This is a genomic window from Collinsella ihumii (assembly GCF_030385545.1).
In the GTDB taxonomy this organism is placed as follows: Bacteria; Actinomycetota; Coriobacteriia; order Coriobacteriales; family Coriobacteriaceae; genus Collinsella; species Collinsella ihumii.
Window position 1 is genome coordinate 1 of the sequence record NZ_JAUEIQ010000004.1, and the last position, 57,326, is coordinate 57,326.

The 57,326-nt window shown below is 64.9% G+C and carries 46 protein-coding genes and 1 pseudogene (1 of these 47 running past the window's edge); 25 read left to right on the top strand and 22 right to left on the bottom strand.

What is annotated here, in order from left to right:
• The coding region (locus QVN30_RS04870) for an S-layer homology domain-containing protein (protein ID WP_289835656.1) at positions 1-797 on the top strand (797 nt) is incomplete at its 5' end.
• A 96-nt stretch (positions 798-893) separates the two neighbouring features.
• On the opposite strand, the gene QVN30_RS04875 is transcribed toward QVN30_RS04870, so the two are convergent.
• From QVN30_RS04875 to QVN30_RS04880, 3 genes and pseudogenes are all read right to left on the bottom strand, one after another.
• Positions 894-1,712 carry a hypothetical protein gene (locus tag QVN30_RS04875; RefSeq protein WP_289835657.1) on the bottom strand — a complete coding sequence of 273 codons (819 nt, stop codon included), beginning with the start codon at positions 1,710-1,712 and terminating at the stop codon, positions 894-896.
• A gap of 123 nt (positions 1,713-1,835) precedes the next feature.
• Positions 1,836-2,093 (bottom strand): annotated as a pseudogene (locus QVN30_RS11445) (zinc ribbon domain-containing protein); the annotation flags it as partial.
• A gap of 627 nt (positions 2,094-2,720) precedes the next feature.
• Positions 2,721-3,239 (bottom strand): ferritin, encoded by a 519-nt coding sequence (locus tag QVN30_RS04880; protein WP_066828831.1) that lies wholly within the window; start codon positions 3,237-3,239, stop codon positions 2,721-2,723.
• A gap of 165 nt (positions 3,240-3,404) precedes the next feature.
• Here QVN30_RS04880 and QVN30_RS04885 point away from each other — a divergent pair, with 165 nt between their 5' ends.
• Positions 3,405-5,318 (top strand): DUF2207 domain-containing protein, encoded by a 1,914-nt coding sequence (locus QVN30_RS04885; protein ID WP_289835658.1) that lies wholly within the window; start codon positions 3,405-3,407, stop codon positions 5,316-5,318.
• A gap of 69 nt (positions 5,319-5,387) precedes the next feature.
• On the opposite strand, the gene QVN30_RS04890 is transcribed toward QVN30_RS04885, so the two are convergent.
• Positions 5,388-6,023 (bottom strand): GNAT family N-acetyltransferase, encoded by a 636-nt coding sequence (locus QVN30_RS04890; protein ID WP_289835659.1) that lies wholly within the window; start codon positions 6,021-6,023, stop codon positions 5,388-5,390.
• A gap of 250 nt (positions 6,024-6,273) precedes the next feature.
• Here QVN30_RS04890 and purH point away from each other — a divergent pair, with 250 nt between their 5' ends.
• The 4 genes from purH to QVN30_RS04910 all read left to right on the top strand — a co-directional run bounded on the left by purH (position 6,274) and on the right by QVN30_RS04910 (position 10,508).
• The gene (purH, locus tag QVN30_RS04895) at positions 6,274-7,890 is read left to right on the top strand and encodes a bifunctional phosphoribosylaminoimidazolecarboxamide formyltransferase/IMP cyclohydrolase (protein WP_204571421.1); all 1,617 of its coding nucleotides are present in this window, start codon (positions 6,274-6,276) and stop codon (positions 7,888-7,890) included.
• An 80-nt stretch (positions 7,891-7,970) separates the two neighbouring features.
• The gene (locus QVN30_RS04900; protein ID WP_289821149.1) at positions 7,971-8,666 is read left to right on the top strand and encodes a hypothetical protein; all 696 of its coding nucleotides are present in this window, start codon (positions 7,971-7,973) and stop codon (positions 8,664-8,666) included.
• A 100-nt stretch (positions 8,667-8,766) separates the two neighbouring features.
• A complete protein-coding gene (locus tag QVN30_RS04905) occupies positions 8,767-9,432 on the top strand; it encodes a response regulator transcription factor (RefSeq protein ID WP_289821148.1) in 666 nt (221 codons plus the stop codon).
• A gap of 8 nt (positions 9,433-9,440) precedes the next feature.
• Complete coding sequence (locus tag QVN30_RS04910; RefSeq protein WP_289821147.1) at positions 9,441-10,508, top strand: sensor histidine kinase; 1,068 nt, start codon at positions 9,441-9,443, stop codon at positions 10,506-10,508.
• Between the two features lie 91 nt (positions 10,509-10,599).
• Here QVN30_RS04910 and QVN30_RS04915 read toward each other — a convergent pair whose 3' ends face one another.
• Positions 10,600-11,037: a universal stress protein gene (locus QVN30_RS04915; protein WP_066828818.1), complete on the bottom strand. Its 438-nt coding sequence runs from the start codon at positions 11,035-11,037 to the stop codon at positions 10,600-10,602.
• 207 nt (positions 11,038-11,244) lie between these two features.
• Between QVN30_RS04915 and QVN30_RS04920 the strand changes: the two genes are divergently transcribed.
• Complete coding sequence (locus QVN30_RS04920; RefSeq protein ID WP_289835660.1) at positions 11,245-12,198, top strand: undecaprenyl-diphosphate phosphatase; 954 nt, start codon at positions 11,245-11,247, stop codon at positions 12,196-12,198.
• 93 nt (positions 12,199-12,291) lie between these two features.
• On the opposite strand, the gene QVN30_RS04925 is transcribed toward QVN30_RS04920, so the two are convergent.
• Positions 12,292-13,194, bottom strand: a complete 903-nt coding sequence (locus tag QVN30_RS04925) for a PPK2 family polyphosphate kinase (protein WP_289835661.1) — start codon at positions 13,192-13,194, stop codon at positions 12,292-12,294.
• Positions 13,195-13,369: 175 nt separating this feature from the next.
• Here QVN30_RS04925 and QVN30_RS04930 point away from each other — a divergent pair, with 175 nt between their 5' ends.
• From QVN30_RS04930 to QVN30_RS04940, 3 genes are all read left to right on the top strand, one after another.
• Positions 13,370-16,132 (top strand): ATP-dependent helicase, encoded by a 2,763-nt coding sequence (locus tag QVN30_RS04930; RefSeq protein WP_289835662.1) that lies wholly within the window; start codon positions 13,370-13,372, stop codon positions 16,130-16,132.
• A 14-nt stretch (positions 16,133-16,146) separates the two neighbouring features.
• Positions 16,147-16,614, top strand: a complete 468-nt coding sequence (locus QVN30_RS04935; protein ID WP_289821143.1) for a DUF6568 family protein — start codon at positions 16,147-16,149, stop codon at positions 16,612-16,614.
• 135 nt (positions 16,615-16,749) lie between these two features.
• Positions 16,750-17,574: a helix-turn-helix transcriptional regulator gene (locus tag QVN30_RS04940; protein ID WP_289835663.1), complete on the top strand. Its 825-nt coding sequence runs from the start codon at positions 16,750-16,752 to the stop codon at positions 17,572-17,574.
• A 204-nt stretch (positions 17,575-17,778) separates the two neighbouring features.
• Here the strand turns inward: QVN30_RS04940 and QVN30_RS04945 are convergent, their stop codons facing one another.
• The 5 genes from QVN30_RS04945 to QVN30_RS04965 form a co-directional block, all read right to left on the bottom strand.
• Entirely contained in the window at positions 17,779-18,540 is a 762-nt protein-coding gene (locus QVN30_RS04945) for an ABC transporter permease (RefSeq protein WP_289835664.1), read from the bottom strand.
• Between the two features lies 1 nt (position 18,541).
• Positions 18,542-19,396: an ABC transporter ATP-binding protein gene (locus QVN30_RS04950; RefSeq protein WP_289835665.1), complete on the bottom strand. Its 855-nt coding sequence runs from the start codon at positions 19,394-19,396 to the stop codon at positions 18,542-18,544.
• Positions 19,393-19,533: a hypothetical protein gene (locus QVN30_RS04955; protein ID WP_289835666.1), complete on the bottom strand. Its 141-nt coding sequence runs from the start codon at positions 19,531-19,533 to the stop codon at positions 19,393-19,395. The genes QVN30_RS04950 and QVN30_RS04955 overlap by 4 nt, the downstream gene beginning before the upstream one ends.
• A gap of 1 nt (position 19,534) precedes the next feature.
• Positions 19,535-19,990 (bottom strand): hypothetical protein, encoded by a 456-nt coding sequence (locus QVN30_RS04960; protein ID WP_289835667.1) that lies wholly within the window; start codon positions 19,988-19,990, stop codon positions 19,535-19,537.
• 598 nt (positions 19,991-20,588) lie between these two features.
• The gene (locus QVN30_RS04965) at positions 20,589-21,521 is read right to left on the bottom strand and encodes a LytTR family transcriptional regulator DNA-binding domain-containing protein (protein ID WP_289835668.1); all 933 of its coding nucleotides are present in this window, start codon (positions 21,519-21,521) and stop codon (positions 20,589-20,591) included.
• Between the two features lie 63 nt (positions 21,522-21,584).
• On the opposite strand from QVN30_RS04965, the gene QVN30_RS04970 reads away from it, so the two are divergent.
• The 3 genes from QVN30_RS04970 to QVN30_RS04980 all read left to right on the top strand — a co-directional run bounded on the left by QVN30_RS04970 (position 21,585) and on the right by QVN30_RS04980 (position 24,822).
• Positions 21,585-22,340, top strand: a complete 756-nt coding sequence (locus QVN30_RS04970; protein WP_289835669.1) for an ABC transporter permease — start codon at positions 21,585-21,587, stop codon at positions 22,338-22,340.
• Between the two features lie 211 nt (positions 22,341-22,551).
• Positions 22,552-23,751: a Fic family protein gene (locus QVN30_RS04975; RefSeq protein WP_289835670.1), complete on the top strand. Its 1,200-nt coding sequence runs from the start codon at positions 22,552-22,554 to the stop codon at positions 23,749-23,751.
• A gap of 129 nt (positions 23,752-23,880) precedes the next feature.
• Complete coding sequence (locus QVN30_RS04980) at positions 23,881-24,822, top strand: ROK family protein (RefSeq protein WP_204571407.1); 942 nt, start codon at positions 23,881-23,883, stop codon at positions 24,820-24,822.
• A gap of 303 nt (positions 24,823-25,125) precedes the next feature.
• On the opposite strand, the gene QVN30_RS04985 is transcribed toward QVN30_RS04980, so the two are convergent.
• Positions 25,126-27,777, bottom strand: coding sequence for a transglutaminase domain-containing protein (locus tag QVN30_RS04985; protein ID WP_289835671.1), 2,652 nt, complete (start codon positions 27,775-27,777; stop codon positions 25,126-25,128).
• Positions 27,778-27,780: 3 nt separating this feature from the next.
• Positions 27,781-29,124: an alpha-L-fucosidase gene (locus QVN30_RS04990; RefSeq protein WP_289835672.1), complete on the bottom strand. Its 1,344-nt coding sequence runs from the start codon at positions 29,122-29,124 to the stop codon at positions 27,781-27,783.
• A 256-nt stretch (positions 29,125-29,380) separates the two neighbouring features.
• Here QVN30_RS04990 and QVN30_RS04995 point away from each other — a divergent pair, with 256 nt between their 5' ends.
• The 5 genes from QVN30_RS04995 to QVN30_RS05015 all read left to right on the top strand — a co-directional run bounded on the left by QVN30_RS04995 (position 29,381) and on the right by QVN30_RS05015 (position 35,036).
• Positions 29,381-31,102 (top strand): ABC transporter substrate-binding protein, encoded by a 1,722-nt coding sequence (locus QVN30_RS04995; protein WP_289835673.1) that lies wholly within the window; start codon positions 29,381-29,383, stop codon positions 31,100-31,102.
• A 113-nt stretch (positions 31,103-31,215) separates the two neighbouring features.
• A complete protein-coding gene (locus QVN30_RS05000; RefSeq protein WP_066828788.1) occupies positions 31,216-32,136 on the top strand; it encodes an ABC transporter permease in 921 nt (306 codons plus the stop codon).
• An 11-nt stretch (positions 32,137-32,147) separates the two neighbouring features.
• On the top strand, positions 32,148-33,044 hold the full coding sequence (locus tag QVN30_RS05005) for an ABC transporter permease (protein WP_087200231.1): 897 nt from the start codon (positions 32,148-32,150) through the stop codon (positions 33,042-33,044).
• 12 nt (positions 33,045-33,056) lie between these two features.
• On the top strand, positions 33,057-34,046 hold the full coding sequence (locus tag QVN30_RS05010) for an ABC transporter ATP-binding protein (RefSeq protein WP_066828784.1): 990 nt from the start codon (positions 33,057-33,059) through the stop codon (positions 34,044-34,046).
• Between the two features lie 3 nt (positions 34,047-34,049).
• Positions 34,050-35,036 carry an ABC transporter ATP-binding protein gene (locus tag QVN30_RS05015; protein WP_066828781.1) on the top strand — a complete coding sequence of 329 codons (987 nt, stop codon included), beginning with the start codon at positions 34,050-34,052 and terminating at the stop codon, positions 35,034-35,036.
• 93 nt (positions 35,037-35,129) lie between these two features.
• Here the strand turns inward: QVN30_RS05015 and QVN30_RS05020 are convergent, their stop codons facing one another.
• Positions 35,130-37,226 carry a protein kinase domain-containing protein gene (locus QVN30_RS05020; protein ID WP_289835674.1) on the bottom strand — a complete coding sequence of 699 codons (2,097 nt, stop codon included), beginning with the start codon at positions 37,224-37,226 and terminating at the stop codon, positions 35,130-35,132.
• Between the two features lie 95 nt (positions 37,227-37,321).
• Positions 37,322-38,287, bottom strand: coding sequence for an FHA domain-containing protein (locus QVN30_RS05025; RefSeq protein ID WP_289835675.1), 966 nt, complete (start codon positions 38,285-38,287; stop codon positions 37,322-37,324).
• A 388-nt stretch (positions 38,288-38,675) separates the two neighbouring features.
• Here QVN30_RS05025 and brnQ point away from each other — a divergent pair, with 388 nt between their 5' ends.
• From brnQ to QVN30_RS05040, 3 genes are all read left to right on the top strand, one after another.
• A complete protein-coding gene (gene brnQ, locus QVN30_RS05030) occupies positions 38,676-39,980 on the top strand; it encodes a branched-chain amino acid transport system II carrier protein (RefSeq protein ID WP_289835759.1) in 1,305 nt (434 codons plus the stop codon).
• Positions 39,981-40,344: 364 nt separating this feature from the next.
• Entirely contained in the window at positions 40,345-42,309 is a 1,965-nt protein-coding gene (locus QVN30_RS05035) for a BMP family ABC transporter substrate-binding protein (RefSeq protein ID WP_289835676.1), read from the top strand.
• On the top strand, positions 42,306-42,947 hold the full coding sequence (locus tag QVN30_RS05040) for a metallophosphoesterase family protein (protein WP_289835677.1): 642 nt from the start codon (positions 42,306-42,308) through the stop codon (positions 42,945-42,947). Before QVN30_RS05035 ends, QVN30_RS05040 begins: the two co-directional genes overlap by 4 nt.
• A gap of 14 nt (positions 42,948-42,961) precedes the next feature.
• Here QVN30_RS05040 and QVN30_RS05045 read toward each other — a convergent pair whose 3' ends face one another.
• Positions 42,962-43,747, bottom strand: a complete 786-nt coding sequence (locus QVN30_RS05045) for a DeoR/GlpR family DNA-binding transcription regulator (protein WP_289835678.1) — start codon at positions 43,745-43,747, stop codon at positions 42,962-42,964.
• 394 nt (positions 43,748-44,141) lie between these two features.
• Between QVN30_RS05045 and QVN30_RS05050 the strand changes: the two genes are divergently transcribed.
• Together QVN30_RS05050 and QVN30_RS05055 are read left to right on the top strand one after the other, a co-directional pair.
• Entirely contained in the window at positions 44,142-45,326 is a 1,185-nt protein-coding gene (locus tag QVN30_RS05050) for a galactokinase (RefSeq protein ID WP_066828773.1), read from the top strand.
• Positions 45,317-46,984, top strand: a complete 1,668-nt coding sequence (locus tag QVN30_RS05055; protein WP_289835679.1) for a UDP-glucose--hexose-1-phosphate uridylyltransferase — start codon at positions 45,317-45,319, stop codon at positions 46,982-46,984. The genes QVN30_RS05050 and QVN30_RS05055 overlap by 10 nt, the downstream gene beginning before the upstream one ends.
• 165 nt (positions 46,985-47,149) lie before the next feature.
• On the opposite strand, the gene QVN30_RS05060 is transcribed toward QVN30_RS05055, so the two are convergent.
• The 5 genes from QVN30_RS05060 to QVN30_RS05080 all read right to left on the bottom strand — a co-directional run bounded on the left by QVN30_RS05060 (position 47,150) and on the right by QVN30_RS05080 (position 53,660).
• Positions 47,150-49,345, bottom strand: coding sequence for an alpha-galactosidase (locus tag QVN30_RS05060; RefSeq protein ID WP_289835680.1), 2,196 nt, complete (start codon positions 49,343-49,345; stop codon positions 47,150-47,152).
• A gap of 174 nt (positions 49,346-49,519) precedes the next feature.
• The gene (locus QVN30_RS05065) at positions 49,520-50,365 is read right to left on the bottom strand and encodes a carbohydrate ABC transporter permease (protein WP_066828766.1); all 846 of its coding nucleotides are present in this window, start codon (positions 50,363-50,365) and stop codon (positions 49,520-49,522) included.
• On the bottom strand, positions 50,365-51,231 hold the full coding sequence (locus QVN30_RS05070; protein WP_289835681.1) for a carbohydrate ABC transporter permease: 867 nt from the start codon (positions 51,229-51,231) through the stop codon (positions 50,365-50,367). Before QVN30_RS05070 ends, QVN30_RS05065 begins: the two co-directional genes overlap by 1 nt.
• A 9-nt stretch (positions 51,232-51,240) precedes the next feature.
• Positions 51,241-52,524, bottom strand: coding sequence for an ABC transporter substrate-binding protein (locus QVN30_RS05075; RefSeq protein WP_289826731.1), 1,284 nt, complete (start codon positions 52,522-52,524; stop codon positions 51,241-51,243).
• Between the two features lie 20 nt (positions 52,525-52,544).
• Positions 52,545-53,660, bottom strand: coding sequence for an ABC transporter ATP-binding protein (locus tag QVN30_RS05080; RefSeq protein WP_289835682.1), 1,116 nt, complete (start codon positions 53,658-53,660; stop codon positions 52,545-52,547).
• A 472-nt stretch (positions 53,661-54,132) separates the two neighbouring features.
• Here QVN30_RS05080 and QVN30_RS05085 point away from each other — a divergent pair, with 472 nt between their 5' ends.
• Both QVN30_RS05085 and QVN30_RS05090 read left to right on the top strand, forming a co-directional pair.
• Positions 54,133-54,930 (top strand): AraC family transcriptional regulator, encoded by a 798-nt coding sequence (locus QVN30_RS05085; RefSeq protein WP_239283344.1) that lies wholly within the window; start codon positions 54,133-54,135, stop codon positions 54,928-54,930.
• A gap of 515 nt (positions 54,931-55,445) precedes the next feature.
• Entirely contained in the window at positions 55,446-56,372 is a 927-nt protein-coding gene (locus tag QVN30_RS05090; protein WP_066828752.1) for a DHH family phosphoesterase, read from the top strand.
• A 328-nt stretch (positions 56,373-56,700) separates the two neighbouring features.
• On the opposite strand, the gene QVN30_RS05095 is transcribed toward QVN30_RS05090, so the two are convergent.
• A protein-coding gene (locus tag QVN30_RS05095; RefSeq protein ID WP_289835683.1) for a thiamine phosphate synthase crosses the window boundary here: on the bottom strand, positions 56,701-57,326 show its 3' portion. It continues 94 nt past the right edge of the window; the window shows 626 of its 720 coding nt (coding positions 95-720); its start codon lies off the right edge, out of view; it ends in the stop codon at positions 56,701-56,703.

Here is a 57,326-nt window from a genome sequence, read left to right on the forward strand (position 1 = left end):
AGGGCGGCTCGGTCGAGGTCGAGCCGGTCCCCGCCGGCGAGACGGCGACCGTGGTGTGCGAGCCCGAGCCCGGCCAGGAGGTCCGCAACGTCGTCGTGACCGACTCCGAGGGCAACCCCGTCGAGACCACGACCGACGAGGACGGCAACGTCACGTTCGAGATGCCCGAGGGCGGCGCGACGGTCGAGGTCGTCTTCGGCTGCGACGGCGGCGAGCTGTGCGGCACGCACGCGTTCCCCGACATCGACCAGGACGAGTGGTACCACGACTCCGTCGACTGGGCGATCGAGGGCGGCGTCTTCCACGGCTACGATGACGGCACCTTCGGCCCCGACGACGTCCTCACCCGCGAGCAGGCGGCAGCCGTGCTCTACAACTACCTGGGCGGCGAGCCCGGCGCCCCCGATTCCGGCCTCGGCGACGTGTCCGACGACTGGTACACGGATGCGGTTAACTGGGCCGTGGAGAACGGCATCATGACCGGCTACGAGGGCGCTGGCGCCTTCGGCGTGGGCGACGCGCTCACCCGCGAGCAGTTCTGCTCCGTGGTCGCCAAGGCCGTGGGAGCCGACCTGGAGGGCGTCGACGCCTCGGTGCTCGACGGGTTCTCCGACGCCGACTCGGTCTCGGGCTGGGCTAGGAGCGCTGTCGCCTGGGCCGTCGAGGCCGGCGTCGTCAACGGCGTCGAGAACCCCGACGGCACCCGCAGCCTCCAGGGCGCGCGCGACATCACCCGCGCCGAGATGGCCGCGATGATGAAGAACGCCGTGGACGCGGGGGTGCTCACGACCGCGTAAAGACAACTGTCACCTAATCATCGATGCCCGGGGCGGAAATGATTTCCGCCCCGGGCATCTGTCATCTGCAACCGTTCTCAACGGCGGGGCCAGACGTTACGCCCCCATCTGGTAGAGCGTGAACGCCAGGTTGCCGTCGTCATCGTAGCGTGCGTCGACGATGGCGGTGCCGCTGTAGACAACGTTTGAGCTGGCGCCGAGCGCGTCCAGCATGTCGGTCAGCGGCAGGCCCAGCGTGTCTTGAGAGATCTCTGCCGGAATGCGCGATGTCGTCGGCTTGTACATATTAAAGGCGACCTCGTAGCGGTTGTTCCCCTGGTCGGTCACCGATGTTACGACCGCTACGTTTTGGATGGGGTAGCTCGTCCCCTCGTTGTCGATGTAGTAGTACCAGCCGTCGCGCACCTCGCTGCCACCGGTGGTGAGCTGCTGGTCGGTAAAGGTGAGGCCCACGTAGCGGCTCATGAGGCTGTTGAAGTAGTCGACGTCGACGCGCTTGGTGTATCCGAGCTCCGCCATGGGGTCGCTCGCGTCCACGTCCTCGAGATACGGATTGGCGTTGTAGGACATGTGGCGCTGCATGAACAGAATCAGATCCTGTTGCTGCGGCACGCTGAGCTCCTCGTCGCGGTTGAAGTGGTCCTGCACGTTGAATCCCGAGGCGAGCTCGCAGAAACTCGTGATGAGGACGTTGAGTTCCTGGTAGTCGGACGTGCGGTTCAGGTCGATCGTGATGGAGCTGGGGGTCACGGGCGTTTCGGGCTCGACGGGGGTTTCCGCCTCGGATGCGGTGTCGGCGGGCTGCTCCTCCACCGTCGTTACCCGGGTGCTATCGAACAGACCGAAGCCCCCTGTCACCAGTCCTGCGATGCCGATGATGAACACGGCGGCGGCTATCGTCACCAGAGCGGCCATGGGCGCCTTGGATTTCGGCGCCGTATGCGTTTGGTCGGAATAGGAGTTGACGGGGTTGACCGGCACTTTTTCAGGGGCGGTGACGACCGGCTGCGGGGCAGGTTGCGGTGCGGCGCTTCGAAGCGGCGTGCCGCACTTGGTGCAGAATTTGGCGTCGTCTGGAACACGTGCTCCGCAATGCTGGCAAAACATGCTGCCCCTCCCCGTGAGTCCTGTTCTGCGAGCATTGTAACAGCCGTGCAGGAAGATCGCTGAGCCGCAGCGGCTTATTAACCCTACTTGCCTTCCTGGTTTGAACGCTTTGTTTCGGAGTCCGTTTTGTCTTGAGGCTTCGGGACTGCTTGGGGGATGGGACGAGGCGGCGAGGCGAAGAGGTGACATTTTCGCCCAGCGACGACACCGATCCGTTCATTCATGAAATAGTTGGGGTGCCAAACAATGGAATCCTGGGCAAACGCTGATAATGCCTCCGTTCATTCATGAATGAGCGGGATCAATGAGGTGCCGGACGATTCTGTCGCTGCGAATCTGCCGTGGGGGCGGTCCGGAACGCGCGGGGAGGACGTTGTATCCGCCCGGGTGCAAAACCGCACCTTGCTAAAACCTTTTACCAACGTACGCGGATGTCTCGTTTTGATTTTGGTATCAACTCACGGGCTAAAAGGGCCGCTTCAGGGCGAATCCGAGGCCCTTCCCGGGGCCTCTGGAACCGGTCGAACGAAGAAACCGCAGGTCAAAGGCTTGTCAGATATGGCCGTTTCCCATCCATACTTGCTGAGTTGATACCAAATTCATTCTGAAAAAATAATAACCCTCGTTTTCCTGCGCTTTTGCGGTGAAGTTTCCCCACCGGGCGGTGCCGAGTTCACATCGCGCTCGCTGCGCGGTGGCGTGGGTGCAGGGTTGAGCCGCGCCCCGGTCGCCCCAGGCCGCGCAGAACCGAAAAAGCCCCTGCGGCGGCATCCGTTGCAGGGGCTTTCGGTCCGAGAATCGTCAGATTGCCGTGGTTTACAGCGGCAGCGCGGTCATCTGGGTGTAGACGCGGGTCTGGTACTCGCGGTCGAGGTCGTACAGGCCCTTGGGGTCGCAACCGAACAGCTTCATGTTCGTGATCATGTCGCGGGCGTTGGCCTCTTCCTCGCCCTGCTCCTTCACGAACCAGTCGAGCATCTGCATGGCGCGGATGTCGTGGGCCTCGTGGGCGACCTCGTAGCAGTGGTGGATGAGGCTCGTCACGTACTCCTCGTGCTCAAGACCGGCCTCGAGCGGGGCGAGGTCGTTGTCGAAGGTCTTGTCGGGCTGGGCGATGGCCTTCATCGTGGGCTTGAAGTCGTTGTCGAGCAGGTAACGACGCAGCGCCATGGCGTGATCCATCTCTTCCTTGGCCTGGATCTCGTACCAGTTAGCAAAGCCCTTGAGGCCACGATCCTCGTAGTAATCGGCAAAGGTGAGGTACAGGTAGGAGGAATAGAGCTCCTTGTTGATCTGGTCCTCGAGAACCTCGGCGACCTTCTCATTGATTGCCATGTGCATCGTCTCCTTATCAACGTCGCAGTCGGGGCGCAAATCGTCATGTTCGCGCCGTCGAACAAAGTATACCCTCTCGCACGGACATGAACGCCCTTCGCGGCGCTGCGCACTCTAGGTACAATATGCTCAAACGAGAGCGTCCCTTACTTGAAAGGCCTGCTTATGAGCATCGTTTCCGGCCACGTTGGCCTGCGCGCCCGTCATGTGCTCGCGGTGGTGGCGTGCGCCCTGTGCATGTTGGTCCCCGCTGCGGCCTATGCCGACTCCTTCGAGATGCCCGCCGTCGGTATCCACGCGACGGTCCAGCCCGACGGCACGCTTGCGGTGACCGAGACGCGCACGTTCGAGTTCGACGATGACATCAACGGCGTGTATTGGACGATCCCTACCTCCCAAAACGAGCAGGGCGCTGAATCTTCCGTCCAGATCTCCGACGTCTCCGTTGCCGAAGACGGCGCCACGATCCCGTTTGCTCCCGCGCAGAGCGCCGAGGCAGGCGAGAGCGGCGTGTATACCGTGTCGACGTCCGAGGACGGGCTGGAGCTCAAGGTCTTCACGCCCCAGGAGGACGGCGACACCGCGCAGGTCACGGTCTCCTATCGCATGACGGGCGCCGTGATGGCCTGGGTCGACACCGCGGAGCTGTACTGGCAGTTCGTCGGCCCGGATTGGGAGGAGGACTCCTGCGACGTCGAGCTGACCGTTGATTTCGCCGGAGCCTCGGCATCTTCGGCATCGGACGGCTCGAGCCTGCACGCGTGGGCGCACGGCCCGCTCGACGGTACGGTCACCATCGACGAAGCCGCGCATGCCGTTCGCTGCGCGGTGCCGCGCGTTCATGAGGGGGAGTTCGCCGAGGTTCGCGCCGCGTTCCCGGTATCGTGGGTGCCGACCCTGCAGGCTTCTGCCGAGATCCGCCTCGACAAGATCCTCGACGAGGAGCAGGCATGGGCGGAGGAGGCGAACGCGCGCCGCGAGCAGGCGCGCACCGTCCTCGCTGCGGGAAGCGTCGCGCAGGTCGGCCTGCCCGCGCTGTTTCTCGCGATCATCGGCTATCTCAAGTTCACGCGCGGGCGCAGCCCCAAGCCGGTGTTCCAGGAGACCTATTTCCGCGATGTGCCGTCTGCCGATCACCCCGCGGTCATCGCGACGTTCATGGACGACGGGGACGTGCCGAACCGCGCGTTCGTGGCGACGCTCATGAAGCTGACCGACGACCGCGTCATCTCCCTCGACGTGCAGGCCATCGAGGAGGACGGGCTGTTCGGCACGAAGCAGCGCGACGAGTACCGGCTGCACCTGGTCGACCGCGATGCCGCGACCGATTCCATCGACCGCGCAGCGCTCGACCTGTATTTCGGCGATGCTGAGGACGGGGTCACGGAGATACGCTTCGACCAGATGAAAGATGCCGCGGCCGATGACGCCGAGGGCTACAACGATCGCGTCGAGAACATGAAGGCGGAGATCCGGGCGGCCCTGGAGATGAGGATGCTCGTCCGCACCGACGGCGGTTCGTTCAAGGCGGTCGCCGTGGGCATCGCCGCCGCGCTGTTCATCGCGTCGCTCGTCTTCTTCTTTGCGACCGACCTCGCGAACTTTCCGGCCTTCATCATCTCGACGGCCCTGCTTGTGGTGGCCGTCGTCGTCGCCATGACGTATCGCGTGTACTCGCAGGAGGGCGTTGAGCTGCGCGAGCGCTGCGAGGCCCTCAAGCGGTGGCTCGAGGACTTCACGCGCCTGAACGAGGCGGTTCCGGGCGATCTGGTGCTGTGGAACAAGTTGCTGGTCATGGCGGTCGCCCTGGGCGTGTCCGACGAGGTGCTGCGCCAGCTCGCCGATGCCGTTCCGCGCGACCTGCGCGAGGACGCATACGGCGGCTACTATTACCCGATCTACTGGTGGTGCTATCCCCACGGCCGCCTGCATGCGCCGACGCACGAGATGAACGAGGTCCAGACGGCATCCATGGCAGAGGTCGCGACGAGCCTCGACAGCTCGGGGGCGGGCACGGGAGGCGGCTTCTCCGTCGGCGGAGGCGGCGGTGTCGGCGGTGGCGGAGGCGGCACGTTTTAGGAAAGCGCCGATCGCCTGCTTTTGCGCCGGGTGCCCCTATTCGCTATGGGGCGCCCGGCGCGTCGCTGCTCAGCTCGAGAGGTCCAGGCTGTAGAGGTACATCTCGCGCGGGAGCAGGTGGCGCTCCTCGCGTGTCGCGCGGTGCGTCGCGATGCGCTTGAGCCCGCGCTGCTCGTAGAACTTCCAGGTGCAGTCCGTGTCGGTGCACAGGTACGTCTCCGTGAACCCGCATGACGCCACGTAGGAGGAGGCGGCATCGAGCAGCACGGAGCCGATGCCCAGATGCTGCGCCGTCGAAGCCACGGCGAGCAGCGTGATCTCGCTATCGGTGTTGATGCCCGCGCGGCCGATCATGTCCTCGTTGACGCGCACGGACGCCTCGATGAAGTCGCGATAGCGCCGCTGGGCGTCCGGGTCGATCGCGCGCATCTGTTCCATGAAGTCGCTCGAGGCGTCGAGCCAACGCCTCTCCCAGCTGCCGTCGACGGCGCCGGCGCGTGCCAGCACGATGCCGCATGGCGTATCGTCGATACGTGCGACCTGGGAAAACGTCGAGGTGGAGAGGCAGCAGGCAAGATCGTCGCACGCCTCGAGGTAGTTGTAGGCGTCGTTGGCGCTCCTCGCATGCCAATGGAGCTGCATGATGGCTGCGAGCTCGTCGAAATCGGTTTCATCGAAAGGGCGGTACGAGACCTTTGACACCATGCCGGCTCCCGTGCGGTCGATGCGTATCGTTACATGTCGGTTCTACCACCACATGCCCTCCGAGATATGACGTCTTCGTGTTCACCTCCGTTCGGAGGCGCTTTTCCTCATGAGCGCCACGGCATCTTGGCATTTTCTTCAAAATGTCCCGCACGTTCCGGTCGGCCTGCAGGCGTTGCGCTACATTAGAAAGGTAGTTCGCCCGTTGAAGGTACGACCGCCGCGGGCGCCAACAAGAAGGAGGGGTTGCATGGCAACAGACGTGAAGATCAAGCGCGCCTTGATCTCGGTGACCGACAAGACGTGGGTCGTCGAGTTCGCTCGCGAGCTGCAGACCGTCTACGGGGTGGAGATCATCTCGACGGGCGGCACGGCTCGCGCACTGGAAGAGGGCGGCGTCACCGTCATCCCTATCGAGGAGTACACCGGGTTCCCCGAGATGATGGACGGCCGCGTGAAGACCCTGCATCCCAAGGTGCACGGCGGCCTTCTGGCCCGTCGCGACGACCCCAAGCACATGGCGGAGGCCGCTGAGCACGGCATCGGCATGATCGACATGGTCGTCGTGAACCTGTACGAGTTCGAGAAGACCGTGGCGAACCCCGACGTCACCTTCGCCGACGCCATCGAGCACATCGACATCGGCGGTCCTTCGATGCTGCGCTCCGCTGCGAAGAACGCCGACTCGGTGACCGTTGTGTCCGACCCGTCCGACTACGCCGGCATCCTGACCGAGATGGCCGCCCACGATGGCGCCACGACGCTCGAGACCCGTCGTCGCCTGCAGCTGAAGGTCTACCAGACCACGGCCGCCTACGACACCGCGATCTCCACGTGGCTCGCCGCCCAGGCGTCCGAGGCGTCTGAGCAGGCGGAGCCGCCCGCGTCGTTCGACCTGCGCCTGGAGAAGGTCGACGACCTGCGCTATGGCGAGAACCCGCAGCAGACCGCCGCGATCTACCGCTTTGCCGACGGCTTCGCGCAGAAGGGCTCCTCGGCGAACCCGCTGGTTGGGGCCGAGCAGATCCAGGGCAAGCCGCTGTCGTACAACAACTACCTGGACGCCGACGCCGCCTGGAACCTCGTGCGCGAGTTCGACGGTCCCGCCTGCGTGATCCTGAAGCACCAGAATCCGTGCGGCTCCGCCACGGCGGACGACATCACGACCGCCTACGACATGGCCTTCGCCTGCGACCCCAAGAGCGCCTTCGGCGGCATCATCGCGTGCAACCGCGAGGTCCCCTTCGAGCTCGTCGAGCACTTCGCCGACGAGAACAAGCAGTTCGTCGAGGTCATCATCGCCCCGAGCTACACGCCCGAGGCGCTTGAGCGCATGGCCAAGCGTCCGAACCTGCGCGTGCTCGCGACCGGTGGCGCCGCGGGCCATGCCGCCCTCGAGCTTCGCTCCGTCGACGGCGGCGTGCTCGTGCAGTGCGTGGACACCGTGGCCGAAGACCCGGCAACCTTCACCTGCCCGACCGATCGCAAGCCGACCGACGCCGAGATGGCCGAGCTCATGTTCGCGTGGCGCGTCTGCAAGGGCGTGAAGTCCAACGCCATCCTCATCTCCAAGAACAACGCCGGCATCGGCATGGGCCCCGGCCAGCCGAACCGCGTGGACTCCGCGCTGCTCGCCTGCGAGCGCGCCGAGGACGCGTGCGAGCGCATGGGCTGGGAGAAGGGCGGCTTCGCCTGCGCGTCCGACGCCTTCTTCCCGTTCCGCGACAACGTCGACGTGCTCGCGGCCCATGGCGTGACCTGCATCATCCAGCCCGGCGGCTCCAAGCGCGACGATGAGTCCATCGAGGCGTGCAACGAGCATGGGATCGCGATGGTGTTCACCGGCGCCCGCCACTTCCGCCACTAACTGCGGCCGGCGCGAGCTGTCCTAACGGGGTGCGGCTGCGGTCGCGCCCCGTTTTTGTTCTCTACGAGAAAGTGAGTTCGATGAGCGAGTTCGATAGCGAGATATTCTCCACACCGCAAGAGCAGCGGGAATACGAGGAGTTCTGCGAGCAGCAGGAGCGCGAGCAGACGTTCTCGCTCGATCAGCCCGCACTTGTGTGCCGCTGGCGCATGGCCCATCGCCGCGTGCCGCTGCTCAACCGCCATATTCGCGCGCTGTCGCGGCGCACGGTCAACGGTGCGCCGCTCGCCCGCAACATGCTCTCATGGGCCAAGCAGCATGTGGAATGGTCGCTGGCGGAAGGCGAGTACGACGATCCGTGCGGCGTGCTCATGATGGTCGTCGACGTGAACGGCAACGCCGCGATGACGGTCGGCGCCTACGAGCCGCTGGAGGATACGTCCGCTGCCGCGCTGGCATCGCGGGCGTCCCTCGCGCGCGCCGAGCGCGATGAGACCGGCGTGGCGCCCGAGGTGCTCTGCGCGGTGGCGGACGGCTCGCTTATCGTCGACGCGGCGCCCGATGAGCCCCTCTGCGGCGCCATGACGCTCGTCGAGCAGCTGGCGGAAACCTGCGGGCATAACGTCGTGCATGCCGAGGGGTCTCTGCCGGCCGGTACCGTCCTGCTCGTCTCCGACGAGCACGGCGTGGTGCCCGCAAGCGATGCGTCCGCCTCGGACGCCGACGCTGCCTTCGTCAAGCTCCTGACAGACGGCGTGGCCAAGCTCTTCGCTTAGGGACGCGCTGGCCAATTCATTCCCCGGCGGTCGGCCTCGTCCCAAAAAGCGTCGCGCGCGGCATAATGGAGGCAGGCGACAACACGACAGGAGGGGCCGCATGGCGTTGATCTATATCGTCGAGGATGACGAGCCGATTCGGCACGAGCTGGCGCAGGTGCTCGCGCGCAACGGGTACCGGACGGCGGCGTGCGAGACGTTCGACCATGTCGTGGACGACATCGTCGCCGCGGCTCCCGATCTCGTGCTGCTCGATTTGACCCTGCCGGGCACCGACGGGCAGTTCGTCTGCCGCGAGCTGCGCGAGCATTCCGAGGTCCCCATCATCGTCCTGACATCGCGCGTGACCGAGATCGACGAGGTCATGAGCATGACGATGGGCGCCGACGACTTCGTGTCCAAGCCCTACAGCTCGCGCGTCCTCGTCGCCCGAATCCAGGCCTTGCTGCGGCGCGTGTCCGTGGCGCCCGAGCGCAACGTCATCTCCCACAACGGCGTCGAGCTCGACCTGGCGCGCTCCGTCGCCAGCGCGAATGGCAAGCAGGTGGAGCTCACCAAAAACGAGATGCGCATCCTGTCGCTGCTCATCAAGCACGCCGGCACGATCGTGTCGCGCGAGGCCATCATGCGCGACCTGTGGGATTCCGACGCCTTTGTGGACGACAACACGCTCACGGTCAACATCAACCGCCTGCGCAACACGCTCGAGAAGATCGGCGTCACGGGGTACCTCGCCACGCATCGCGGGCGCGGCTACTCGGTGTAGGGGGCCGCATGTCGTACTGGTCGTATCTCAAGTCGTCCTACCTCAACGTGTTCATCGTGGCGGCGACGGCGATGCTTTGCTGCTTCATGCTGGTGGTGGCGGGGACCGGCTTGGCGATCGCCCTGCTCGTGGCGGCCTTGATCGTGTTCGCGGGTATCTTGGAGAGCGTCACGTCGTATCTGCAGCGCCGTTCGTTCTACCGCGATCTGAGCGCGGGCGCTGCCGATGTCGAGCACCCGCTTTGGATCACCGAGATGATCTATCGCCCGGATTTCATCGAGGGCGAGATCGTCTACGATGCGCTGCGCGCGATTTCAAAGGCGGCCAACGACGACGTGGCGGAGTACCGGCGCCAGACGACCGACTATCGCGAGTACGTTGAGACCTGGGTGCACGAGGCGAAGTCGCCCTTGGCCGCCGCCCACCTCACGCTCGAGAACCTTGTCGACGCGGTGCCCGCCGACGACGACGCCGAAGCGGTGCTGCGCAAGGCCGACGCCCTCGAGGAGGAGCTCGACCGCGTGGAGGGCTATATCGAGCAGGCGCTGTTCTTTGCGCGCTCCGAGACGCTCGACCGCGACTACCTCATCCGCAGCTACTCCTTAAAGGCGCTCGTGACCGCCGCGATCAAGGCGAACGCCCGGGCGATGATCGCCGCGCGCGTGGCGCCGATGCGCAAGGACCTCGATATCGAGGTCTTCACCGACGAGAAGTGGATGGAGTTCATCCTAGGGCAGCTGATCCAAAACAGCGTGAAATACGCGCGTCCCGAGGGCGCCGTCATCGAGTTCTCCGGGCGCGTGCTGCAAAGCGGGCAGGCGGACGAGCGCATCGAGCTCACCGTGCGCGACAACGGCTGCGGCGTGCCGGAGGCCGACCTGCCGCGCGTGTTCGACCGCGGCTTTACCGGCGAGAACGGCAGAGGCGGTAAGCGCTCGACCGGCATCGGGCTGTACCTGGTCTCCCGCCTGTGCGAGAAGATGGGCATCTCCGTGCGGGCGGATTCGACGGAAGGGGAGGGCTTTGCGATCACGCTCGTCTTCCCGGCCAACAAGATGCACTATTTCGAGCATTAGCAGGGTGGGGCGCATGACCCCGTCCCAATAGGCACCATCATGGAAACGGCACCCGAAGGTGCCGTTTCTGCGCGTTGTTGTTGCTCGAAAGCTACTTCACGACCAGGATGTCGCATTCCGTGCTGCGGAGCAGGAAGGTCGAGATGGAGCCGAGCAGGGCGTACTTGATCGACGAGAGGCCGCGGGCGCCGCACATCACCAAGTCGGGCTGAATCACATCGAGCATCTCGTCCTTCAGCGTCTCGCGGATGCGTCCTGCCTTGATGATGATCTCCACGCCGGCGATATCGGGGTTCTCCTCGGCTTCCTGGACCTGTTCGGCGATGGAGTTGCGGAAGGCCTCCTCGAGTCCGTTCACCAGATCGACCGGGTACGATCCGGCCGATTCGAGCGCGGTCGAGTCGATGACATGGCCGATGTAGAGTTTCGCGCCGTTGTTGGCTGCGACCTTGATGGCGCGCGCCAGCACGAAATCCTGCTGCTCGGTGCCGTCGAGCGAAACGAATACCTTGGAATAGCCCTCGTTCATGAGTACCTCCTTAAACGTATAGCGCGCACAGCGCGCCACTCGGCCTTCGTGCCTTGCTCTCGTTATACCCGCACCTTCTCCATGTTGGTAAATAATTCTGTGAACGCGCAGCTTTTTTTGCGCAGGTACGGACGGCGGGCGATAATGAGAGGTCAACGCCCCGCTCCGGCGGCGGAAAGACCTGTTCAGCGTGTGAAAGGCGTGCTTGTGGATATCATCGAGCTTGTGAAATCAGCTTTTCTCGGCGTCGTGGAGGGCATCACCGAATGGCTGCCCATCTCCTCCACGGGCCATTTGATCCTCGTCGACGAGTTCGTGAAGCTCAACGTCACCGAAGAGTTCTGGAACATGTTCCAGGTGGTCATCCAGCTGGGCGCGATCCTCGCCGTCTGCGTGCTGTTCTTCCACGACCTCAATCCGTTTTCGCCCTCGAAGGGCAAGCAGGGCCGCAAGGATACCTGGAGGCTGTGGGGCAAGATCGTGCTCGGCTGCATCCCTGCCGCGGCGATTGGCATCCCGCTCGACGACTTCATGGAGGCTCATCTCTACAACTCGACCGTGGTCGCAGCGGCCCTCATCGTCTACGGCATCGCGTTCATCGTGATCGAGAACTGGCGCGCGGCCAAGCGCCGCCGCATGATCGAGAGCGGCGAGCTCGTGGTCGGCAGGCCCGTGGGAGCGCATTTTTCCGCCCCGGCGGCGCCTGCCGAGGACGAGGGCGATACGGACTTCGGATCCATCACCACGCTTGAGGACCTGTCGTGGAAGACGGCGCTCGGCATCGGGTGCTTCCAGGTGCTGTCGCTGATCCCCGGCACGTCGCGCTCCGGTTCGACCATCATCGGCGGCTTGCTGCTCGGCTGCACGCGCACCGTCGCGTCCAAGTTCACCTTCTTCCTCGCCGTGCCCGTCATGTTCGGCGCGAGCGCGCTCAAGCTCGTGAAGTACCTCGTGGTGGACGGCGGCACGTTCGGCACGAACGAGCTGGCCATCATGGGCGTAGGCTGCCTCACCGCGTTCGTGGTGTCGCTCATCGCCATCCGCTGGCTCATGGGCTTCGTGCGCCGTCACGACTTCAAGGGCTTCGGCGTGTACCGCATCGTGCTCGGCGTGCTGGTGCTCGCGTACTTCTTCGCGATCGCTCCCACCTTGGGCCTGTAACGGTCGGTCGGCGCTCCTCACGGGGCGCACGGCGGCCCCGGCCGCGCCGGGAAGGCATGAATACGAGTTTGTCATTGTTTTTCGGTACTATCCCTACCGGTCCACGTCGGCGGCGGGACCGGTCACGAGGGCGTCTCGACATGCGGCGAGGCGCCCTCGTTGCTCTTTGGTGAGCGCAGGATACTGCGGATTGATGTCCTCGAGTGTGTCGAGGATGATCTGGGACACCAACGCGCGGGCGACCCACTTCTGGTCCGCGGGGATGACGTACCAGGGTGCCCGCTTGGTGGCGGTGCCGGCGATCATCTGCTCGTACGCGCGCTGGTAGTCGCTCCACAGCAGGCGCTCGGACAGGTCGCTTTCCGAGAACTTCCAGTTCTTGGAGACGTCGTCGATGCGCTCGAGGAACCGCTCGCGCTGCTTAGCGGCGCTGACGTTGAGGAACAGCTTGACGACGCGGTGGCCCATGCGCGTCAGGTAGCGCTCGAAGCAGCGGATGTCCTCGAACCGCTCCGAGAAATACTGGTCCTCGTCCATATCGAGGCAGCGCGCGGGCATGCGGTACGTGCGCCAGATGCCGCGCACGCGCACCACGAGGCACTCCTCGTAATACGAGCGGTTGAACACGGCGATCTTGCCGCGAGCAGGGAGGGCGGAGAAGGAGCGCCAGAGAAAGCCGTGGGTGAGGGCGAGGTTCGACGGCTGCTTGAAGTTGCGGACGTCGATGCCGATGGGGTTGATGCCTCCCAGGACGTGGCGGATCATCGAATCCTTGCCGGCGGCATCCATGGCCTGCAGGATGATGATGACGCCCTCGCGCGCATCGGCGTACAGTGCCCCCTGCAGCTCCTCGATGCGGGCCTTGTTCTCGGCGAGCAGCTGCTCGCAGGCGGGGCGCTCCTGCTTGTCGACCTTGAACGAGCAGGGCACGCGTTCGAGCTTGAAGCCCTTGCCGCTCGTGATGGTCAGGTTGCTCAGGGCTTTTTCGACCTTCATAGATTCCTCCGTCCGTCATTCGTTCTTGTTCCCCAAAAAGTGCCGGCCGAGCAGGAGGGCTGTCCACGCGTGCGGGTATACTAGTTTGGCTCAAATACAGGCCCGCCGCAGCGGGCCGCCAATCGTCTGGAGTACGCGCATGCCGTTGCCGCAACAACTACCGTGGGAGAGAAACATGCAGGTCGTCCGTGCGGCCGAGGAGCCCGCATACGAGCAGGTCCCGCTCGATGTCTACGATGCGCCCGCCCCGTCTGCGCCGGCTCGTCCCGTCGTGGATATCGACGGCTTGAATCCCGCGCAGAAAGAAGCGGTTCTCACGACCGAAGGCCCCTTGCTCGTCCTTGCGGGCGCGGGTTCGGGCAAGACGCGCGTGCTGACGTTCCGCATCGCGCACATGATCGCCGACCTGGGCGTTCGCCCGTGGCAGATCCTCGCCATCACCTTCACCAACAAGGCCGCGGCCGAGATGCGCGAGCGCCTGCAGGCCCTGCTTCCGGACGGCACGCGCGGCATGTGGGTGTGCACGTTCCACGCCATGTGCGTGCGCATGTTGCGCGAGGACGCGGACCTGCTCGGCTACACCGGCCAGTTCACCATCTACGACGACGATGACTCGCGCCGCCTGGTGCGCGACATCATGGCCGCGATGGAGATCGACCAGAAGCAGTACCCCATCAACATGATTCGCTCCAAGATCTCCACGGCCAAAAACGCCATGATCGGTCCGGATGAGATGGCGAGCCGCGCCGACGACCCCAGGACCGAGAAGGCCGCGCGCGTCTACGCTGAGCTCGAGCGCCGCTTGCGCGCCGCGAACGCCATGGACTTCGACGACCTGCTCGTGCGCGCGCTGGAGCTGCTGCGCACGCGTCCCGAGGTGCTCGAGAAGTACCAGGACCGCTTCCGCTACATCAGCGTGGACGAGTACCAGGACACCAACCACGTGCAGTACGAGATCGCGAACCTGCTCGCCGCCAAGTACCACAACCTCATGGTCGTGGGCGACGACGACCAGTCGATCTATTCCTGGCGCGGCGCCGACATCTCGAACATCCTCGATTTCGAGAAGGACTTCCCCGACGCCAAGGTGGTCAAGCTTGAGCAGAACTACCGCTCGACCGGCCACATCCTCGCCGCGGCGAACGCCGTGGTGCGCCACAACTCGCAGCGCAAGGACAAGCGCCTGTTCACCGACGCGGGCGACGGGGAGAAGATCCAGGCGTACCAGGCGAGCGACGAGCGCGACGAGGGCCGCTGGATCGCCGCGGAGATCGACAAGCTGCACGATGCGGGGACGAGCTACGACGACATCGCGGTGTTCTACCGCACGAACGCCCAGTCCCGTATCCTCGAAGACATGTTCCTGCGCGCCGGCGTGCCCTACCGCATCGTGGGCGGCACGCGCTTCTTCGACCGCGCCGAGATCCGCGACGTCATGGCGTATCTCAAGATGATCGTGAACCCCGCCGACGAGATGAGCGTCAAGCGCGTGATCAACACGCCGCGCCGCGGCATCGGGTCGACGTCCATCGCCAAGATCGACCAGCTGGCCCAGCAGAACCGCTGCTCGTTCTTCCAGGCGTGCGAGCTGGCGACGGCGGAGACGGGGATGTTCTCCGCGAAGGTCCGCAACGGGCTCGCGTCGTTTGTGGGCATCGTGCGCGAGGGCCGTCGCATGAGCGGCGAGCTCAAGGACGTCGTCGAGGCGATCGTCGACCGTGCCGGCCTGGTGCAGGCCTTCTGCGCCGAGGGGACCATGGAGGCCGAGAGCCGGGCGGAGAACATCCAGGAATTCTTGGGTGTCGCCGCGGAGTTCGAGGAGACGCACGAGGATATCGAGGGCACGCTCGAGAGTCTGGAGGAGCTGCGCGCCGCCGGCATCTCGGACCTGCCGGCTGGGGCGGGCGGATCTGGCGAGGCTTCCGCCGTGCCCGCGCAGGCCGCCGCCCCCGCCGCTCGCGACGAGCGCGATGCGTCCGACCGGCCCAACCCGCTCGACGCGCTCGCGGCGCCGCTGACGAGCGCCCAGGAGGCGCTGGCGACGATGATCGCCGGCAACAGCATGGCCGCGGCCCCCGTCGAGCCGTTGCCGGCCGCCTTGGTCGCCGACGAGATCGAGCGCACCTATGGCCCGCTCGCCTGCGCGGCCCTACCCGCGCTGCTCGAGTGGCTCGCGCTGCGCAGCGACCTGGATGCGCTGTCGGGGCAGGCGAGCGCCATCACGATGATGACGGTGCACTCGGCGAAGGGCCTGGAGTTCCCCGCGGTGTTCGTCGCCGGCATGGAGGAGGGCATCTTCCCGCACGTGGCGGGCTTCGCGGCGGCCGACGACCCGGGCAAGCTCGAGGAGGAGCGCCGCCTGGCATACGTCGCCATCACCCGCGCGCGCAAGCGCCTGTTCTTGACCTATGCGGCGACGCGCCGCACGTATGGCTCGACGCAGGCCAACCCGCGCTCGCGTTTCGTCAACGAGATCCCCGAGGAGCACATCGAGTTCTCCGGCATCGGGTCGTCCGGTTTCGAGGGCACCGGCTGGGAGAAGCGCGGCGACCGCCGCGGCACGTTCGGCTCGGGTATGGGTTCGGATATGTACGGCGGGCGCGTCTTCGGCTCCCGCACGCGCTCCACGGGCGGATCGGGCGTGTCGCGCCACACGGGCATCAGCCCGGATGCCGGCCTCAAGCCCGCCACGTTCGGCAGTGGCGTCGCGCACACGACGCGTGCGAAGGCGTCCGCGTCGCCCGCGGTCGAGCAGCGCCGTCCCGATGTCGCGCGCGCGGCGGAGACGTTTGCGCCCGGTGATACCGTGAGCCATAAGACGTTCGGCACGGGAACCGTGATCTCGGCCGAAGGGGATATGATCGAGGTGCAGTTCGACAAGAGCGGCAAGACCAAGAAGCTCATGAAGGGCTTCGCCCCGATCGTCAAACTGAGCTAGTCAGGAGGTCAGCTGTGGCAGAGCATGAGAACGTACAGCCGATTGCAGCGGTCTGCTCGATCGACGGAACCTGCAGCGTGCCTGCGCCCGCATCGGACGAGGAGCGCGTCGAGCGGGAGTCGGAAATCTATCGCGAGATCGTGCGGGGGTTTCATGCCGTCGACGTGCCGGCGATCGAGGCCATGATCGCCGAGCGCCGGGATTTCTACCTGTACGTCGGCCGGGTGACCTGCCGCTGGTGCCGCAGGCTCATCCCGGTGATGGCGCCCGTGTTCGCGAAGCGCGCGATCGACGTCTTCTACCTCGATAGCACGGACAGCAAGACGGACGAGGGGCTGTCTGCGTTCAGGACGCGCTACGGCGTGACCTGGGTGCCGACGGTGCTGCACTTCGACGCGGCGGGTTCGGTGCGCGGCCTCGAGGTCGATCTCGACGTGGACGACGACACGCTGCGCGAGGCGATCGAGCGCGAACTTGCGTAGCCTGCTATTTGGCACCATCTGTCCATTTCGCCATCATGCCTGCTCAGAGCGCTTGTAAACCACTTTTTACTGCGTCGTGCGGTCCCGTCGGCTACGTTTGGGGCGTCGGATAGGCATCGAGGGGGCGGAAGACGCATGGACATCGGCAACCAGATCAGAGAACGGCGCGCCCGGCTCGGGCTCTCGCAGGATGAGCTCGCGCAGAGGCTGTACGTGAGCCGTGTCACGATCAGCCACTGGGAAACGGGCAAGACCCTTCCGGATGTTCAAAGCATGCTGCTCCTCGCGAACCTCTTCGACACCACGATTGACGAGCTGGTGAGAGGGGACGTGGACGAGATGCGCGAGATGGTCGAGAAGAGCGAGCGAAGGACGAAGGTCTTCGCGGTGGCGCTGGCGGCGGTTGAGGTCGTCGTGATCACGGCGCTCGTCGTGACGGCGGTGGCGGGGCGCGACTATCTGGAACCCGTGCTGCGCCTACTGCTCGCCGTGCTGGTGCTGGCGTTTTCGATCGCCGTGCTCGTTGCACGCCGCGGAGCCGGTGCCGAGGACGCAAAAAGCGCCGCCGATCTTCTCGGCGCGGCGACGGGCGACCCGGTCGAGGCGGCGCGCGAAAGCGGCGCCTCTCTCGGGATGCGGCTCGTGCTCCAGGTGTTCACGGGGCTCGCGGTCGGCATCGGGGTGCTTGTGGCGGGCGATGTCCTGCTTGATGCGCAGGCGTTCCGCAAGCTGGTGGTCATTCTCGGCGTTGCTGTCGCGCTTACGGCGTCTTTCGCCTTGGGGCGCTTTACGCGTCCGGTATGGACAGCGGCCATCCTGCCGGCGCTTTGGGTCATGAGTGCTGCCGCCCTCGGAGTTGTGACGGGCGGCCTCGACTCTCCCCGCGACTGGCTTGTCATCGCAGGCGGCGCAGTCGTGTTGCTCGTGTTCTGGGTGATCGCAAGAAGGCGCACAGGGTAGGCGACCCTTTTTCGCGGATGTCTGCAAGCCAGGGCCGTCGGCATCGTTCCGGCGGTCCTGTTTCATGAAAAAGTGTCGGGTCGGGAGTGCGAATCCTGCGGAAATGTCGATTCAGCCCATCTTCGTTCATGAAAAAGTGGTCGATGGCGGGCGGCAGGATCGAGTGTGGCCCGCCATCGACTTGCTCAGCTCAGTCCTGATGTGTTAGTTGTCCCGTGCGAGCCTGCGGTAGAGCGCGGCGAAGACCGCCGCGCCCGCGATCGCCCATGCGAGCGTCACGGCGAGGGGCATGAGCGCGTCTGCGCTGAGCAGGTGCCCGTCGTAGGCGAGGCCGAGCAGGTCGTAGACCCCGCCGAGCGGCGTGAACGATGCAACGGTCTTAATGGCTTCGCTCGCCATGCCGAACGTGGGCACGAGCGCCAGCAGCAGCACCGGAACGCTGTAGAATCCCGCCGTCATCTGGTCGCGCGAGGCAAGGCCGAGCACGAGCGAGATGAGCACCACGGGGACGGCCCCCAGCGCGGTGAGCGCAAGGTAGACGGGCAGCAGCCCGGGCTCGCCGCCCGCGAGGAAGAAGCACGCCGCGCCCACGGCCACGACGGCGAGGAGCGCCACGCCGCCCTTGGACGCCGCGACCTCGCCTGCGCCCACGTTGGCGAGCATGAGCGTGCGCAGGGTGTGCTTCTCCTTCTCCTCCGCGATACCGTAGATCAGCACCATCGAGGCCACCATGCCGATGCTCATGCACAGGCCCGAGCCGAGGAGGAACTTGTCGATCTCGCCGCTGACGCTTGCGAGGTCGGCCCCGGTGAGCCCCGCGTCGGCGGCGGTGTCCCCTATGACGAGGCGGAACAGCAGCATGAACCCGATGGGCATGAGCAGCGCCACGAGCATCGTGGGGTTCTTGATGAGGTCCATGAGGTCCTTGTCGACCAGCGCGCCCACTCGGCGCAACGTCGCGTTCATGCTAGAACTCCTTTCCGGTGAGCTCGAGGAAGACCTCTTCGAGGTTTGGTTCGTCGGAATGCAGCGACAGGACCTCGCCGACGACGAGGAGGTCGCGCACAGTGTCGGCGCTGGCGGCGTCCTTGGTGAGCTCGACGACGCCGTGTGTGCGCGTCGTCACGACCAGGCGGTTGCGCGCATGCTCCATGGTAAGCGATTGCGGGGTCCCCATCGTCACGATGCGGCCCTCGTTCAGGATCGCCAGCCGGTCGCAGCAGGACTCGGCCTCAGCCATGTCGTGCGTGGTGAGAAACACCGTGGTTCCGGCGCGACGCAGCTCGGCGAGCATCTTGTGCACCTCGGCGCGCGCTGCAGGATCGAGCCCGCTTGTCGGTTCGTCCAGAAAGACGAGCTCCGGGCTGTGGACGAGCGTCGCCAGGAGGGCGGCTCGCTGCCGCATTCCCTTCGAGCAGTTCTTGATGAGCGTCTTGCGATCGCGGTCGAGCCCCACGCGTTCGAGCAGGGCGGGTATGCCGCGTCCGCCGCGCCCGCGGACCTGAGCGTAGAGTCGCAGGTTCTCCTCGATGGTGAGCCGCTCGTAGAGGGCGCTCGTGTCCGACAGGATGCCGATGCGATTGTAGTCGGCGCCGCTCGCGTTCTCGATGGGACGGCCGAACAGGGTGATGCGCCCGGTGTCGGCGGTGAGCTGGCGGGTGAGGAGCTTGATCGTGGTGGTTTTGCCGGCGCCCGACGGGCCGAGGAAGCCGAAACACTCGCCGCGGATAACGTCGAAGGTGAGTCCGTCGAGGACACGCTTGGCTCCAAATGAGAGGCAGACGCCCTCCATGGAGAGCACGGCGCTATGCGTCCCGTTCATCGCGTGCCTCCTCCTTTCCGTGTTTCGGGCGCATGCTCGCCCTCGTCCTTACGGTTCTTCTTTCGCCTGCCCGTTTCGAACACGCCGGCGGCAAAGCAGCACGCGATGATGATCGCACCCATGAGCGCGGAATCCATGCTACATCGCCTCCTTCGCGTCAGAGCCCATGCGGCAGATCTCGTCGCACGCGCGCGGCAGGTTCGCCGCGTGCCAGCTGCCCCACAGGCCGCTTGTGCGAAGACCGCTCGTGGATTCGTGCTGGGCGTTGAGGAGCACGTCGCCCTCGTCGGTGGTGATGCGGATGCGCCGCGTCATGCCGGCGTCGGCGAGCTCTGTCTCGGCGGAGAGGATGTCCTCGCGGGAGATGCAGCGGTAGCTCGCAGATGTGCGGATGTCGTTGGTGAGGTTGTTGAGCTTGAAGAGGAGGACGGCGTCCTCGGCGCAGGCCATGAGCTCGAAGCGGTCGGTCTGCATGGCGAACTCGACGACGCCCTGCAGGATGCTCTCGGGTGTACGGGTGACAATGATCGCGGTTCCCTCGATGGGCTCGTGACCGAGTGAGCGGACGCGGTCGTAGATTTTTTGCTCTCTCATGGTGCTCCTTTCGGTTGCTGGCTGCTGAGGCCATACTCGCCCGCGCCGGTGGGGCGGACAAGGGGTTCCGGCCGTCAGGAGCTGCGGAAACGACGAGAGGAGCATAGGCGGGTACGAGAGGAGCAGCCGAGGAGGCCCCGGTTTGCTGGCAGATACGGGCGGGTCCCGGGGCTCGTATGCGCACGGTGGAGAAACCGCACCGCGAATCTGCAGGATAGAGGGGGTTGCTATATCCTGAGAATGAATTTGGTATCAAACCGGGAAGTATGAAGTGGAAGCGGCCATATCTGACAAGGCTGTGACCTGCGGGTTCTTTGATTGGCTGATCCCGGAGGCCCCGGGAGAGGCTTCCGATCCGCCCTTCCGCGGCCCTTTTGCCCAAGATTTGATACCAAATTCAGGACAAGGTGTCTGCGCACCCTGATAAAACCTTTTATCAGGGTGCGGTTTCACGCGCGGGCGGATACGACGGCCTCCTCGTGTGCCCCAGGAGTCCGATCGTCAGGGAGGGGCGCGGCTGGGGTCGCCCCTGCCGCCGAACATCTACGCATCTGCCACGGAACGACCGTCACACAAATAATTACTGATCAGCGTTTCCCTAGCGCCAGCCGTAGCGTTCGCGCATGGCCTCGGCGCGTCCCTTGGCGAGCGGGATCTGCGTCTGATGCGCGTCGGCGAGCGTGAGGTTGAAGCTGTTGCGCGTGAAGCGCTCGACTTTCGCCACCTTCTGGACGTTCACGATGTAGGAGCGATGGCACCGGAAGAATCCGAATCGCTCGAGTTCCGCCTCCAGCTCGTCGAGCGTCATGCTCACCGGGTAAAGCTCGCCGCGCACGGAGGCGAAGTTGGCGCGGTTTACGCTCTCCACGAAGTCGACTTCGCGCGGATCGAACAGCAAGGTCGCCCCATCGGATTTCGCCGGGATCTTGAAGACGCGGACCTCGTCGCCGGCGAACTCCACGTCTTGCATCTCATCGTCGCCGACCGCGGTCTTGGCCTCGTGGAGGCGCCCGTCCTCTTCGAAGAAGGCGGTGCCGGGCATGAGGAGCGCCTCGCGCAGGGGCTCGCCGGCGGTGATGAGCGCGCCTCCGGCCTCGGCGACCTGGCCCATCCACGCGGTCACGAGTCCGCGCGTGGCGGGCGTCACGTCCGCAAGCGGTCGCTCGCAGAAGACGATTTCCGGCTCAAAAAGGCTCATGCGGGCAAAGTTGAGCAGCGCGCGCTGCTCGGCGGTCAAGGTCTTCACCTGAGATCGCGCCGCCGAGGCGAGCCCGAAATGCGCTATGGCGTCCTGGGGAGTCACGGAGCCTCCCGCGAGGCGCGAGAAGAGCTTGAGGTACGAGCGCACCGTTTCGCGATCGAATCCGCGATCGGTGGAGACGTAGAACGCGCAGCGCCGGCGGCCATAGCGTTCGTGGACGAAGCGAACGGCCCGGTCCACGGTCTCGCGGCAGCATTCGAGGTGGACGCTCTCGCCCTCACGGGCGGCGAGCAGATCTTCGACGGTATCGTAGGATGCGGTGTCCGCCACGGGCTCCTCCTCGGCTTCTCAGGATGGAAAACGACGTCAAGTATATCGGGTATCATGTCTCACATGGCAAACGGGGCTTTTGGAAACATACGCGCGCTGGTGGCGCGCGACCTGCTTGACGCCGTCCGCAACCCGACGACGCTCATGTCGTGCGGCGCGGGCGCGCTGTTCACGGCGTTCATCGGCAGCGTGGTGGCGACCTCATCCAGGCTCATGCCGGGCGAAGCCGACGCGTTCGCCCAGGTCGCTGTGCTCTGCATCGCCCCCGCGTTCGCAGGATGCGTGATCGAGCTCTACGTCATGGCCGAGGAGCGCGAGCGCGGCGCCTACGTCACCCTTGTCGAGGCGGGTGTGACGGCAGGCGAGATCGCCGTCTCCAAATGGCTTTCGGCGGTGCTTGTGACGCTTGCCGCGCAGGCCGTCTCATGCCTGCTGCTGGGTCTTGCGCCCGCGAGGGCGGCGCTGCTGCTCGGGCTTTCTGCCGTCGGGGTCCAGCCGCTTCTGTTCGCGGGGCTTGTCACCGGCCTATCCGCGCGGGAGCAGATGTCTTCGAGCCTGCTCGCCGTGCCGCTCACGGTGGTTGCGCTGGTGCCCATCCTCGCGTTCATGTCCGGTACCGTCCGCGCGATCACATGGTTCTGGCCGTTGGGTCCCGTGGCCGAGATCCTGTGCACCGCGAGCGGCATGGACGCGATGGCTCCCGTGCCGGTGCTTGCGGGGCTTGCCGTCGTGTGGACGGCGGCCATGTCCGCGCTTGCGGCGCGGAGCTGCCGTCGCTTCGCCCGCGACCTTGCCGCCGAGCGCAACCGGCTCGTGTAGCGGGGTTTCCTTCGCAGGCCATTGCGGGTCATTTGACGAACCTATGGGTTGGAATGAACCCGTCCCCAACGAACCTACTTCCGATGCGCTCCCGCTAACAGAAGCAAAACGCAATTCACTTCCGTTACAACAAGGATAACGGAAGTGAATCTGTTTTCGCTTCCGTTAAGCTAACGGCGCGAGAAGCAAATTCGACTCGAGGGAGGGGGCTATGTGGCCATCCGTTTCATATGAGGAGCTGCCCTGGCACATTGACCCTGACGAGCGCGCGATGATCTCCAAAACCGCGCGCCGCGGGATCGCATCGAGCTATCAGGCAGCGATTCCTGCGGAGATAGCGTCGCTGAACCTGGCGATACCCGAGGCCCTGTCGGCTCGTATCGGCGAGCTGCTTGTGAAGCTTGCGCGTTTCGACGAGCTGCAGGCGGTGCGTGGCTACGACCTGCCGGCGCTGCTGCTGCGCAGCGAGTCCGCGGCCAGCTCCCAGATTGAACATCTCACGTCGAGCGTGCGCATTGTTGCGCTCGCGGAGTTGACGAGCGAGGCCCCTGCCAACGCGCGCATCGTCCAAGGAAACATCGCCGCGATGCGAACTGCGCTCTCGCTCTCGGAGAGCACGACAGTCGATCAGATCCGTGCTGTCCACGAGGCGCTTATCGCCCCGACGGGCGCTTCATTTGGAGGGGAGATCAGAGATGAGCAGGTTTGGGTCGGCGGAACTGCATATAGCCCCCATGGTGCCCTCTTTGTTCCTCCTGCGCCTCAACGGCTTGCGGGCGCACTCGAGGATCTCGTTGCGTTCATTCGTCGGGATGACATCAACCCTGTCGCCAAGGCGGCGATCGCCCATGCTCAGTTCGAGACGATTCATCCGTTCATTGACGGTAACGGGCGAACGGGGCGCGTTCTGCTCCATATCGTCCTTGCGTCGGAGGGGGTGCTCTCGAGAAGCACGCTTCCCGTTTCAGCGGGTTTGCTCCATGATGTCGATGACTACATGGCTGCGATCAGAGCGTACCAACAGGGTGACCCCATGCCTATTGTCACCTGCACGATTGAGGCCCTGGAGCTCGCTCTCGTAATCGGTGGGCGCGTCTCGGCTCTCATAGATGAGGTCATGGATGCCTGGAAGAAGGACATCAAGGAGCGTGCGGGGTCTTCGATCTGGAGACTGCCCGCTCTGCTGGCCGAGCAGCCTGTCGTCACGATCGCGTTTGTGGCCGAGAAGCTCGGTATTACCCCGAGAGCAGCGTCGACGTTGGTCGGGCGGGCGTGCGCATACGGCATGCTGCGCCCGATGGGCTCACGCCGTCGCGGAGAATACTTCCAAAGCGACGAGCTCATCGACATTCTCGAGGAGATATCGAGCGTACCGGGGATACGCCGGGTTCTTGCGAGCGGTGCGCAGTAGGCGTGATGAATATTTAGGGACTGTCCCTATAGTTTCACCTGCCTGCCGTCTGCCGGGATATGGGACAAAACGGCTGGGATGCGCGGTATCATGTGCTGCACGTGGTATATCCGAGAAAGGGGGCCAAGGATGGCCGAGGAGCTATTTGTTGGTATCGACGTGGGAGGCACGACCGTCAAGGAGGGCCTGGTCAACCGCGAGGGCAAGATTCTGTCCAAGCTGAGCGTGCCCACGCCGCCGCTGGTGGACGAGGCCGGCTATGCGGCGGTCATCGACGGCATCAAGAGCCTGCTTGACGCCCAGGATGGCGACGTCGTCCTCAAGGGTATCGGCCTTGCGGTTCCGGCCCCGGTTCCCGATGACGGCAACGTCAAGCTGATCGCCAACGCCTCGATCGACCTCCAGGGGCTCGGCGCGGCGCTCAAGGATGCGTTCGGCGGTGCCGCCGTCGCGTTCGTGAACGACGCCAATGCGGCGGCGCTTGGCGAGATGTGGCGCGGTTCGGCGCTCGGCCATCGCAGCATGGCGCTCGTGACGCTCGGCACGGGCATCGGCGCCGGCGTCGTCGTCGACGGCAAGGTCATCGGTGGCGCCAACGGTGCGGGCGGCGAGGTCGGCCACACCTGCGTGAACCCGGCCGAAGAGCGCGTGTGCGGCTGCGGACGCCATGGCTGCCTCGAGCAGTATGCATCTGCGACCGGTGTCGTGAACACCTACAAGATGGAATGCGAGAAGCGCGGGACCCAGCCCGTCGAGCTCGCCGGTCCCTCCGACTCCAAGAGCGTGTTCGACGCCTACCAGGCGGGCGACGAGGCAGCTGCGGCGGCGGTCGACACCATGGTCGAGTATCTCGGCCTGGCGCTCGCCAACCTCGCATGCACGGTCGATCCCGAGGCCATCGTGCTCGGCGGCGGCCTGTCCGCCGCGGGCGACCTGTTCCTGGGCAAGCTCGTGGAGCGTTTCAAGCACTACACCCTGTCGGTGTGCGCCGACACTCCGATCGAGGTCGCGTCGCTCGGAAACGATGCCGGCCTGATCGGTGCCGCCTACGCCGGACTGATGGAGGCGTAAGAGAGGAATCTGGCCTGACACCGGCCTGTTCATTCATGAATGAACAGGCCGGTGTTAAACAATTGAATCCTGCGGAAACGTCAAAACGGCCTGCCACTCATTCATGAATGAGCGGCAGGCCTTTATGTGTGTGGGTCCGTCGACCGCGCTTCCCCTTCAGATAGGCGCGGGGATGCCGAATGGCGGAACGACCAGCGCTTCCCAAGGGCGCATCTATATTAGTGCGTCGGCAAAAAGGGGGCGCGGTTCGCATCGTGAACCGCGCCCCCTTCGTCTGCGGCGTTCGCCCCTGGGCTCCGCCACCTAGTCGATGAGCGAGATGAGCTTGAGCACCAGATCGACGGTGCCCACGTTGTAGCCCGCCGCGGCGTAGCGACCCGTCAGGTTGCCGGCGTCGTCGGCGACGGCGAGGATGATCAGCGGCAGCTTCTCGGGATTGGTGAACATGCGGCGCGCCAGGCGCTCCGGCAGCTCGGAGAAGTCGTCGTAGGCGACCGTCGTGCGGGGAAGCACGGGCAGCGTGCGGGCGAGCGTGGGGTCGGCGAGCTCCTCGGCATCGCGCACGGCGAGCACGATGGGCACGCCCGCAGCGTCCAGGCGTCCGGCCTGCTCGCGCATCTCGTTGAGCAGGTGCTCGGTGGGCTCCATGCCCGGCTCGAGGAACGCCACGATAACGGGCTTGGCAGCCGTCTCGCCTGCTGCGGCGATGCGGCCGCAATCGACCGCGGCGCCTTCGGCATCGGCGAGCGCGAAGGCGTCGAGCTTGATGCTCTGCAGCATCTCGGAGACGTCCGGCTCGCGCAGCTTGAGCTGGATGGGGGTGCCGTCGTAGTCGGAGGTTACCTCGAACGCGCGCTCGGCAGCGTGCACGTCGCCGTTGGGAAGGCGAACCGCGGTGGTGAGGCGATACTCGCCGAGCGGCATCTTCACGCGGCAGACGCCGTCCTCAAACGGGGCCTTGCCCCACAGGTCGAGCACCTTGAAGCCCTGGGCTGCCTTGCCGCTCACCGCGGTGAAGTGCAGGTAGCGAGCGATGCTCCACGTCTGGAAGTAGCCGGGCGCCGGGTCGGCGTCACTGGCGAACAGGACCTCGAAGCCCTCCTCGCCGTGCTCGACGGGCACGAACGAGCCGTGGGCAAAGTACTCGATGCCCGCATCGATAGGGTTGATGCGCGCAGCGATGCCGAAGCTGCGGCAGATGGCCACGAACAGCGAGCGGCGGGTGACGGCGCTCGCCTGGCCGGACACGAGCGCGCCGCGCGGGGTGCCCACGTAGCGCTTGGTGTGCTCGCGGGAGGTGAACGCGGTGTGCTCGCAGATGTAGTCCCACACGCGCAGCGGGTCGGCGATGAAGCCTGCGACCGTCTCGGCGTCGAAGCGGCTGCGGATGAAGGCGCGGTATGCGGAGAGGTGCTCGAAGTGGGCACGCGGGCACAGGACGTAGCGCTCGTAGAGCTCCTGCGCCTTTGCCTGGTCGTCGACGCCTTCGCGCGCGAGGTAGGCGAGGGCATCCTCGCGGACCGCGCGGCCGCCCTGGATGTGGTCCTCCAGGATGTCGGCCGACAGGTCGCGGAAGTCCTTGGACGTGAGCGTGGCGAGCAGGGCGGCGCGGTCGGCCCCGTCGTCGACGGTCAGGAAGCGCTCGACCTCGGGCGCGTTGGCGAAGGCCTGCTCGAAGTAGGGCAGGCAACCGTCCGCGTCGTGCCCGCAGGCGCGGGCGATTTCGCGGGCGCGCTCCACGTTGCCGGCGACCCGCTCGGTACGCATGCGGTCGGCCTCGCGCTTGCGGGCACGGCCGCGCTCGACCTGCTCGGGCGTGAGCGGGTGGGAGGGCGCGGGATGATCTGCCGGCGCGTGCACGTCGAAGTCGACCCAATCGGTGTCGCCGTGCACGGTCTCGCCCAGCGTGAGCTCAAGGTCATGGCAGTCCGCGGTGTCGATGATGGTCTCGGCCATGCCGTCGCCCGTGGTGGCGACCACGCGCACGGTGCCCTCGCCGACCACGATGCGGGCCATGCCCGCCTCATCGCTGGAGAGGTGGGCGATGTCGTGCCATGCGGCCTCGTTCACCAGGCGCAGGCGCACCGAGGCGCCCTCGACGGGGGCGCCGGCGGCGTTAAGGACGCGCACCGACAGCAGCACGCAGGGGGCGTAGGACTCGGTGAGGTTCACGATCACCTGGCTGCCCTCGCGGGCGAGCAGGTGCGCATCGCGCTCGAAGTCACAGCCGAAGTCGTCGAACAGGCGCGTGTGGACGAGCATGGCGCGACCGGACGCCGCGGTGAACCAGCCGCGGTCGAGTTCCTCCTCCGGCTCGCAGGCGCCCAGGTAGTGCCACGATCCGTCGGCGTACGCCTCGACCCAGGCGTGGTTGTCGTCGCAGTGCGCCCACCAGGGCGTGTAGAGCTGGCGCGCGGGGATGCCGTTGGCGCGCAGGGCGGTCACGAGGTAGGTCGACTCCTCGCCGCAGCGACCGTCACCCGAGGCGAGCACGCCGAGCGGGCCCAGCGTGCGGCCGTCGGAGGACTGGTAGGTGGCCGTCTCGCAGCACCAGTAGTTGGTTTCCACGATGGCATGGTAGGCATCCAGGCCGCGCAGGCGGTCGGCGAGCGCGGCGCGGAAGGTGGGCCAGGCGTCGGTGAGCGGCTCGTTGTTGACGCGCGGGCTCGCGACGTACTGGACGAAGATGTCTTCGGGGATGTCGGCGCACCACGGGCTGGTGCGGCGCAGCTCGCAGGCCTGGCGGGCAAACGAGGCGAACAGCTCGAACTCGGCGTCGAACACGTCGGTCAGCGGCATGGTGCCGTAGTAGCTCTTGATGAGCGTGCGGACGTCCGCATCGTCGATGGCGGCAAGGCCCGTCTCGATGGCCTGCGCGATGGGGGAGAGCACCTCACGGCGGGCGTCGAAGCGCTCGTCCGCATGGGCGGCAAACGAATCGGAAAGCACGGCCATCTTTTAGGCCTCCTTGATCTTGACGGCGAGCACGGTGTCCACGGGATCGGGGAGTACGGGCGAGGGGCCCAGATCCGCGAAGGCGATGTTGGGGTAGTCGCTGTGCGTCCAGCTGTTCGAGAGCTGGACCTCGGTGCCGTCGCGCAAAAGGCGCATCGAGGCGATGCGCTCCTTGGGCACGCCGAGCAGCGGCATGGGGCCGAGCGCGTTCTCGTACAGGTGGAAGTAGTACGTATCGCCGTTGCGGGTGATACGGCCGTACTCGGGGCGCTCGACCTCGAGCGGACCGCCGGCGGCGGGGCCGCAGCCGTAGATGCTCGCGGAGTTGCGCTCCATCCAGCGACCGATCTCATCGAGGATGGCAAGCGACTGGTCGGGGATGCGGCCGGTCGCGTCCGGGCCGACATTCAAGATCAGGTTGCCGCCCTTGGAGACGCACTCGACGAGCTTGTGGATGAGCATCGGCGCGGGCTTGAAGTTGGTGTCGTGGGAGAAGTAGCCCCAGTTGTCGTTCATCGTGATGCAGGCTTCCCAGGCGAGCGGGTTGCCCTCGACGTCGAACAGGCCGTTGGGCGGGATGATGCGCTCGGGCGTCACGAAGTCGCCGTGATACGGCGTGGGGTCGCACTGGGCCAGCGAGCCGAATCCCTCGCCGGAGACCTCGAGGCGGTTGTTCGTGATGACGTCGGGCTGCAGCTCGCGCACCATGTTCATGAGCTCGGTGGCGCGCCACTTCTCGCCGCGCATGTCGTCATAGGAGAAGTCGAACCACAAAAGGTCGAGCTTGCCGTAGTTGGTGCAGATCTCGCGCACCTGCTCGTGCATGTAGTCGAGGTAGCGGTCGAACACGCGGTGCTCGTTGGAGCCGGCTACGGGATCGTTGCGCAGCGGGGCCTGACGGTCGCCGTATTGCGGGAAGTCGGGATGGTGCCAGTCGATCACCGAGTAATACAGGCCCACGCGGATGCCCTCGGCGCGAAACGCGTCCAGGAAGTCGGCCACGATGTCGCGACCGTAGGGGGTGTTCGTGGACTTGAAGTCGGTGGTCTTGGTGTCGAACAGGCAGAAGCCGTCATGGTGCTTGGAGGTGAGCACGGCATAGCGCATGCCTGCCCGTTTGGCGGCGCGGGCCCAGGCGCGGGCGTCGAGCGCATACGGGTTGAACTCCTCGAAATAGGGCAGGTAGAGCTCCTCGGGCATCTCCTCGGTGCTGCGCAGCCATTCGCCCCGTGCGGGGATGCTGTAGATTCCGAAGTGGATGAACATGCCGAAGCGGTCGTGCAGGTACCACTTCATGCGTCGGTTGTAGCGCTCCCGGTCGAACTGGTAGGCCAACATTTCCTCCATCCCTCACAAAATGTGTCCGTTTTGTCCGAAATAAGCAATAATGGTATTTCCTGGCGGTGAACGGTCTGTTTCCGGTCCCTGAACGGTATGGCCGTTTACACCTTGCCTCCGCTCTAACGCGTTAAAGCGTTATAGTGTTGTGGCGGGCACAGTATAGCGATTGTTCATTTGCTGTCTGTGCCGCGAGGAGGATTTTGGCTGCACTACATCAAATGCGCCAATGCGTGGAGTGTTCTCGGTGCGAAAGGAGTCTGTAATGGACAAAGAGAACAAGAACATGACGTGGTCGGACTCCGGTGTGACTCGTCGCGGGTTCGTGGGTGCCGTGGCTGCCGGTGCCGCGACCGTCGCGGGCCTCGGCCTCGCCGGCTGCGGCGGCGGTGGCGACACCTCGACCGGCACTGACACCGGCTCGGCTTCCGGCGACGGCGGATCCAACGTCGAGACGATCAAGGCCGACGAGGAGGGCTTCGTCGTTCGCGCCACCAAGACCGACGGCAAGGCTCCCAAGAACGAGTGCGTCCTGGCCTTCGAGGGCGAGTTCCAGGAGATGCACCCCATGGACTGGTCCGACGGCAACTCGGGCAACGTCGTCTACTACATCTACGACTCGCTCTATGACCTGGATGAGAACTATGAGTACGCTCCCCGCGCCGCCGCGAGCTACGAGGTCTCCGACGACGCGTGCACCTACACGTTCCATCTGAACGAGGGCATCACCTTCACCGACGGCGCCCCGCTGAACGCCGAGGCCGTCGTCGCCAACTACGAGGCAGCGATCGACCCCGAGAACAACTGGCGTCGTCGTCGTACGTTCATCGAGACCATCGACGAGAACACCGAGAACACCCGCGTCGATTCCTGCACCGCCGTGGATGAGCTCACCGTTCAGTTCCACCTGCCCGAGCCCTATGCTCCGTTCATGAACTCCATGACGCAGTTCTACCTCATCTCCCCGACTGCGCTTGCCGACCCCAGCTGGGATTACTCCAAGCAGTCCGCAGGTTCCGGTCCCTACATCCTCGAGGAGTATGCGCAGGGCGATCACGTCTCCATCATCCGCAACGAGGATTACTGGGGCGAGGCTCCGTCCATCGACCGCATCGACTTCCGCGTCGTGCCCGAGGCCGGCTCCCGTATCGCCGCCCTGCAGACCGGTGAGGCCACGGCTATCTACCCGATGCCGACCGACCAGGTTGCCACGGTGCGCTCCGCCGGCGACATCAACATGATCTCGATCCCGTCGACGACCATGCGCTATGTCACCCTCAACACCAACTACGAGCCGCTGTCCGACGTTCGCGTCCGTCAGGCCCTGAACTACGCGCTGAACCAGGACGAGTACGTCCAGGTCATGTACTCCGGCGCCGCCACCCCCGCCACCTCGGTTCTGCCCGAGATGGTGCCCGGCTACAAGGCCCAGACGCCCTATGAGTACGATCTCGACAAGGCCAAGAGCCTGCTCGAGGAGGCCGGCTACGCCGACGGCTTCGAAGTCAACATCATCGGCGACAACTCCACCCAGGAGACCAAGGGCATGACCTTCGTCATGCAGCAGCTGCAGCAGGCCGGCATCACCGTGAACGTCCAGCCCAACGAGGCCGCTACCAACGCCGAGCTCGCCGCCGAGCCCGAGGACACCACCACGCTGCAGATGTGGTACGTCAACTGGTCCCAGTCCGACCCCGACGGCTTCCTGCGCTCGCTGCTCTCCAGCGCCATGGTCCCGCCGACCGGCTACAACACCGCCTTCTGGAAGAACGACGAGTTCGACTCCGAGCTCGAGGCCGGCAACGCCGCCCCGACCGAGGAGGAGCAGAACGAGCACTACGGCAAGTGCCAGGACATTGCTTGGGAGGAGTGCCCGTGGCTGTTCCTCGCCAGCGACAACACCCTCCTGTCCTACAAGGCGTACCTCAACGGCATCAAGTACGTCGCCCAGGGTATCGACGTCATTCACGCGACCCTGAACGTCTAGTGTTGATTACGTCCTGAGTTTCACATCGAGGGTGTTGGGTGGCTGCCAGCCTCTGATTTCAGGGGCTGGCAGCCCCCGTGTCTCCCCGATACGACACAAAGGGAGGGAACTACATGGGGAAATACGCTGTTAAACGCGTCCTGAGCATGATTCCGCTCTTGATCGTCATTTCCATCATCATCTTCATGTTCGTCCGCCTCATTCCTGGCGACCCTGCGCGTCAGATCGGCGGCCCCACGGCGACGATCGGCGAGATCGAGAACATCCGTCGCGAGCTCGGCCTCGACCAGCCGCTCGTTCCGCAGTATCTCCAGTGGATCACCGGCATCTTTCAGGGCGACCTGGGCCATTCGTTCACGAACAACACGTCCGTGGCCGAGCTGCTCGCCCCGCGTCTGCCCATCACCATCTACCTGACGATCTGCTCGATCACCTGGTCGGTCATCATCGGCATCATCATCGGTGTCATCGCGGCCATCAACCGCGGCCGTGCGCTCGACCTGCTCGGCATGCTCATCGCCATCGCCGGCATCTCGCTGCCGAACTTCTGGCTCGGCCTGCAGCTCATGCAGATCTTCTCGGTCAACCTGGGCATCTTCCCCACGGGCGGCCTCGAGGACTGGCGCGGCTACGTGCTGCCCTCGATCGCCATGGGCGCGGGCATCATGGCGATCCTCGCGCGTGTGACCCGTTCGTCCATGATCGAGAACCTCGGCAAGGACTACATCCGCACCGCGCGCGCCAAGGGCCTGCCCGAGCCGCGCGTCATCATGGTGCACGCCTTCAAGAACTCCTCGATCGACATCATCACCGTGACCGCGCTGCAGATCGGGGCCCTGATCGCCGGCTCCGTCGTGGTCGAGAGCGTGTTCTCGATTCCGGGTATGGGTCGTCTGCTCGTCGACTCCATCGGCTTCCGTGACTACGAGGTCGTACAGGCGCTCATCTTGTTCTTCTCGTTCGAGTACATGGTGATCAACTTGCTTGCCGACATCTTGTACGCCGTCATCAACCCGCGCGTGAGATACGAATAGGAGGCGATACCATGGCTGATACCAACGCAACCACCGCTCAGACCCTGTCTGCTGAGGAGCTGCCCAAGGCGCAAAATCCTACCGTGCAGTTCATTAAGAAGTTCCTGCGCCGTAAGACCGCGGTGCTCGGCTTCCTGTTCATCGTGTTCATCTTGATCATGGCGGTCATCGGCCCGTCGATCGTTCCCTATGATCCCAACGCGTACGACTACGGCGCGATTCTGGCCGGCCCGTCGGCCACGCACATCTGGGGCACCGACGAGTTTGGCCGCGACGTCTTCAGCCGTATCCTTGCGGGCACGCAGCTGTCGCTCGGCACGGCGCTCACCGCTTCGATTCTCGGTACGGCGGGCGGCGTCGTCCTCGGCCTGATCGCGGGCTTCTTCGGCGGCATCGTCGACTCGATCATCATGCGCATCTGCGACGTCATGTTCGCGTTCCCCTCGATCCTGCTCGCCATCGCCATCGTGGCCATCATCGGCCCGGGCATCACGAACATCATGATCGGCCTGGCCGTCTTCACGGTGCCGTCCTTTGCGCGCATCATCCGCGGCGCGGTGCTCGAGGTCCGCGGCGAGCTCTACGTCGAGGTCGCCCAGTCCATCGGCTGCTCGCCGGCGCGCACGATGTTCGTGCACATCTTCCCGGGCACCATGCAGGCGCTCATCGTCAACTTCACCATGAACGTGGGTGGCGCCATCCTTTCGGCCTCCTCGCTGTCGTTCCTCGGCTTCGGCGCGAACGTCACGCAGGCGGAGTGGGGCGCTATTCTGTCCCAGGGCCGCAACTATCTGGCGATTGCCCCGCACCTCGTCCTGTTCCCCGGTTTGGTGATCTTCCTGACCGTGTTGGCCTTCAACCTGTTCGGCGACGGCCTGCGCGACACGCTCGATCCCAAGCTCAACTAGTCGGAGGTCCTCATGGCTGAACCCTTGCTTGAGGTCAAGGACCTCAGAACAGAATTCAAGCGCGGCAAGAAAGACTGGATCACCGCCGTCAACGGCGTGTCGTTTTCGGTCAACGCCGGCGAGATCGTCGGTCTGGTAGGCGAGTCGGGCTGCGGCAAGTCCGTCACCTCGATGTCGGTCATGCGTCTGCACAACAAGCTGTCGACGCGTATCTCCGGTGACATCGTCTTCGGCGGCAAGCACATCCTCGAGCTTTCCGAGGCCGAGATGCAGAGCATCCGCGGCAACGAGATCTCGATGATCTTCCAGGAGCCCATGAGCGCGCTCGACCCCATCATGCGCATCGAGAACCAGCTCATCGAGGCGATCTCCCTGCACAACAAGGAGCTTTCCAAAGACGAGTTGCATAAGCGCTGCGTTTCCGCGCTGAAGCTCGTGGGTATTCCCGAGCCCGAGATGACGCTGCGCAACTATCCGCACGAGCTGTCGGGCGGCATGTGCCAGCGCGTCATGATCGCTATGGCTATGTCCTGCGAGCCCAAGCTGCTCATCGCCGACGAGCCCACCACCGCTCTCGACGTGACCATTCAGGCGCAGATCTTGGCGCTCATGGAGGACATCCGCAACAAGCGCAACACGGGTATCCTGATGATCACCCATGACCTGGGTGTCGTCGCCGAGACCTGCAGCCGCGTCATCGTCATGTACGCCGGCAACATCGTGGAGGAGGCCCCGGTCAAGGAGCTGTTCTCCAACCCGCAGCATCCCTACACGCAGGGCCTTATCGAGTCCGTGCCCAAGCTCGGCCGCCGTGTGCACCGTCTGCCGTCCATTCCCGGCTCCGTGCCCGATCTGGCCGCCATGCCCTCGGGCTGCCGCTTTGCCCCGCGCTGCAAGTACGCGCAGGCTTCGTGCTCCGAGGCGCTGCCCAAGCTCGTCAAGGTCGCTGAGAACCACTACGCAGCTTGCCCGTTCCACACCAATGCACGAAAGGAGGCGTAAGCGATGGCACAAGCAACCGAACCCTTGCTGTCGGTCAAGAACCTGAGCAAGCGCTTCCCCGTGGGCAAGAACTTCTTCGGCAAAGCGAACAAGTGGGTCCACGCGGTCAACAACGTCAGCTTTGACATCATGCCGGGCGAGACGTTCTCGCTGGTCGGCGAGTCCGGCTGCGGCAAGTCCACCACGAGCCGCCTCATCAACCGCCTGATCACGCCCGACTCCGGCGAGATCATCTTCGACGGCCAGGACATCGCGAAGATCTCCGCCAAGGAGATGCGTCCGCTGCGCTCCAAGATGCAGATGGTGTTCCAGGATCCTTATGGCTCGCTGAACCCGCGCATGAGGGTGCAGGACATCATCGCCGAGCCGCTGCTCGTGCACACCAAGATGAGCCCCGGCGAGCGCCTGAAGCGCGTCCACGAGCTGCTCGAGGTCGTCGGCCTGCCGCCCACGCACGGCGAGCGCTACCCGCATGAGTTCTCCGGCGGCCAGCGCCAGCGCATCGGCATCGCCCGCGCGCTCTCGGTCAACCCCAAGCTCATCATGGCCGACGAGCCCGTCTCGGCGCTCGACGTGTCCATTCAGGCCCAGGTCCTGAACCTGCTGCGCGACGTGCAGGAGCAGTACAACCTGACCTACCTGTTCATCTCGCACGACCTTGCCGTCGTGGAGATGATCTCGGACCGCATCGGCGTCATGTATCTGGGTACCATGATGGAGGTTGCGCCCAACGAGGAGCTCTACAGCAACCCGCAGCACCCCTATACGCAGGCCCTTCTGTCCGCAGTGCCCATTCCCGACCCCACGATCGAGAAGAAGCATGTGCTGATCGAGGGCGACCTGCCGAGTCCCACCAACATCCCGAGCGGTTGCCCGTTCCACACGCGCTGCCCGCACGCGACGGAGAAGTGCTCCGCCGAGGTCCCGCCGACCATCGAGGTCAAGCCGGGTCACTTCGTGAACTGCCACTATCCGGGCCGCGAGCTGTAAATCGGACCAAGGCGCCCGCCGAATACGGCGGGCGCTTTTTTGTGCGCGCCGATGGGTTGGAACGAACCCGTCCCCAAACGACCCATCGGCGCGCTAGATGCAGAAGCCCGGCAGGATGCCCGCGGTGTCGGTGCAGGCGGCGGCGAAATGGAACGGATCTCCGTTCGGGGCCACGCGGTTGAAGGTCACGATACCGTCGGCGAGCGACACGTCCGGGCTCGCGCTGCGTAGCCACCAGTAGTCCGCCTCGTCTTCGAGCTGGCGAATCAGGCAGTCCGCATTGGACTGCGGCATGACGTTTTGCTGCTCGAAGTATTCGTATTGCGAGCCCTCGGAGTTCAGGATGTCGGCGAGGAAGCGATACCCTTCGTTGAAAGAGAGGCGGGCCCGCTCGCCTGCGAGCTCGCAGTAGCTGAACAGCCATAGGGACTCCTCGGTTGCCGTCACGCAGGAGGGGTCCTCGGTTCCGCCGACGTTGTTGGTGTACTTGCGCACCGGGACGATGCGCTCGCGCAGCTCGGCGGGAAGCTTGTCCATGACGCCCGTGTTGAGGTATGCACGCATGTCGGAGGCCTCCCAGCCCCCATCGTCGTATGCGGTGTCGTTCATGGGCCTCGTGCTCAAGATCTCGCAGAACATGAACGTGAGGCCCGCGTAACCCGAGCCGTCGGCCAGCTCATCGTGGTTGATGCCCACGATCTGCACCTCATGGGGCATGCCGTCGTATTCGACCGATTTGCGCTGCGTGGAGATGAGCCTGCCGTCCTGGTCGACCAGTCCATAGCTTCGTGCAACCTCGATGGCGTCGGAGGGCGTTTCTGCCTGGGCGATCTGCTTCGAGATGTCGGACAGCTCGGCCCAGGTGTAGGTGTCGAGCGATTTGGGCTCGAGGAGGCCGAACCCGCGCGTGATGACGGCGGCGCCCGAGAGCGCGGTGATGCCGATGCCGCTGAGCGCGCCGATCACGAAGCTGCGGCGGGAGATGCCGCGGGTGCTCGCTGCGGGCGCATCCGACGTGCCGGCGCCGTCTGAGGTGAGTCGATCGTCGACGGGCGCCGTGTCCTGCTGGCCGAGCGAGGCCTCGATGCCCGCGCCGTTCATGGTGAGGTGGGAGCCCGCTTCGAGAGGGTCGCCCGATGTGGCGGCCGCGTGGTGCTCGGCGTCGTCTGAGGCCGGGGCGCCCGCCCACGCGCTCAGACGGGACAGAAGGTCTTCGGCAGTGATGCGCTGGTCCTGCTCGCGCGCGAGGCCCGCCATGATGGCCGCGCACAGCTCCTCGTCGCGGGGGCTGCGCGGCACGAGCGGCATGGGATCGTTGTCGACCTTGACGCGATAGGGGGAGGCGGCGAGCAGCATGCCGCGACCGTACGGGGTGGTCTGCGCGTAGAGTTCGTACAGGATGCTGCAGAGGGCGTACGTGTCGATGGAGGCCGACGAGCGTAGCGCGGCGAGCGCCGGCACGTCGCGCGCCAGCATCTCGGGCGGAGCGTAGTCGGGCGTGCCGTTGCGCCAGATGTTCTCGACCAAGGTGAGCGAGGTGTCGCCGGTGACGATGGTGGCGCTGCCCAGGTCGACCAGGCAGATATCGAAGGCGTTGCTCGCGGTCTGCTCCTCCAGGGGCACCTGGCTCGTGCGCAGCATGATGTTGCGCGGGGATAGGTCACGATGGACAAAGCGCTCGTCGAGCGACTTGGCGGAGATGAGCACGTTCAAGACGGACATGCCGATCCCGGCGACCGTGCGGCCCTTGATGCGCCCGTAGATGTCGGCGGGGAACTGCGGCGTGGCCTCGTTCAGCGTGAAGCCCTCGACCCACTCCATCAAGATCGCGGGCACGTCCTCGATGACGCCGTAGCCGTACAGCTTGGGAAACCCGCTGAGATGCGACACGACGGTCTGCGCGCGGTATTCTTCAGCGAACTTGCGGACGCGGACCGGCAGCAGGCGCTCGCGCTCCTCGCCTTCGAGGTCGTCGGCTTTGAGCACCTTGAGGGCGAACGGGGAGCACTCGGTGTTGCTCACGCGGTACACGGTGCTCGACGCGCCCTTGCGAGGCGCATGCTGGCTGTCGACAAGCAGGGTCATATAGCGCCTGCGCGTAGCCTCCTCCTCGTCGGGCGCCACGGCGAAGGCGGTGTCGAACGAGGAGAACTCGATGAGCTGATGGGGCTGTAGGGGATGAGGTGCCATGATGTGCTGCCTAACCGAGAAGATGACGTGCAGGGTCTCGCATCGATTGTACGGCGATGCGACCGTGCTCCTGTTGCGCAACAACAGGGGGTCCGTTAAGATCGGCCGACGCTGAGCTTCATGACCAGGAAGCGCGTGGTGGAGCCCAGGCAGAGGATGTCGCTGTTGCGCAGCTCGAACGGCTTGCTCGTGGAAGGTTCGCGCGATTCGGCCTGGGCGTTGGCGATGATGTGCACGGACTTGTCGGCACCGGAGATCACGCGGGTGCCGTTGGTCGAGTTCAGGTCGGCGACGAGCCAGCGGCCGTCTTCGCGCCAGATGCGCACGTGCTGCCGCGAGACGTCGGCGTCGACGTCGGCGATGGAGTGCGACCCGTTGGGCAGGCAACCGATGATGGTGCCCGCCGGGTCGCACGACAGTTCGTGGATGGGCGGACGAAAGGCGCCGTTGATCAGGCGGACTAGGCCCAGGCGCGTCTCATGGGCGGTCGAGGCGGCCTGCGGTCGCGGGGCCTCGTCCCCGACCAAGGTGTCGAGCGAGGTGGCGAGCTCGCTTGCCGCGAAGGCGTCGATGGCGTCGATTGCCGCGCGCGGGTCCGCCAGGCACCCGACGATGACGAAGAGCATGACGAGCAGCAGGGCGCGGTCGCTTTCGAGCTCAAGATGAAGGGACATGATCTTGCGCACGACGTTGCCGTACGGGATGGCATCGATGTCGTTGGAGGTCAGCGCGTCGCACATGCAGGTCGCGGCGGCGCCGCGGTAGTGGGCGATGACCTCGGAGCAGCCCGCCTGCCCTCCGCCGCGCGCCGCGATCAGGCGCGAGGTGATCTTCTTGGCGGCGACGGGAAAGTCGGAGAAGAGCTCGGGATGCAGGGAACCGGGCTTGGCGTGGACGATCTCGCGCGACAGGAACGTGCGGTCGTCGATGCGTGCCGAAAGGGTTTTTCCGCCGATGGAGACCGACCCATCGAACAGGACGGTCGCGGTGTCGCGGTGCGCGATGCCACCGAATTGGCGCAGGTCGGTGTACATGACTGAGCTTGGAGTGTCTGTCGCCATGTCCTGACCTCCTCGAATTCGAACGAAATACAGTCAACATAGCACGAATGCACAGAGCGCGGCAAATGCGGAAACGGACTGGTAGCAGCGGGTGGAGGGTCGGGTTTTCCAGGGGAGCAGACGATCGATCCGCTCCGTGCGGGGTGCCCGTATCTGCGTCATGCCCCCTTGAAATACTCGCACCGGTTCCAGATTGTGCGAAAAACGCCATGTTGCGCAACAACGCGGGCGAAAAAGCCTTCACACTGGTATCGAGGCGGCCCCGGGACCCGTGCCGATGGAAACCTTGTGCGATGGCGTTTTACTCCCGTGTCCCGGGGCGCGGCTCTCTGCTCGCGCTACCATAGACTGCACGCAAGACAATGCCTGCGGCTATGGGGGAGAAGCAATCGTGAACCAAAACCTGTCGATGCGTCAGTCGGTGCTGATCGGCGTGACGCTGTTTTCAATGTTCTTCGGGGCGGGAAACCTTATCCTGCCGCCCCTGCTTGCCCTGCAGGCGGGTGCCGAGGCCGTTCCCGCCATGATCGGATTCCTTGTCGCCGCGATCGGCCTGCCGGTGCTGGGCATCGTCGCGGTGGCGCTGGCCGGCACCGCGCGCGAGCTCGCCGGGCGCGTCCATCCGGTTTTCGCCCGCATCTTCGTGGCGGCGGTGTATCTGGCGATCGGGCCGTGCCTCGCCATCCCGCGCACGTCCTCGACGGCGTTCGAGATGCTGAGCCCCCTGCTGCCCGCAGAGGTGCCCGTCGAGGCGGCCCAGCTCGCCTTCTCGGTGCTGTTCTTCGTGGCCGCCTACCTGCTCGCCATGCATCCCGGCCGCCTGACCCGTCTGCTCGGCCGCATGACCGGGCCCGCGCTCATCCTGCTGATCGTGGCGGTGACGGCCGCCGCGCTGGTGTCGCCGATGCCCCAGGCCCCGGCCCCGGTCGCCCCGTATGACGCCGGCGCTCCCGTGCAGGGCTTTCTGGTGGGGTACCAGACCATGGACCTGCTCGCGTCGTTGACGTTCGGCATCGTGATCGCCACGAACATCCGCGAGATGGGAGTGACCGAGCCCCGCTCGCTCATGGGCGCCATCTCTCGTGCCGGCGTGTTCGCGGGCACGCTCATGGCGCTCATCTACTGCGGGCTCGCCTATGTGGGCGCCGGTATGGCGCAGCAGCTCCCCGACGCCAGCAACGGCGCCGCGGTGCTCACCGCCTCGGCGACGTTGCATTTCGGTGCCGTGGGGACGGTGGTGGTCGCCGCCATCTTCCTGCTTGCATGCCTGAACGTCTGCATCGGTCTTATCAGCTGCTGCGGCACGTATTTCTCCGAGGAGCTGCCGCGGGTCTCGTATCGCGTCTGCGCGCTCGTGTTCGCCGCGTTCTCGTGCATCGTGTCGAACTTCGGTCTCGACGCCATCCTTGCGTTCTCGGTGCCGCTTCTCGGCGCGCTGTATCCCATCGCCATCGTGCTGGTCGCCATGGGCATGCTGCACACGCTGTGCGACCGCGTGCCGCTGGTGTGGCCGTGGGTGGTGGGCATGACCGCGATCGTGAGCGTGACGGGCGCGCTGCGCGATGCGTTTGCGGCCGGCACATGGCTTCCGATCGACCTGCTGCCCTTTGCCGGCATGGGGCTCGGTTGGATCGCGCCGGCGCTTGCGGCGGCGCTGATCGGGGTCCTGTGCTCAAAGCTGTCTCGGCGCTGACGACGCCACGAGATGGGTTGATTGGGGACGGGTTCGTTTCAGCCCATTTTCGGCATCGGACATGGGTTGGAACGAACCCGTCCCCAATCAACCCCCTGAGGCCGCTCCCCCCTGCGCCGGCTAGCGCAGGGGGGAGCGTTCATTCATGAATAAGTACGGGGGTCATTCTTTCCAATCCTGGGGAAACGCCGGATTGGCCCTTCTACGTTCATGAATAAACGCCCCTGCGGCACGGAAGAGACCCATTTTGCCATGTCATGCATACAGTGTTCGACCGATTCTCTCGGCTTGTCGCAGGGTCGCATCCGACGTTGGATAATGGATGCGAAATAAGGGCTACGGCGGGTGAGAGGGCGATGGCTTCATGATCGAAGATTACCGCAAGGCGCGCAAAGCGGGGCTGCGGCAGGTCCGGCAGGATGTCTCGGCGGGCAGGTACCCCTATCCGCCTGCCTTAAGCGACATCATCAAGGACCATGGGTACCAAGGCGAGGTGCCCGTCGGCGTCGTCGAGATCGATATGTCGCTTATCGCGGGAACGCGCACCCAGGGTCGCCAAAACTCGTTCTCCCGCGGCTTCTTGCCTCTGCTCGAAGAGGATTCAGAGTTTGCTGCCAAATGGAGCGCGCTGATCGACTCCCAGCGCGGGGAGGGCCTGCGCGAGCCCATCATCGTCTACGAGTACATGCAGCGGTTCTACGTGCAGGAGGGCAACAAGCGTGTATCGGTGATGCGCTTCCTCGAGATGCCGACGATCACGGCGAATGTCACGCGCATGCTGCCCATGCCCTCAGACTCCAAAGAATACCGTATCTACCAGGAGTTCTTGCGCTTCTATCGCGTGTGTCCCATCTACGGCATCACCTTCTCGGAGGAGGGCTCCTACGAGCGCCTGGCGATCTTCGCCGGGCAGGATCTCGACCACCCGTGGCCCGATGAGCGCGTGGTCGACCTGCGCGCCTCCTTCGGCAGCTTCGCTGAGGCGTTCTCCAAGCGGCACGGCGAGTCGCTCGGTATCACCTCGGGCGACGCGTACCTGATCTACCTCAAGCTCTACGGGTTCGAGCTCGCGGTCTGCGCCTCTCCGGTCGAGATCGCCGATAGGCTTGGCCGCATCTGGGGCGAGCTGCGCGTCACGACCAACCAGGACGCCATCGCCTATCTCGAGGCGCCGACGGAGCCTGCGTCCCGGGGCGGCATCATCTCGGATTTGAAGGGGCTCTACAAAAACAGGTTCTTCCCCAAACCGCTGCGGATCGCGTTCATCTACGAGCGCAGCCCGCAGACGTCCGGATGGGCGGCCGCGCACGACCGCGGCCGTATCGAGCTCGAGCGCGCGTCGGGCGGCACGGTGGAGACCACGGTGTTCACCGACTGCGCGTCCGACGAGGCGTTCGATCGCGCGGTGGAGCGGGCGGTGGCGGAGCAAGACGACCTCATCGTGACCAACGTGCCCACGCAGGCCACGCAGGCCCTGCGCGCGGCGGTCATGTATCCGCAGCTCAAGGTGCTCAACTGCTCGGTCAGCCTGTCGTATGGCGCCGTGCGCACGTTCAGCACCAAGACCTACGAGGTCAAGTTCCTGCTGGGCGCGCTCGCGGCAAGCCTGTCGGACAACCATCGCGTGGGGTACGTGGCGGATTCCCCGGTCTATGGAACGGTGGCGGGTATCAACGCCTTCGCTATCGGCGTGCAGACGGTCGACCCGCACGCGACGGTGTATCTCAAGTGGTATTCGGCCAAAGACTACGATTGGCGCCGCGAGCTTGCCGAGAGCGACGTGCGCATCGTCTGCGCGCGCGATGTGCCCAACCCGGGCAACCCGGATGAGTCGTGGGGTCTGTATCTGGTCGAGCACGACGGCACCGAGGTGCACCTCGGCGAACCGGTCTGGGAGTGGGGGCGCTACTACGAGCGCATCGTCCAGTCCATCCGCGATGACTCGTGGCAGCGCGAGCGCGACGAGCTGCACGACCGCGCGCTGAACTACTGGTGGGGCCTGTCGTCCGGCGTCATGGACGTGCACATCTGCGATTGCGTGCCCGCCCGCCAGCGCAGCCTGGTCGAGATCTTCAAGCAGAGTATGCTGAGCGGCCAGACTCATCCGTTCGCCGGGGAGCTCAAAAGCCAGACGGGGCTCGTGCAGCCGTCCGGCGCGGGGCGCCTTTCGAGCATGCAGATTGCGCGCATGGCATGGCTGAACCAAAACATCGTCGGGCGCCTTCCCGAGGTGCGCGAGCTGTCGGACCGCGGCCTCGACGAGGTGGTCGCCGGCGGCGTGATCCCGGTCAACCCCACCTTGGCCGCCCGGCGCGAGGCCAAGCGATGAAGATCCTCGCCATCTCCGATGTCGAGGAGGCGTGGCTGACCGACCATTTCGACAAGGAGCGCCTGCAGGGCGTCGAGCTCATCATCTCGTGCGGCGACCTGCCGGCGCGCTATCTCGAGCACGTGGTGACGCTCGCCAACGTTCCGCTCGTGTACGTATGGGGCAACCACGATATGGGCTATGTCGAGCATCCGCCGCAGGGGTGCATCTCGATCGAGGGGCACCTGCGCGATTTCCATGGCATCCGCATCATGGGCGTCGGCGGCTCGCTCAGGTACAACGAGCGGGTGTTCGGCTTTACCGAGGCTGAGATGCGCAGGCGGATCGGGCGCCTGGCCCTCATGGCGCGCGCGACGGGCGGGGTCGACATCCTCGTCACGCACGCGCCCATCCGCGGTCTCGGCGATATGGAGGACCTGCCTCATCAGGGGTTCGAGTCGTTTGACTACTACGTCGACAAGCTGCGCCCCGCCTTCATGCTGCACGGGCACGTGCATCTGAACTACGGCCGCGTCGAGCGCGCGCTCGAGCATCCGTGCGGCACGCGGGTCATCAACGCGTGCGGCTCCTATATCTTCGACTTCCCCGATGACAGGATTCGTGCGCGCGACCCCTTCCCGGTCATGTCGATCGCCTAGCCGATGCAATTCAGCTAGGCGCAGATGAGGTGGACCTGCTCCTCGATCTCGTTTCGCTGGGCGTCCGAGAGCACGTCGTCGCAGATCAGCGCGGTCAGGTCGGACAGCCCGAAGAAGGCGTAGAAGTCGCGGCGCCCCAGCTTGCTGGCATCGCTCACGGCGTAGCGTTCGCGCGCCTTCGTCAGCGCGAGGCGCTGGATGCGGCCCTCGTCCATGTCGGCACAGAACAGCGATCCGCCCGATATCCCGTTGGCTCCGATGAAGGCCTTGTCGATGCCGAGCGGGGAGACGGCGTCTTCTGCCATCGCGCCCACGAAGCATCCGGTCTGCTGCCGGTAGAGGCCGCCCACCAGGTACAGCTCGCAGTGCTCGCGGTGCTCGAGCAGCTTGAAGGCCGAAAGGCTGTTCGTGATGACGCGCAGGCGGATATCGGGCAGAAAGCGCGCCATATGCTCTACGGTCGTGCCCGCGCCGAGAAAGACGGTGTCGGACGGCTCGATCAGCTCGATCGCCCGCTGGGCAATGCGCTGCTTCTCCTCGCTGCGCAGACGCCGCTTCTCGGTGTGCGAGTACTCGCGCAGAAGCGGGATGCCCGCCGCGGAGAACGATTCCCTGACGGCGGCGGGCATGCGCGCGCCGCCGTAGACGCGTTCGATGACGCCGCGCTCGGCGAGCTCCTCGAGATCGCGCCGGACGGTCATGTCCGATACGTCGAGGGCCTGCGCGATGGCGGATACGGATTCCGTGCCGCCTCCCGCCAGGCGCGCGATGATCTGTTCTTGTCGTTCCGCTTTGAGCATGGATGCCTCCTTTGATTCATTTGAACACAAACGAACAAAGTCGCGCAAGATTTTTGCGAATGGTGCCAAAGATTCCGTGAGCGCGAGCGACAGCGGGCGGACGGCGCGCGCATGTATACATCATGCGACCTCTTTTTGCGCCCGTTCCGATGGAAGCGCGAACCTCGCAGGTAAACGAAGCGAAATTGAGTCCATATACCACAGTGCCGCATCGTGGGGACGGCGTTGGCCGACATCGCGGACGCGCAGGGGCTCCCTTGTGGTACAGTCGGTGTAGATGAACAAACTCTTACAGGTATGAACACTATCGATCTGTGCCGTCGATAGGGACGAAAGGTAGCAGCGCGGATTCCCCTGTACGGACCGCGCGCCGACAGATGAAAGGGGCCGTTCCATGAGTACCGTCGTATCCGAGCTCATCGATCGCTTCTCCGACCAGTTCGGGGAGGGCCGCACGCTGGCGCACGTCCACGCGCCCGCGCGCAGCGAGATCGCGGGCAACCACACCGACCACGAGGGAGGCCATGTGGTGGCAGGCGCGCTCGACGTCTCCATCGAGGGCGTCGCCGCGCTGAACGGCACCATGACGGCGCGCGTGGCGAGCGCGGGCTACGAGCCGTTCGAGCTCGACCTGTCCGATCTTGCCCCGCGCGAGGACGAGAAGGTCAGCACGGCGGGCCTGGTGCGCGGCATGGCGGCCGAACTCGCGGCGACCGGGCGCGAGGTCCAGGGCTTCGACCTGGTCATGACGAGCGACATTCCCGGTGGCTCGGGCCTTTCGTCCTCTGCGGCCCTTGAGCTCGCGGTCGGCCGCGTCATGGAGACGCTGTGGCCGGGCTCCCCGGTGACGCCGACCGCCATGGCGCAATCGGCCCAGCGCTCCGAGAACATCTATTTCGGCAAGCCCTGCGGCCTCATGGACCAGCTGTCCGAGGCGCTCGGGGGCATCGCCCACATCGACTTCGCCGACCCGGCGAACCCAGTGTCCGAAAAGCTCGATTTCGATTTCGCTGACAAGGGCTACGCGCTGTGCCTGGCCTACATGGGCACCGACCACTCCGTGTCCACGGCAGACTACGCCGCCGTGCCCGGCGAGATGCAGGCTGTTGCCGCCGAGTTCGGCTGCACCCGCCTGTGCGAGGTTCCCGCGGAGCGCTTCGACGAGCGCGTGTCCGAGCTGCGCGCCAAGCTGGGAGACCGCCCGGTGCTGCGCGCGCTGCATTACTACATCGAGAATCGCCTGGTGGTCGAGCGCTTCGAAGCGCTGCGCACAGGCGACATCGACACGTTCCTCGACCTGACGCGCCGCTCGGGCGCGAGCTCGGGCATGTATCTGCAGAACGTCTCGTGCGGCGGCAACGATCAGCCCGCCATGGTCGCGCTTGCGCTTGCCGAGCACCTGCTGGGAGATGCCGGCGCCGTCCGCATCCACGGCGGCGGGTTCGGCGGCTCCATCCAGGCGTTCGTGCCGCTCGACATGGTCGACTTCTTCGTGCGCGGCATGGACGGCTGGCTGGGCGAGGGCAACTGCCGCACCTACCGCATCGCATCCGAGGGGGCGTATGCGCAATGGCTGTAGAGCGGGTCTACGACGCGGGGGCGCTCGCGTCCGATATCGAGGCGCTCGTGCGGCACGCCGTCCGCTGCGGTCTGGTGTCGCCGGCCGATGCCGTTTGGGCGTACAACACGGTGCTCGAGGCCGTCGGGGCGACCGGTCCCTCGGCCCCGGATGCGGCGATTTTCCTGCAGGCCGCCTATGCGACCTCTCCGACCGCGCGGCTGGGCGAGGATGCGCCGGTCGTTGCGGCGAGCGGCGACGACGCGTTCGATCTCGAGGGGACGGTCGCGCGCATCGCCGAAGCAGGCATCGCCAACGGCTGTGAGGAGGACACGCCCTCGGGCGCCGATCGCCTCGCCACGCGCGTCATGAACATCCTGATGCCCCGCCCCTCCGAGGTCGAGCGGACGTTTTCCACCCTGTATAGGGCCTATGGCCCCCGCACCGCCACCGACTGGTTCTACCGGATGAGCTGCGACAGCCGCTACGTGCGCCGCGCCGCCATCGCGCGGAACATCGCCTGGACGTCGTCGACCCCGTGGGGCGAGCTCGAGATCACCATCAACCTCTCCAAGCCGGAGAAGGACCCCAAGGCCATCGCCGCCGCGGGCGCCGCCCCGGCGACCGGCGAGGTCTACCCGGCCTGCCAGCTGTGCATGGAAAACGAGGGCTATCCCGGCCGCGGCGCCGGCGCGACCCACGGCGCGCACCCCGCCCGCCAGAACCTGCGCATCCTGCCCATCACGCTGGGCGGGGAGCACTGGGGCCTGCAGTACAGCCCGTACGCGTACTTCGACGAGCACTGTATCGCCATGAGCGCCGAGCACCGCCTCATGCACGTCGACCGTGAGAACATGAGCCGCCTGCTCGATTTCGTGGACCTGTTCGGCCACTACTTCATCGGCTCCAACGCGGACCTTCCCATCGTGGGCGGATCCATCCTGTCGCACGACCACTTCCAGGGCGGTCGCCATGTCTTCCCGATGATGAAGGCTCCGGCGGCGGGCGCGTTCGAGATGCCGGGATTCGACGACATCGCATGCGAGGTCGTGCGCTGGCCCATGAGCGTGCTGCGCTTGCGGGCCGCCGATCGCGAGCGCCTGCTCGACGCGGCGGCGCACGTGCTCGACGTCTGGCGCGCGTACAGCGACCCGTCGGTGGGCATCCTCGCCTCGACGGTCGAGGACGGCGTCGAGGTGCGCCATAACACCATCACGCCCGTCGCCTGCAAAGACGGCTCCGACTATGTGCTCTACCTGGCCCTGCGCTGCAACATCACGACGCCCGAGCATCCCCTCGGCGTATTCCATCCCCACGCCGAGAGACATCACATCAAGAAGGAGAACATCGGGCTCATCGAGGTCATGGGTCTTGCCATCCTGCCGCCTCGCCTGGTGGAGGAGCTCGGGGCCGTGCGCGGGCATCTGCTGGCGTACGCGGGCGAGGACGATCGCGCCGCGCTCGCTCTCGCGCTCGAATCCGATCCTTTGTGCGCCTCCCATGCCGCATGGGCGCTTGAGCTCGCCTGCGCGCATCCTGACATCGCACCCGAGACGGCCGACCAGATCATCCGCGACGGCGTGAGCGACGTGTTCGCCGGCGTCCTGGAGGATGCGGGCGTCTTCAAATGGGACGAGCCGGGCCGTACCGCCCTCGATCATTTCCTCGCCACGCTGTAACACACGTGCCGTATACAGCGTCGGTCCTGTAAGCAAGGTCCTCCGTGTCCAACCCCTGCGGGCACGGAGGACCTTGCGTTGTTATGGGTTCGCTGGGGACGGGCTCGTTCCAACCCGTGCAACAAAAAAAGCCCCCGCACACGGCGGGGGCTTCTCATTAAAAGTCTACGCGTCGACACGCACGAAGCGGAAGCTGCGGCTCATGTAGAGCGCGGAGCTCACCGGAAGGGGCAGGCCCATGTCCATCAGCGCGTTGGCGGCAAAGACCTGGTCCATGTTGACCTCGCGGTACAGCGCGTCCGGGGTGAGCCCGCGCGGGACCACGTAGCGCGCCTCGCCGTAGCCCTCGGCGCGGGCGACCACGGCGTTCACGATGGCCTCGGCGCCGTCCTCGGAGACGAACTCCCAGGCGTAGATGTCGTCGGTCGCGGGGTCGGTTAGGCGATAGTACAGGCCCTCGCGCACGAGCTGCTCGATCGAGCGGTACTGGGCGATCTGGTTGCGAATGATCTCGCAGGCGCGCTCGGGGAGCTCGAGCAGGTCGAGCTCGTATCCAAAGCCGCCGCCCGCCATGGCCACCAGGCCGCGCGCGGACAGCGACACGGTGCGGCCGTTGACCTCGTTGGGGCAGGCGGACACATGCGCGCCCATGGTGGAGCACGGATAGCCGAACGACGTGCCGTACTGGATGGTCATGCGGTCGTGGCCATCGGTGTTGTCGCTCGTCCAGAACTGCGGCGCGTAGTGGAGCCAGCCCGCGTCGAAGCGGCCGCCGCCTGCGGCGCAGCCCTCGATCAGCAGGTTGGGGTAGCGCTGCACCAGGCGCTCGAGCACATCGTACAGGCCCAGGTAGTAGTCGTAGACGACGCGGCCCTGATCCGTGGCGGCGTGCGAGTAGATGTCGACCATGCTGCGGTTGAAATCCCACTTGAGGTACTCGATGTTGCCCTGGTCAAGCACCGAGCAGATTTGGGCGAAGATGTTCTCGCGCACGTCTTCGCGCGAGAAGTCGAGCACGAGCTGGTCGCGGCCGAGTGCGGGCGCTTTGCCCGGCACGGCGAGCGCCCAGTCGGGATGCGCGCGGTACAGGTCGGAATCCTCGTTGACCATCTCCGGCTCCATCCAGATGCCGAACTTGATGCCGAGCGCGTTGATCTTCTCGATGAGCTGGGCGAGCGTTCCGCCGAGCTTCTCCTCGTTGACCGACCAGTCGCCGAGCGCGCGGAAGTCGTCGTTGCGGTCGCCGAACCAGCCGTCGTCCATGACGAGCATGTCCATGCCCAGATCGGCGGCCTTGGCGGCAAGACGCACGAGCTCGTCGCCGGTGAAGTTGAAGTAGTGAGCCTCCCAGCTGTTCACGAGCACGGGGCGCGGGGCGTCGCGCCACGGGCCGCGGCAGATGTGCCGGCGGATGCAGCGGTGCAGGTTGTGGGAGAGACGCTCCAGGCCCGCGCCCGAGTAGGTCATGATGACCTCGGGCGCCACGAGCTCGTCGCCGGGCTCCAGCGGATAGGAGAACAGCTCGTCGGAAAGGCCCATCTGCATGCGGATCTGCTGGTACTGGGTCTGCTCGACCTCGGCCTTGAAGTTGCCGCTGTACACGAACGTCATGGACCAGGCGCGGCCCGCCGTCTCGGTGGCGTCGTGGTCGCACAGGATCATGAACGGGTTGTATTGGTGCGAGGACTGGCCGCGGCGGCTGCCGACGGCAAAGGAGCCGGGCAGCACGCGCTGACGGCTGGGCTTGCGCTCCATGCAGTGCTGGCCGTTGAAGGTGATGACGTCGAAGTTGCCGTGGACGAAGTCCAGACAGGCGCTCTGCAGCCTCTCGACGGTGACGCGGCCCTCGCCGCGGTTCTTCACGACGGCGGCGCGGCAGATGACGTCGATGGCGGGCAGCACGCCGTACAGCAGCTCGACCTCGAGGCCCAGCCGCTCGTCGGCAAGCGTGACGGACAGCGTCTGGGCGTCGTCTGCGTCCGCATCGGCGTAGGCAGCGGGCAGGCCGGCGAGCGCGTACTTGCCGCAGCGCACCTCGTGGCGCGCGTAGCGCAGGTCGCAGCCGAAGGTGCCCTGGGCGTCGCGGACGACCAGCAGCGGGCTGCGCAGGTCGCCGTTGCCCTGGAACGGGGACTCCTGGGGCAGGACGTCGAGCGAATAGGTGCGGCCCGTGACGTCGTGGGGCGTCGTGCAGCAGCCGCTGCGGTCGGCGAACGTGGGCAGATACGACATCTGGCCCTCGCTGCGCGCACCGTAGTACAGGTGCGTGAGGTACCCGACTTCGTCGACCTGCATCTGATAGGTCGTGTGTAGCGTGTGCAGCGTGAAGGTCCGCGTTGCATCATCAATGCGTATGGGCATCGTACCTCGCTTTATGAGATATTGGACACAGCAAGAAAACGGAGCCGGCGCTATGCCGAACCGCAGGTATTTTAAGGCACGTGGACCCCGCAAGCGGGGTCCACGTGGCAGGGGCTATAAGCTACACGAGCAGGACATATGTCGCATTTCCTACGTGTGCATGTCGCAGAAGGGCTACTTGACCGCGCCGTTCGTGACGCCACCGATGATCTGCTTCTGCGCGACGATGTAGAAGACGATCATCGGCAGCATGGCGAGCAGGTAGCTGGCGAACGCCAGGTTGTAGTTCGTGGAGAACGCGGTCTGGAAGTTCATCTGCGCGAGCGGCAGCGTGTTGACGCCCTGGCCGCCCATGATGACGAGCGGGGTCATGACGTCGTTCCACACGGCCAGGCCGGTGATGACGGCGACGGTCGCGTGCATGGGCTTCATGAGCGGGAAGATGACCTTCCAGTAGGTGCTCCAGGTGGAGGCGCCGTCCATGCGCGCGGCCTCCTCCAGCGCGATGGGGATGTTACGCAGGTAGCCGGTGTAGAGCATCATGTTCATGGGCATGTAGAACACGATGTAGAGGATCATGACGCCGACCATGTTGTCGAGGTGCATCACGGCGGTCTGCTTGACGAGCGGCATCATCAGGATCGCGAAGGGCACGTACATGCCGGCGATGATGAAGTAATAGGACGCCTTGAAGATCTTCTTGTGGTCCATGTTGCGCCCGATCGCGTAGGCGGCAAGGCTGTGGATCAAGATGGAGGCCACGACCGCCACGACGGTGATGATGAGCGAGTTCAAGAACGAATTGAAGAAGTCGGTGACTTGGATGGCCTCGATGAAGTTATCGAGGCTCCAGTGGCTCGGCAGCGACAGGATGCCCGCGATGTCGTTGGTCATCTCGGTGGGATCCTTGAAGGCGATGACCACCGCCATATACAGCGGGAAGATGATGGTGATAAGACCGATGATGAGAAGGATGGTCACAGGCCAGTTAGCCCGTTCCTTGACTTTTTCCTTAGCCATTAGAGCTGCTCCTCCTTACTGTTCAAGAACTTCGTCTGCAGGATGGAGACCACGGCGATGAGGATGAAGAAGATCACCGCGTTGGCGCACTGGTAGCCGAACTGGCCGCCGGACAGGCCGTTGTTGTAGATAAGGTAGGAGATGGACTCCGTGGACTGCGCCGGGCCGCCGGAGGTCATGGCGACGATCTGATCGAAGACCATCAGCATGTCCTTCATGACGAGCACCATGTTGGTGGTGACCGACGGCATGATGAGCGGGAACGTGATGTAGCGGAATTTGTCCCAGCCAGTCGCGCCGTCAAGGGCGCCGGCCTCGTAGACGTCCTCGGGCACCGAGGACAGACCGGTGATGTAGATGATGGTGGTCTGCGCGCAGGCCTGCCACACGAGCACGACCACGATCGCGACCCATGCCCAGTCCGAGCTCGCCAGAATCGATTCGGCACCGGTGATGGCGGGCACGATGTAGGTGAAGAAGTAGCTGAACACGTAACCCACGACCAGGCCGCCGAGGATGCGGGGCACGAAGTACACGCCGCGCAGGGCGCTCTTGAACCTGATCTTGCTCGACAATCCGATGGCGAGCATGAGGGAGATGACGTTGGTGAGCAGGGTTGCCACCACCGCCACCTTGAAGGTGAACAGGTAGGAGTTCAGGATACGGGTATCGGTGAACATGTCCATGTAGTTCTGCAGGCCCACGATGTTGAAGGCGCCGTAGCCCTTCGAGTCCGTGAAGCTGTACAGAAAGCCCGTGATGAGCGGGAACGTATTGAATGCGCAGAAGATCACCAGGACAGGGATCAGAATCGCCATGAAGGTCTTGTTGCGACCCGACCCGACCTTGGTTGCCGTTGATGCCATGCTTCCTCCTTACTCCTGAGCCGCGGCTTGGACCTTGCGAATGACGCTGCGGTTGTAGCGCTGCCAGTCGTTGTCCCACTTCGTGAGGAACGCGTCGACGTCCTTGTTGAGCAGCATCGTCTGGAGCTGAGCGTCGCAGCCCATGGCGGAGGGATAGGAGTGGTCGAGGTAGTCGAGCACACGACCCTCCTCGATCCAGGGAGCCACGTCGTCAAAGAGAGGATCGAGCTCGAAGGTGCCCTCCAGGCAGGGGATGGCACGCTGGTCGTCGATGTAGGTCTGGACGTTTTCGGCCTGTGACAGGAAGTTGATGACCTCGTAGACGGCATCTTTGTGCTCGCAGGTCTCGGCAACGCACCACTGCAGGTCGACGCCCGAGATCACCACGCGGTCATCGGCGTTTTCTGCCGACGGCATGGGGAACATTCCGATGTTCATGTCGGGGTTCACCGACAGGATCTGCGGCACGGCGAAGCTGCCGCAGGGGTACATGGCGCTCTGGCCGCGCGCGAAGGCGGTGCAGGCGTCGTTGTAGGCGTAGGCGAACGGGCCGGGCTCGGCGTAGTCGAGCAGCTCGAGCATGCGCTCGGCAGGCTCGCGGTAGTAGTCGGCGAACTTCGCGTTGCCGAGGTTGACCTGGTAGTTGAGGTCAGAGGGGACCATGTTGGCCGTGATGGAGTTCCAAGGCGACAGGATGGTCCAGGTGTCCAGGTAGCCCAGGTAGATGGGATAGACATCCGGCTCCTCGGACTGGATCTGTTTGAACAGCGCGATCAGCTCGTCCCAGGTCTCGGGGATGGTCCAGCCGTGCTCGGCGAACATGTCCTTGTTGTAGAGCATGCCCGCGGCGTTCGCCACGAACGGCACGCCGTAGATGCCCTCCATGGGCACGTAGGTGACGCTGTCCAAGATGTCGATGTAGGCGTCCTGCACGTCCTCGATGGTGGGGCAGTCCGACACGTCGGCCAAGATGTTGGAGTCGGTGAAGTTGGCGTAGTCGCCGTCGCCGCCGATGCCGATGACATCGGGGTAGTTCTCGCGCACGAAGCGCGTCTTCATGACGGTCACGGCGTCCGCCGGGCTCTGGATGTTCAGGTAGATGTCGTCGTGCGAAGCGTTGAAGTCTTCCATGAGCTGCTCGAAGATGCTCACGGCTTCCTGCTTGTAGCTGACGATCTCAACCTCGATCTTGCCGTCTGCGCGCTCGGTGGTGCAGCCGCTGAACAGCAGGCCTGCTGCTCCAGCTGCCGCCCCCCCAAGGAGCGCACGGCGGGAAATGGGTTTGTTCAGCATGCGTAAGCCTCCTTCCGCACTTAGTGAACGATGGCCAGCTCGGACTGCTTGTCGAACACGTGGACCTTGTCGAGGTCGAATGCGATCTTGATGCGGGAGCCGACACGTGCGGGGTTGGTGGACGAGACATGGCTGGAGATGGACCCGCCGTCAACATCGGCGTAGATCATGGCCTCGGAGCCCAGCAGCTCGTAGACGGTGACGGTGGCGTCGATCTGCTCGGAGAGGTTGCGGTCTGCGGGGTGCTCGTTGGAGTCCACGACGTCCTCCGGGCGGATGCCCATGGTGACAGCCTTGCCCACGTAGCCCTTGTCCTTCAGAACCTTGCCCTTGGCCTCGGGCAGGGTGATGGTGTTCGAGCCGAAGCTCAAGGTAACCTTGCCGGCAGCCTCGCCCACGCTGGCGTCGATGAAGTTCATCTGCGGGGAGCCGATGAAGCCTGCCACGAACAGGTTGCAGGGCTCGGAGTAGAGCTTCGAGGGGGAGTCGACCTGCTGCATGACGCCGTCCTTCATGACAACGATGCGGGTGCCGAGCGTCATGGCCTCGGTCTGGTCATGCGTGACGTAGATGATGGTGGCACCCAGGCGCTGGTGCAGCTTGGAGATCTCGGCACGCATCTGGACGCGGAGCTTGGCGTCGAGGTTGGACAGCGGCTCGTCCATGAGGTAGACCTTCGGGTTGCGGCAGATGGCGCGGCCCATGGCGACGCGCTGGCGCTGACCGCCGGAGAGCGCACTTGGCTTGCGGTCAAGCAGCTTGTCGAGGTCGAGGATGCGCGCGGTCTCGCGCACGGTCTTGTCGATCTCCTGAGGATCGGCCTTGCGGAGCTTCATCGGGAAGGCCATGTTGTCGTAGACCGTCATATGCGGATACAGCGCGTAGTTCTGGAAGACCATCGCGATGTCGCGGTCCTTGGGCTCGACGTCGTTCACCACGCGGCCATCGATCTTGAGGGTGCCGGACGTGATGTCCTCGAGGCCCGCGATCATGCGCAGGGTCGTGGACTTACCGCAGCCCGAAGGACCGACGAAGATGATGAACTCCTTGTCGGCGATCTCCAGGTTGAAGTCCTTAACGCCCTCGTAACCGTTCGGGTATTTCTTCCCCACGTGTTCCAGAGAGAGTTCTGCCATAGCTTAAACCCCTTCCTGTATGCCTTCCTGTGTCTGATTCCACAAGCAGGCAATTCTTACTGCAGGTTTCATATTAAGTTGCCTTAATTCGTTCTTAAGAAGCTATTAGGCTATACAAGCTAACAGAATGCGCTAAAACGCAGGTAAAACTATGTTTATTTGGGAAGGATAATTAGTTCTCGTTCGGCAAACGGGGCAAAATGAACCGGAAACGGCTTTGGGTATTCGTAAAGTAGTTTTCATCATGCTCAAAAAATAGGCATCTACCTGCGAAAACTATAGAAAATAGCAAAAGTGCATAGAGATATTCCCAAACTGGTATAAAAAGTCGCATAGAATGATATTCGTCCCTATAACATTTTGCAGGCTTTGCACGGCACCAAGATATATGTCATACGCTATGAGAGGGGTACAGATGCCAATCCACGAGATTGTCTCATCGACGTTTTCCCGAGGTAAATACATAGATCTGATGCCATATCAGTACGGTCGCGAGGTGTGCACACCAGGACATGCCTTTGGGCCGTTTCGGCGCAGCCACTACCTGTTCCACTACATCATCTCCGGGTGCGGGACACTCGTGGCCTCCGATGAGTCGGGTCGGCAGACGACCTATTACCTGGGGCAGGGCGAAGGGTTCCTCATCTTTCCCGGGCAGACCAACACCTATTACGCCGACATGGACGACCCGTGGGAGTACATCTGGGTGGAGTTCGACGGTATCCGCGTCAAGGAATCTCTCTCGCTTGCCGGCCTGTCCGAGTCCAGCCCGATCTACCGATCCGACAAGGCGGAGCTGCGCAGCTCCATGGAGCAGGAGATGCGTTTTCTGGTCGACCATCAGGACGCCTCGGCGTTCCAGCTGATCGGGCACACCTACCTGTTCCTCGACAGCTTCTTGCGCTCCATCGTGAACCAGCGCGCCGCGACGACCAACCGCCTGCAGGACCTCTATGTGCGCGAGGCAATGTCCTATATCGAGCAGAACTACCAAAACGGGATCACCGTGGAGGACATCGCGCGCCAGACCGGGCTCAACCGCAGCTACTTCGGCAAGATCTTCAAGAGCGCTACGGACAAGTCGCCCCAGCAGTACCTGATCGACTTCCGCATGACGAAGGCCGCCCAGCTGCTTAAGCTCACCGCGCTGTCGGTGGGCGAGGTCGGCCGCGCGGTGGGGTATCCCAACCAGCTGCACTTCTCCCGGGCGTTCAAGGGCACGTTCGGCCTCTGCCCGCGCGAATGGCGCCGCGCCAACACCCACGCGTGAGTGCGGAGGGCGCGCGAGGGAGGTCGCTGAACCCGTCGCGTGCGAAACCGCACCTCGGTAAAAGGTTTTACCGAGGTGCGAGGGCGCTTCGTTTTGAATTTGGTATCAAGTTTCGGGCAATAAGGGCCGCGTAGTGGCTGGTCGGAGGCCCCTCACAGGGCCTCCGTGGTCGTTCGTGTGAAGAACCTGCAGGTCACAGGCTTGTCGGATATGGCCGTTTTCCCTTCGCACTTCTTGAATTGATACCAAATTCATGTTCAAAATATAGTGACCCCCTCTTATCTGCGGTTTTGCGGTGAGGTTTCCCCACCGTCGCCGTACGCTACGCATCGACGCTTGGGGTTTGGACCGCGAGGTTGGTATCGAGTTCCCGCAACGCTCCCCGTGCGCGGCCCGCGCGCCGCGCGTGCGCGCGAAAAACGTGCGGCGATGTGCGCGGCATGCTCCGTGCGGCACCGCTTGCGTGCTACGATTACACCGTTTGATATATCCGTGAACCGTTTTGGAGGGTATCCATGAGCAAGGTTCTCGTCTTCGGACACCAGAATCCCGACAACGACGCCATCATGAGCGCCGTCGTCCTCACCCAGCTGCTGAACCAGGTCAACTACAACGGCGACACCTACGAGGCCCGTCGCCTGGGCCCGCTGCCCGCCGAGTCCGCCAAGCTGCTCGCCGACAACGGTATCGCCGAGCCCGAGCTGCTCGAGTCGGTCGAGGAGGGCCAGCAGGTCGTGCTCACCGACCACAACGAGGCCGGCCAGTCCGTCGCCGGGCTTGAGGGCGCCCAGATCGTCGGCGTCGTCGACCACCATCGTTTCGGCGGCTTCACCACCGCGGCGCCGCTGCACATCATCTCCCTGCCTTGGGGCTCCAGCTGCTGCATCGTGGCGAGGCTGTTCGAGGTCTTCGGACAGCAGCCGACTGACGCGCAGGCCAAGCTGCTGCTCTCGGCCATGATGACCGACACCCTCATGCTCAAGAGCCCCACCACGACCGATGTCGACCGCGCCGTCGCCGCCCGCCTCGGCGAGCAGCTCGGCGTCGACCCGGTCAAGTTCGGCATGGAGGTCTTCCTCACCCGTCCGTCCGGCTCCTTCACGGCCGAGCAGATGGTCGGCAACGACATCAAGCAGTTCGAGGTCGGCGCCGACAAGCTGCTCATCGGCCAGTACGAGACCGTCGACAAGACCCGTGCGCTCGGCATGATCCCCGAGATCCGCGAGGCCATGCGCGCCTACCAGGCCTCCAAGGGCGCCGACGGCATCGTGCTGTGCCTGACCGACATCATGGAGGAGGGCTCCCAGGTGCTCTTCGAGGGCAAGACCGATGTCGCCCAGAAGGGTCTCGGCATCGACGACGTGCCCGAGGGCGTGTGGATGCCCGGCGTGCTCTCCCGCAAGAAGCAGGTGGCCGCGCCGATTCTCGCCGCCGCAGAGTAGCCTGATCGCAAGCTGTCTCTTCAATGCCCGGTGCCGCGTGATGCGGTGCTGGGCATTGTCTTCCGGCTGCGCGCAACGGTGCCGGAAGACAAGCTGGGCGCCCCTGCGACCGCCGGCGGCGAATCCAGCCTTATTCCCGGGGCCGGCATCAATTCGAGATCCCCGATGAAGCGCCCGCGCCCGCCGTCCTCTTTCCAAGGGTCGCTTCGCCCTCTTTGAACGGCAATCGGCGGGTCATACCCTGTTTACATTGAGAATAACGATGCGTGCCGATCGCGTATGCCGCGGCGATAGCTCCGCATGCAGGCGGCCTCCTGCATAAGCCTCGTCAGAGGCGCATGTAGCCCGACATGCGGCAGGCTCCTGCGGCCTTGGTCTGGCGGATCTGTTGCTCGGTGGTGTCGGTGACGCCGCCCAGGGCGAGCACCGGAACATGGGCCCGGGCGATAACCGCGTTGAGGAAATCCAGGCCGCGCCCGGGCAGCGGCTTGCACGACGGGGCGAAGACAGGGCTGGCAATGAGGTAGTCTGCGCCCAGGGCCTCCGCGCCGACGACCTCGTCCAGCTCGTGAACGTTGGTGCCCACCAGCTCAAAGCCCGCCGGGCGGCCCGTGCGCGTCAGCACGGGCAGCGGCAGGTGCAGGCTCCGAGCGCCCGCGCGCCGGGCGGGCTCGACAAAGGAGTGGGCGATGAAGGCGACGTGCGCGCGCTCGCAGGCTGCGCGCACGTCGCGCGCCAAGCGCTCGTAGGCGTCTGGCGCCAGGTCCTTCTCGCGCAGGACCAGTGCGTCGACCTTGCCGGCCAGCCGCTCCACCTGATCGGGAAGCGGGCGTGTGCAGTTGAGCCGATCCGTTATCGCCACGCGAGCGAATTGTCCGGATGAGAAGAGCACGGCAAGGCTCGGCGCGCCAGCGGGTGCCGTCCCAGCGCCGGCGGCAGCCGAGGCGGACGTCT

What these genes read in the sequence shown, in the direction of transcription:
- QVN30_RS05020 (WP_289835674.1), bottom strand. Translation starts at nt 37,226, where the DNA reads ATGGCACCTCATCCCCTACAGCCCCATCAGCTCATCGAGTTCTCCTCG.
- QVN30_RS04890 (WP_289835659.1), bottom strand. Translation starts at nt 6,023, where the DNA reads ATGGTGTCAAAGGTCTCGTACCGCCCTTTCGATGAAACCGATTTCGAC.
- QVN30_RS04960 (WP_289835667.1), bottom strand. Translation starts at nt 19,990, where the DNA reads ATGAGAGAGCAAAAAATCTACGACCGCGTCCGCTCACTCGGTCACGAG.
- QVN30_RS04980 (WP_204571407.1), top strand. Translation starts at nt 23,881, where the DNA reads ATGGCCGAGGAGCTATTTGTTGGTATCGACGTGGGAGGCACGACCGTC.
- QVN30_RS05055 (WP_289835679.1), top strand. Translation starts at nt 45,317, where the DNA reads ATGGCTGTAGAGCGGGTCTACGACGCGGGGGCGCTCGCGTCCGATATC.
- QVN30_RS05065 (WP_066828766.1), bottom strand. Translation starts at nt 50,365, where the DNA reads ATGGCTAAGGAAAAAGTCAAGGAACGGGCTAACTGGCCTGTGACCATC.
- QVN30_RS04925 (WP_289835661.1), bottom strand. Translation starts at nt 13,194, where the DNA reads ATGAAGGTCGAAAAAGCCCTGAGCAACCTGACCATCACGAGCGGCAAG.
- QVN30_RS05090 (WP_066828752.1), top strand. Translation starts at nt 55,446, where the DNA reads ATGAGCAAGGTTCTCGTCTTCGGACACCAGAATCCCGACAACGACGCC.
- QVN30_RS05080 (WP_289835682.1), bottom strand. Translation starts at nt 53,660, where the DNA reads ATGGCAGAACTCTCTCTGGAACACGTGGGGAAGAAATACCCGAACGGT.
- QVN30_RS04880 (WP_066828831.1), bottom strand. Translation starts at nt 3,239, where the DNA reads ATGGCAATCAATGAGAAGGTCGCCGAGGTTCTCGAGGACCAGATCAAC.
- QVN30_RS05025 (WP_289835675.1), bottom strand. Translation starts at nt 38,287, where the DNA reads ATGGCGACAGACACTCCAAGCTCAGTCATGTACACCGACCTGCGCCAA.
- QVN30_RS05085 (WP_239283344.1), top strand. Translation starts at nt 54,133, where the DNA reads ATGCCATATCAGTACGGTCGCGAGGTGTGCACACCAGGACATGCCTTT.
- QVN30_RS05000 (WP_066828788.1), top strand. Translation starts at nt 31,216, where the DNA reads ATGGGGAAATACGCTGTTAAACGCGTCCTGAGCATGATTCCGCTCTTG.
- QVN30_RS04940 (WP_289835663.1), top strand. Translation starts at nt 16,750, where the DNA reads ATGGACATCGGCAACCAGATCAGAGAACGGCGCGCCCGGCTCGGGCTC.
- QVN30_RS05070 (WP_289835681.1), bottom strand. Translation starts at nt 51,231, where the DNA reads ATGGCATCAACGGCAACCAAGGTCGGGTCGGGTCGCAACAAGACCTTC.
- QVN30_RS04985 (WP_289835671.1), bottom strand. Translation starts at nt 27,777, where the DNA reads ATGGCCGTGCTTTCCGATTCGTTTGCCGCCCATGCGGACGAGCGCTTC.
- QVN30_RS04930 (WP_289835662.1), top strand. Translation starts at nt 13,370, where the DNA reads ATGCAGGTCGTCCGTGCGGCCGAGGAGCCCGCATACGAGCAGGTCCCG.
- QVN30_RS05040 (WP_289835677.1), top strand. Translation starts at nt 42,306, where the DNA reads ATGAAGATCCTCGCCATCTCCGATGTCGAGGAGGCGTGGCTGACCGAC.
- QVN30_RS05060 (WP_289835680.1), bottom strand. Translation starts at nt 49,345, where the DNA reads ATGCCCATACGCATTGATGATGCAACGCGGACCTTCACGCTGCACACG.
- QVN30_RS05005 (WP_087200231.1), top strand. Translation starts at nt 32,148, where the DNA reads ATGGCTGATACCAACGCAACCACCGCTCAGACCCTGTCTGCTGAGGAG.
- QVN30_RS04990 (WP_289835672.1), bottom strand. Translation starts at nt 29,124, where the DNA reads ATGGAGGAAATGTTGGCCTACCAGTTCGACCGGGAGCGCTACAACCGA.
- QVN30_RS04900 (WP_289821149.1), top strand. Translation starts at nt 7,971, where the DNA reads ATGAGCGAGTTCGATAGCGAGATATTCTCCACACCGCAAGAGCAGCGG.
- QVN30_RS04915 (WP_066828818.1), bottom strand. Translation starts at nt 11,037, where the DNA reads ATGAACGAGGGCTATTCCAAGGTATTCGTTTCGCTCGACGGCACCGAG.
- QVN30_RS04945 (WP_289835664.1), bottom strand. Translation starts at nt 18,540, where the DNA reads ATGAACGCGACGTTGCGCCGAGTGGGCGCGCTGGTCGACAAGGACCTC.
- QVN30_RS04955 (WP_289835666.1), bottom strand. Translation starts at nt 19,533, where the DNA reads ATGGATTCCGCGCTCATGGGTGCGATCATCATCGCGTGCTGCTTTGCC.
- QVN30_RS04905 (WP_289821148.1), top strand. Translation starts at nt 8,767, where the DNA reads ATGGCGTTGATCTATATCGTCGAGGATGACGAGCCGATTCGGCACGAG.
- QVN30_RS05015 (WP_066828781.1), top strand. Translation starts at nt 34,050, where the DNA reads ATGGCACAAGCAACCGAACCCTTGCTGTCGGTCAAGAACCTGAGCAAG.
- QVN30_RS04875 (WP_289835657.1), bottom strand. Translation starts at nt 1,712, where the DNA reads ATGGCCGCTCTGGTGACGATAGCCGCCGCCGTGTTCATCATCGGCATC.
- QVN30_RS04950 (WP_289835665.1), bottom strand. Translation starts at nt 19,396, where the DNA reads ATGAACGGGACGCATAGCGCCGTGCTCTCCATGGAGGGCGTCTGCCTC.
- QVN30_RS04910 (WP_289821147.1), top strand. Translation starts at nt 9,441, where the DNA reads ATGTCGTACTGGTCGTATCTCAAGTCGTCCTACCTCAACGTGTTCATC.
- QVN30_RS05045 (WP_289835678.1), bottom strand. Translation starts at nt 43,747, where the DNA reads ATGCTCAAAGCGGAACGACAAGAACAGATCATCGCGCGCCTGGCGGGA.
- QVN30_RS04975 (WP_289835670.1), top strand. Translation starts at nt 22,552, where the DNA reads ATGTGGCCATCCGTTTCATATGAGGAGCTGCCCTGGCACATTGACCCT.
- QVN30_RS05050 (WP_066828773.1), top strand. Translation starts at nt 44,142, where the DNA reads ATGAGTACCGTCGTATCCGAGCTCATCGATCGCTTCTCCGACCAGTTC.
- purH (WP_204571421.1), top strand. Translation starts at nt 6,274, where the DNA reads ATGGCAACAGACGTGAAGATCAAGCGCGCCTTGATCTCGGTGACCGAC.
- QVN30_RS05075 (WP_289826731.1), bottom strand. Translation starts at nt 52,524, where the DNA reads ATGCTGAACAAACCCATTTCCCGCCGTGCGCTCCTTGGGGGGGCGGCA.
- QVN30_RS05035 (WP_289835676.1), top strand. Translation starts at nt 40,345, where the DNA reads ATGATCGAAGATTACCGCAAGGCGCGCAAAGCGGGGCTGCGGCAGGTC.
- QVN30_RS04885 (WP_289835658.1), top strand. Translation starts at nt 3,405, where the DNA reads ATGAGCATCGTTTCCGGCCACGTTGGCCTGCGCGCCCGTCATGTGCTC.
- QVN30_RS05010 (WP_066828784.1), top strand. Translation starts at nt 33,057, where the DNA reads ATGGCTGAACCCTTGCTTGAGGTCAAGGACCTCAGAACAGAATTCAAG.
- QVN30_RS04995 (WP_289835673.1), top strand. Translation starts at nt 29,381, where the DNA reads ATGGACAAAGAGAACAAGAACATGACGTGGTCGGACTCCGGTGTGACT.
- QVN30_RS04970 (WP_289835669.1), top strand. Translation starts at nt 21,585, where the DNA reads ATGGCAAACGGGGCTTTTGGAAACATACGCGCGCTGGTGGCGCGCGAC.